Source organism: Klebsiella sp. HMSC16A12, assembly GCF_001808265.1.
Taxonomy (GTDB): domain Bacteria; phylum Pseudomonadota; class Gammaproteobacteria; order Enterobacterales; family Enterobacteriaceae; genus Klebsiella; species Klebsiella pneumoniae.
In genome coordinates this window covers 1-55,716 of sequence record NZ_KV792628.1, presented here as the reverse complement: position 1 = coordinate 55,716, position 55,716 = coordinate 1, and the positions used below count along the sequence as shown (strand labels likewise).

Sequence of the window (55,716 nt, the reverse complement as noted above, 5' to 3'; positions counted from 1 at the left end):
ACGGCTGACGCGCTGGCCGCCCAGATTGAGGATGGCGCGACGATCGCTATCAGCGGTAACGGCGGCGGCATGGTGGAGGCCGATTATCTGCTGGCGGCGATCGAAAAACGCTTTCTGGAAACCGGCCATCCCTGCGATCTGACGCTGGTGCATTCCCTGGGTATCGGCGATCGCGACGGCAAAGGCTCGAACCGTTTCGCTCACGCGAAAATGTTGAAACGGGTGATTGCCGGCCATTTTACCTGGTCGCCCAAGATGCAGGCGCTGGTGAAGAACGAAGAGATTGAAGCCTATTGCTTCCCCGGCGGGGTCATCCAGGCGCTGCTGCGCGAGATCGGCGCCGGACGTCCGGGGCTTATCACCCACGTTGGCCTCGGCTCGTTCGTTGACCCGCGTCACGACGGCGGCAAATCCAATGCCATCACCCGCGAAGATCTGGTGGAGCTTATCGAGATCGATGGCGAAACCAAACTGCGCTATCGCCCGTTTGCCGTCGATTACGCCATTGTGCGCGGGACCTATGCCGACGCGCGCGGCAACATCAGCCTCGAAGAAGAAGCCATCAACATGGATAGCTACTCGATGGCGCTGGCAGCGCATAACAGCGGCGGCAAGGTCTTTGTTCAGGTGCGCGACGTGCTGGAAGCGGGCGCAATTGCCCCGCGTAACGTCACCCTGCCGGGGATCCTGGTAGACGGCATTGTGGAATATCGCGAACAGCCGCAGACCTATCTCGGCGGCTACGACCTGACCATCAGCGGCCAACACCGCCGCCTCTGCTCCAGCGACGCCATTGAGCTGGTCTGCCATCCGGTACGCCGCCTGATCGCCCGCCGCGCGGCCCGCGAACTGGTTGCCGGCGCGTCCACCAACTTCGGCTTTGGTATTCCCGGCGGCATCCCCGGCATCGCGCTGCGCGAAGGCGTACCGTACCAGAGTTTATGGCTCAGCGTGGAGCAAGGCGTCCATAACGGCATGATGCTGGACGATGCGTTATTCGGTTGCGCACGCAACGCCGACGCCATTCTTCCTTCACTGGATCAGTTTGAATTCTACAGCGGCGGTGGGATCGACATCACCTTCCTCGGCATGGGCGAGATGGATCAGTGCGGCAACGTCAATGTCTCCCACATCAACGGCAATCTGATTGGCCCCGGCGGCTTTCTGGAGATCGCTCAGAACGCCCGCAAGGTAGTGTTCTGCGGCACTTTCGACGCCAAAGGCAGCAAAATTGACGTTACTCCAGACGGCCTGCATATCGCGCAGTCCGGGCAAATTCCCAAGCTGGTCGCCAACGTGGAAAAGATCACCTTTAGTGCCGATTACGCCCGTAAGAGCGGACAGGAAGTGCTGTATATCACCGAACGCGCAGTATTCCAGCTAACGGCTGAAGGTGTGGAGCTTACCGAAGTCGCCCCTGGGGTCAACATTGAGCGCGATATTCTGCCGTATATGGCGTTCCGGCCGATTATCAGGCACCCGCGTCTGATGGACAGCAACCTGTTTACGCCAATGGAGGAAGCATGAGCCAGGTGAGTGACGCCATCCTTGATGCGCTGACGCACGTTGCTTTTCCGAAAGGCTTCGCCCAGGCAGAGCCCTCCTCGGTAGTGACCATTGATAACGTGACCTATCCCGTCTGGCGGGCCGATGCGCTGGTCGTCGGCAGCGGTGCGTCCGGGCTGCGCGCGGCGGTGGAGCTTCAGCGTCGCCAGCAAAACGTCCTGCTGGCGACGGCGGGCCTCTATATGGGCACCTCCGCCTGCTCCGGTTCGGATAAGCAGACGTTGTTCACCGCAGCCACCGCGGGCAATGGCGATAACTTCGTTGCGCTGGCGGAGGCGTTAGCCAGCGGCGGAGCGATGGATCTCGATACTGCCTATGTGGAAGCCGTCGGCTCGTTACATACATTGGGGGGATTACAATATCTCGGTCTGGAGCTGCCGGAAGATCGCTACGGCGCCATTCTGCGTTACCAGACGGACCACGACGAGGCCGGTCGGGCCACCTCCTGCGGGCCGCGTACCTCGCGTCTGATGGTGAAGGTACTGCTCGGTGAGGTGAAACGACTGGGGATCCCGCTGTTAACCAGCGCAACCATCATTAAGCTGCTGCACCAGCGCGATGCCTCTGGCGTTGACCGTGTGGCTGGCGCAATTCTGGCGACCGGTTCACGGGCCTGGAATACATCCGGCCTGGCGATTGTCACCGCGCCGAATGTCGTCCTGGCTACCGGCGGCCCGGGGGAGCTGTATCGCGACAGCGTTTACCCACATAAATGTTTTGGCTCGCTGGGACTGGCGCTGGAAGAAGGGATCACGCTCGCTAATCTGACGGAAAGCCAGTTCGGCATCGGTACGCCGCGCAGCGCTTTTCCGTGGAATTTATCCGGCACCTATGTGCAAGTGATCCCATATATCTACTCCGTGGATAACGAAGGTAACGAACATAACTTTCTGGCTGACTACTACCGTACCACCCAGGAGCTGGCGTCGAACATCTTTCGCAAGGGATACCAGTGGCCATTCCATGCCACCAGAGTGCTGGACTTTGGCTCCAGTCTGCTGGATATGGCCGTCGCGCACGAGCAGCAATTGGGCCGCAAAATCTATATGGATTTTCTGCGCAACCCGCAGCCGGTACCGGGCGACCTGCCTTTCTCGCTCGACCGGCTCGACAACGACGTTCGCGCCTATCTGGAGAACAACGACGCGCTGGCCGCGCTGCCCATCGAACGCCTGCAGCGGATGAATCCCTTATCCATCGGCCTGTACAGCATGCATGGCCACGATCTCACCCAGGCGCCGCTGCAGTTTGCCATGAATAATCAGCATATGAATGGCGGTATTGAGGTCGATATCTGGGGACAGACTTCGCTGCCCGGCTGCTTTGCGGTCGGCGAAGTGGCCGGTACGCACGGCGTGACCCGCCCCGGCGGGGCCGCGTTGAACGCCGGACAGGTCTTTGCCGTGCGTCTGGCGCGCTATATCGCCGAAGCGGGCTGGCGAGGGGAAAGCGACGCGGTGGAAGCGCTCGCTACCGGCCCCCTCAAGCAGATTAACGCGGTGATCCAACAGGCGTTGGATAACGCCTCAGGGCGCTCGTTATCAAGTCTGAGAGAGGAAATACAGGCGCGGATGTCTGATTACGCCGGATTTATCTGTCATGTGGACACCATCTGCCCGGCCGCGCAGGAGGCCCGGCAGCTGCTGGCAAGCCTCGCCCATGACGCCCTCTCAATTCAGCACCTGGCTGAGATCCCGGGGCTTTTCATGTGGCGTCAACTGACGCTGGCCTCGGCGGCTATCCTGACCATGCTGGAGGAGTATGTCGCCGCAGGCGGCGGAAGCCGGGGCGCGCGAATTATTCTTGACCCGCAAGGTGACTGCCTGCCGTTAACCCGCCACGGCCCCTTGGCGCAATGGCGTTTTCGGCCAGAACAACAGGCCGACAAAAAGACGAAGCTCACCATTCAGTATCGGGAAAATAAATTTATTTTCCAGCAACAATCATTAAGAAAATTACCGGATTTAAAAGGTAATTATTTTGAAAAGAACTGGCCTGATTTTCTCTGTGGAGAAATATACCGCAAGCAGTAACTTATAAAGTATTTAATCTTTCTTGTACCCTACCTGTTAAGGTGACTAATATGAAAATAAAAGGACTCCGATGGTGGATAATCGGTTTGGTCGCGCTGGGCACTGCCATTAACTATCTGGCAAGAAGTTCTCTTAGCGTCGCTGCATCGACATTATTTACTGAGTTACATATTACTGAACAGCAATATTCATGGGTCATAATGTCATTCCAGATGGCCTATACCTTAGCGCAATCGGTCTGCGGATATATTTTAGACTCGATTGGTTTACGTATTGGTTTCTTTATTTTTGCCCTCGCCTGGTCATTCGCTAACATGGCGCATGCGCTGGCGATTAACTGGCAGTCATTGGCGTTCTGCCGCGGTCTGCTTGGCCTGAGTGAATCAGCCGCGATCCCGGCGGGTATCAAAGCCACATCGGAATGGTTTCCTTCGAAAGAGCGCGGCATCGCCGGCGGTTTATTCAATATTGGGACATCCCTCGGCGCGATGCTGGCGCCACCGATTGTGGTATGGGCGATTATCTATATGCACTGGCAGTTCGCCTTTATTTTCACAGGTTCATTCGGACTTATCTTTGCCTTTTTATGGCTGTTTTTATATCGCCCACCAGAAAAACATAAATGGATATCCGAAGAAGAAAAGCAATATATTGCCGCCGGTCAGGAAAAGGAATTACAGTCTGATGGCGATAAACGTCCACCGCTGAGAGCGCTGCTAAAACAGCGTAATTTCTGGGGCATTGCCATGACCCGCTTTCTGTCGGATCCCGTCTGGGGAACTTTGAGTTTCTGGTTGCCGTTATATTTAATCCAGGTCCGCCACCTGCCATTAAAAGAAATCGCGATGTTTGCCTGGCTCCCCTTCCTGGCAGCGGATATCGGCTGCGTGGCGGGAGGCGTGCTTTCTAATCTGCTAATCACAAAATTTAACGTCACGACGGTCAATTCCCGACGGATAGGTTTTACGATTGGCGCGCTACTGATGACCTCGTTGTCCGCCGTCGGCTTTGTGGGAAACGTCTACTTTGCCATCGCATTGATTAGCCTTGGCGGTTTTGCCCATCAGATGCTGTCGACCATGGCGATGACCTTAGCTTCCGATCTGTTTAAAAAGAACCAGGTTGCTACCGTCAGCGGTATGGCAGGCTCTGCCGCCTGGCTGGGACAGCTGCTCTTCACCATGGTGATGGGGCTGCTGGTGCATCAGATTGGCTACACGCCCTTCTTTATTGCGCTCAGTATTCTCGACCTTATTGCGGCGGCTATTATCTGGCTAACGGTTATCGATCCGCAGCGCGCCGTCAGAGAGCCAATACTCACCACCTGACGTAAATCGTTCCGGCGCCATGCCGGGACGAAACACGCCAGAGCCATACATCATCTCCTGATACAGACTTTCATCTGAACAGGGGTTACCACAGCGCTGTCTGCTGCGACTTCTTGCTCTATACGTGTTGAATGATTCCCCGGAACAGGGTAAGAAAAAACAGAATAACAATGAAAGGCGCTAAAAAGCAAAACGCCGGCACAAGGCCGGCGATTTGTTGTTACCAGAACGTCAGAGGCCGATTACTCAGCAACCACGTTGATGATAACTTTAGCGAATACTTCGCTGTGAACCTGGAAGTTCACTTCGTGCTCGCCAACGTTACGCAGAACGCCGTTCGGCAGGCGAACTTCGCTCTTAGCAACTTTAACGCCTGCTGCAGTAACAGCGTCAGCGATGTCGCGAGTACCGATGGAACCGAACAGTTTACCTTCGTCGCCAGCTTTAGACGCGATGGTTACGGATTCCAGGGCGTTGATCTGCTCAGCACGAGCTTCAGCTGCTGCCAGAACGTCAGCCAGTTTGGCTTCCAGTTCAGCACGACGTGCTTCGAAGAATTCAACGTTTTTCTTGGTAGCAGGAACAGCTTTACCCTGCGGGACCAGGAAGTTACGAGCGTAGCCCGCTTTAACGTTAACCTGATCACCCAGGCTACCCAGGTTTGCTACTTTATCAAGCAGAATAACTTGCATTACCTTATCCTCTCAAAGTCGTATTAATGGACCGTGACCGATTACTGATGACGATCAGTGTACGGCAGCAGGGACAGGTAGCGAGCGCGTTTGATAGCGCGAGCCAGCTGACGCTGGTATTTTGCACGGGTACCGGTGATACGGCTCGGGACAATCTTACCGCTTTCGGTGATGTAGTTTTTCAGCGTAGCGATATCTTTATAGTCGATCTCTTGAACGCCTTCCGCGGTGAAACGGCAGAACTTGCGACGACGGAAATAACGTGCCATATGGCTAGTCTCCAGAATCTATCAATTCAATCTGCTCGGCATGCAGAACCATTTTGCTCAAGCCGTTCTTTGCCTTATGGCAAGAGATGAACCCTCGAACGGTTACTGCGCTACCGACCGTTATACTGTGAGTAATGGCCTGGTTCTCATGACCGCTAATAATAACGGGCATCTGACACCATGCCTGCCGGTGAAAACCGGCTTCCTCCTGCACTGAACGATGCTCAAGCACGAACTGGCAGTGAGGAATTCCTGACGGGCTGACCTTACGAAGTGGAGTCCTGCAAATAATGCCGGACAGCTCCAGACGGTTGGTCATCAGGATTACTCTTCAGAATCCCCAGCTTCAGAATCATCTGCGGTTTCGTTGGCGAAATCTTCGCGACGCTCACGGCGCTCGTCTTTCGCTTTAACCATCGGAGATGCTTCGGTAACAGCGTGCTTAGTACGCATTACCATGCTGCGGATAACGGCGTCGTTGAAGCGGAAGTTAGTTTCCAGCTCATCGATCGCTTCCTGCGGCGCTTCAACGTTCATCAGAACGTAGTGAGCTTTGTGCAGTTTGTTGATCGGATAAGCCAGCTGACGGCGGCCCCAGTCTTCCAGACGGTGGATCGTACCTGCTGCTGCAGTAATTGCACCAGTGTAACGTTCGATCATGCCCGGAACCTGTTCGCTCTGGTCAGGATGGACCATAAAAACGATTTCGTAATGACGCATCGAATTGCTCCTTACGGATTATTCAGCCTCCTGTCTGGGTCAGCCGCGGCCCATGGAGGCAAGGAACGTGTTAAAGGGCGGCTGAAAAATTGACGCGTCATTCTAATGGCGGCCCCTCAGGAACACAAGCGCATTTGCACAAATAATTCGCACTAAGCGCCAAGCTGGGCTAAGTGGGTGATTTAAAATTAACCAATAAAGGAAGCGGCATTTTTTTGAACAACTGCATCAGAAAAGGTCGCCATGCGATGAACGCGCAGCGATTACACTTATATCAAAGCCCAACGACCACAGGAGAACCCCGAGTCAGCGTCAGGACTGTCAGTCAGGAGCGTAGTATATGAAACTGAAAATCATCGCCATGATGGCTGCGCTTTTCTTCAGCGCCAACGCGCTGGCAGCTATCCAAATCACCGAACGTCAGGCCCGCAACATGGACGACGTGCAGAGCCTCGGCGTTATCTATATCAATCACAATATGGCCACTGAGCACGAGGCCGAACAGGCCCTTAGCCAGATGAGCGATGCGCAGGGGGCGAAATACTTTCAGCCTATCCTGATGCACGAACCAGAAACCAACGGCCCGCTTCGCGCCAGCGCGGTGATATACCGCTAACGCCTGTCCGATTCTTCGCCTCTCCTCGCGAGGGGCGAAGCGAGGTCTGCGCCCAAACGCAATTGAGAATTATTTTACAAACCGACTTACCAGCGTCATCGCAACCTGATTTAATCAGCCACTCGCCATTTGATAATCAGGAGTGATTGATGGTTCCGCGTTTCGCCACCTTAGGCCGTATCCCCAAAGGCGTTTGGGTACTCGGCGGCGTCAGCCTGCTGATGGATGTCTCCTCCGAGATGATCCATAGCCTCTTACCGCTGTTTATGGCCACTACCCTCGGCGCCAGCGTGATAATTATCGGTCTTATCGAGGGACTGGCGGAAGCCACCGCCCTGATCCTGAAGGTCTTCTCCGGCGCAATCAGCGACTATGTCGGCAAGCGTAAAGGACTGGCGCTGCTGGGCTACGGCCTGGGCGCGCTCAGTAAGCCGCTGTTTGCCATCGCCCCTACCGCCGGGGTGGTGTTTAGCGCCCGCATGATTGACCGCGTAGGCAAAGGTATTCGCGGCGCGCCGCGCGATGCGCTGGTCGCCGATGTCACCCCGCCGGAGATCCGCGGCGCCGCCTACGGACTACGCCAGGCGCTGGATACCGTCGGCGCCTTTCTCGGCCCGCTGCTGGCGGTGCTGCTGATGTTTATCTGGGCCAACGATTTTCACGCTATTTTCTGGGTGGCGGTCATTCCCGCCGTGCTCTCCATTCTCCTGCTCGGATTCGGCCTACAGGAGCCAAAATCCGCCATCGCGCACAAACGCAGCAATCCGCTGAAGCGCGAAAACCTGAAAAAGCTCTCCGCCGCCTACTGGTGGGTGGTCGCGATCGGCAGCATTTTCACCCTCGCCCGCTTCAGCGAAGCCTTTCTGGTGCTGCGCGCCCAGCAGATGGAGATCCCGCTCTATACCATCCCGCTGGTGATGGTGGCGATGAACCTGGTCTACAGCCTCACGGCTTACCCGTTCGGTAAACTCTCAGACAGCATGAGCCACAGCAAACTGCTGCAGTGGGGGCTGCTGGTGCTGATCCTCGCCGATATCGTGCTGGCGCTCAGCGGCCACTGGAGCACGCTGCTGATCGGCGTCGCGCTGTGGGGGATTCATATGGGAATGACCCAGGGCCTGCTGGCGGCGATGGTCGCCCATACGGCGCCACCGGAGCTACGCGGCACGGCGTTCGGTATGTTTAATCTGATGAGTGGCCTGGCTCTGCTGCTGGCCAGCACCGGCGCGGGGGTACTGTGGGAAACCTTCGGCGCCGCCTCGACGTTTTACGCCGGGGCGATAATTTGCGTGGTCACGCTCATCGGCATGCGCGTGATGCCGTCGGCCTATCGTCAGGATTAAAAACGGCTCCGGGGCCAGACCAGTTGCTTCACCGTGAGGGGTGAAAGCCCCGGAGCGCGCTATCTACTTTTGCCCATAGTAGGCGTTTGGCCCATGCTTACGCTGAAAATGCTTATTCATCAGCCAGCTATCGATGGGCTGCAACTGCGGATTAATGCCGCGGGCAATCCACGCCATGCGCGCCACCTCTTCCATCACCACCGCGTTGTGTACCGCCTCGTGGGCGTCTTTGCCCCAGGCAAATGGCCCGTGCTGATAGACGACGATCCCCGGCGTATGCAGCGGATTGGCCTCACCCAGCGTTTCGATAATCACCTGCCCGGTGTTCAGCTCGTAGGCCTCGTCCACCTCCTGTGCGCTAAGCGCCCGGGTGCAGGGAATATCGCCGAAGAAGTAGTCCGCATGGGTGGTGCCGAGCGCCGGGATCGCCAGCCCCGCCTGCGCCCAGGCGGTGGCGTGCGTCGAATGGGTATGCACCACCCCGCCAAGGTCGGGATAACGGCGATAGAGCGCCAGATGGGTGGCGGTATCAGAGGAGGGACGCCAGCGCCCTTCCACCACGTGCCCCTGCAGATCAACCACCGACATGTCATCGACGGTCATTGACTCGTAGGCGATGCCGCTGGGCTTAATCACCACCAGCCCACGCTGCCGATCAATGGCGCTAACGTTACCCCAGGTAAAGGTCACCAGGCCGTAGCGCGGCAGATCCATATTGGCCTCGAACACCTGCTGTTTCAGCTGTTGCATTATGCCGCCTCCATCAGGCCCGCGCGGGCCATCCGCGCCTTCACCCAGTCACGTGCCTTCGCCACCTCCGCCAGCGGGTCAGCGCTGGTTTCGCTCCACATCTCAATCAGGTACGGGCCGCAGTAGCCGGTCTGCTTGAGCGTTTCGAAGCAGCGTTCAAAATCGACCACCCCTTCGCCGAACGGCACGTTTTTAAAGACGCCGGGCTTCGTGTCTTTGACGTGTACCGCCACGATATGCCCGCTCCCCGCCTTCAGCTCCATCTGGACGTCGTTATCCCACGCCGACAGATTGCCGATATCCGGGTAAAGCTGGAACCACGGATTATTCAGGTAATGGGCATAGCCCAGCGCTTTACTGATCGAGTTCATCAGCGGGTAGTCCATGATCTCCATCGCCAGGGTTACCTGGGCTCGGCTGGCCATCTCGACGCTCTGTTTCAGGCCGTCGCGAAAGCGGCGGCGCGTCTCATCGTTCGCCTGCTGGTAATAGACGTCGTAGCCTGCCAGCTGGATCACCCGAATCCCCACATCCTGCGCCAGGCGGATGGCTTTACGCATGATCTCCAGCCCCTGATGCCGCACCGCGTCGTCTTCACTACCCAGCGGAAAACGGCGATGGGCGCTAAGGCACATCGACGGCACCCGGACGCCGGTTTCAGCCACCGCCTTGACCAGCGCCAGACGCTGCTCCGGGCTCCAGTCCAGCCGCGCAAGGCGGGCGTCCGTTTCATCGAGAGACATCTCAACGAAATCAAAGCCCAGCGCTTTTGCAAGCTTTAGCCGCTCCAGCCAGCACTCCCCGGCGGGGAGCGCTTTTTCATAGATGCCGAGCGGAATGGATTTCGCCAACATAGTCGCTCCTTAACCCCACAGCTGGGCGATAGAGCGTTTAAACTGGCGCGCCGCTTCCACCGGCGAGGCGGCATCGCGGATGCTGCGTCCGGCAATAAAGACGTGAACAGGGATCCCGGCAAACAGCGGCAGGTCTTCCAGCGCCAGCCCGCCGGTGACGGTCACTTTGAAGCCCATATCAGACAGACGCTTAATCGCGCTGATATCCGCCTCACTCCACGCCACGCCTGCCGCCTGCGCGTCGCGGCTGCGGTGATAGACCACCTGCTGAATACCCGCCTCGCGCCACGCCTGCGCCTGCTCCCAGGTCCAGAAGCCGGTCAGCTCAATTTGCACATCGCCGTTGAACTCTTTGGCGACGTCCAGCGCCCCTTTGGCGGTGTTGATATCGGCGCAGCAGATCACTGTGACCCAGTCGGCGTTGGCTTCGAAGCACATCCGCGACAGGATCTTGCCGGCATCGGCAATTTTGGCGTCCGCCAGCACGATTTTATGCGGATACAGCGCTTTCAGATCGCGCACCGCGCGTACACCTTCACCGACGCAGAGGATAGTGCCGACTTCAATGATATCTACCTCTTCGGCGATCAGACGGGTTGTTTCATAAGCGCTGGCCAGCGTTTGGTTGTCCAGGGCGACCTGTAACATAGGTAATGACATGATAGTGTTCCTTTTAAACAGCCGCCGCGGTGGCGTTTTTGATTAAATCCAGCACTTCCTGCTCGCTGCGGCAGGCGCGTAAACGGTCGAAATTGGCTTCGTCATCAAACAGGTTAACGATCTGCATGATGCCCACTTCCTGGTGGGTGGTGGCGTCAACCGCCGCCATGGTGATCAGGATGTCGACCGGGTCGTTATCTTCGTGGTTGAAAATCAGCGGTTTCTTTAGCGTGACCAGCGCAAAGCCGGTTTTTTTGACGCCCTCTTCCGGCCGCCCGTGCGGCATGGCTAATCCCGGAGCGATCACAAAATAGGGGCCGTGCTGCGCGACGCCGTCGAGAATTGCCTGGTAGTAGCGCGGTTCCACCACGTCGGCGGCCACCAGCAGATCGACGCCGATTTTCACCGCCTCCTGCCAGGTTTCCGCTTCCGCCTGCAGGCGAATGGAGTGATTCTGCGCCAGTGATTCATGGAGTTTCATGGCCGCTCCTTATTTCACGTCCTGCGGGAAATGAGCTTTAATCACCTCCAGCAGCTTTGGCCCGAAATCCGCGGGGGAAAGCATATTACGCACCCCCACCACGTGTTTATTGCCGGAGACGGTAATCTCCCCCGCGATATGGGTTGAAGCGATGATGATATCCGCGCCGTTTAGTTCGCTTTTGTATTCACCCACCGCGCAGCTGTTCACCGTGTGGTCGATATTGGATTGCGTCAGGAACTGATCCACTTTCATTTTCATGATCATAGAACTGCCTTGCCCGTTACCACACACAGCCAGAATACGTACGGTCATAATCAGAACTCCTTATTGGGCAGAGGCCTCTGCCAGTTGTTTTTCCGCGTCTTCTTCGGCGCGCAGCGCGCGGCCAGCGAAGAACATATAAGCGAGAGCAATCAGGATGATGACGGCCATAAACGCCAGCCCGATGGAGGCGAAGCCCTGCATCATCGGCGGCGCCAGAATCGACCAGTCCGCCATTCCCATCCAGGCGCTCATACCGGTGAGCTTCACCGCCCACACGCAGCCGAAAATTTCAACCATGCCCATCACCAGGCAGATCTTGAGCGCCGCGCGCCAGCCGCCGAAGTGGTTGGCAAAGACGCCAATCGTCGCGTTGGAGAAGAACATCGGGATAAAGCCCGGAATAATCAGAATTGAAGAGCCGATGCCAACCAGAATGCCGACGGCAATCAGCTGGCCGATGGTGCCCCACATAAAGCCCCACACCACCGCATTCGGCGCAAAGCTATAGATCGCGGCGCAGTCAATCGCCAGCACCGCGCCGGGGATCAGGCGTTGCGAGATACCGTTGAAGGCTTCGGACAGTTCGGCGACGAACATCCGCACGCCCTGGGTAATGATGAAAATGGCCACCGCGAAGGAGAAACCGGTCTGCAGGATATAGACCGTCCAGTGGGTTTTCCCCGCCATCGCCTGCACGACGTCAATACCAAAGGAAAGCAGGATCGCGCCAAAGAAAATGGTCATGACAATCGCGGTGGAAACGATGTTGTCGTGGAAGATATTGAGCCAGCCTGGCAGCTTGAGGTCTTCCACACTCTCCTCTTTTTTCCCCAGATACGGCGCCACTTTGTAGGCAATCCACGAGGCAAACTGCTGCTGGTGACCGATGGAGAAGCCGCAGCCGTCGGTGACCAGCTGAGTCGGCTTGAACATCATGTTGGAGGTGATACCCCAGTACAGGGAGACCAGCACGGCGGTACAGATGATGGTCGTCCACATTCCGCAACCAAAGATAAAGAACGAGACGGCGATCAGCCCCGCCTGCTGAAACATGATATGGCCAGTCAGCATGATGGTGCGGATGCCGGTTAGACGGCGCAGCAGGACGTAACAGATGTTGAGCGCCAGCGCCAGCAGCACCGCGTAGCCCACCCAGCTATAGGCCTCGCCCATCCGGTCGATGGTCGCCATCATCGAGGCATAGGTGTCAGAGATCGCGCCGTTGATGCCGTACACCTCTGACATTTTCGCCACCACCGGTTTAAAAGTGCTGGTGAGGATGCCGGAGCCGGCCTGTAACAGCATGAAGCCGATAATGGTTTTGATCGTGCCTTTAATAATCACACTGACGCTTTTGCGCAGCAGGATATAGCCCAGACAGGTGACGATACCCAGCAGCAGCGGGGCATTGGTCATCACCTGATTAAAGAAAACGGTAAAGATGTTGTAGAGGATTGCCATAACACACTCCCGATGGTGAAGGCGCTGAACGCGCCTTACGCTCAGCATTTCTCGCTGCCCACTCTAATAATCAAAAATAATCACAACAAGATTGAATTTGATTAAATGTGACGCGCGCCGCAATAATCCTCTATTTCATTGTGACTATTGCCGAGCAGTAGCACCGAAACATAATTAAACATTTTCAAATCATATAGATAAAACAAAGCACAACCTTTATGGATGCTGGAGCCCCTGAGAGGTGATGCGCATCTCTTCGTAAAATTGATGGAAAACAAGATTGCAATCTTGAAAATCCAGTGACAACATAAATCAAAACCAATCAAAATTTGATTACTATTGAAAATACGAGGAAGAGCACAATGAGTAAAGTACAGACCATCACCCGTGAATCATGGATCCTGAACACCTTTCCGGAATGGGGCAGCTGGCTGAATGAAGAGATTGAGCAGGAGCAAGTTGCGCCCGGCACCTTCGCCATGTGGTGGCTCGGCTGTACCGGTATCTGGTTAAAATCCGAAGGCGGGGCTAACGTCTGCGTCGATTTCTGGTGCGGCACTGGCAAACAGAGCCACGGCAATCCGCTGATGAAAACCGGCCACCAGATGCAGCGGATGGCAGGTGTGAAAAAATTACAGCCGAACCTGCGCACCACGCCGTTCGTTCTGGATCCGTTCGCCATTCGCCAGATTGACGCGGTCCTCGCGACCCACGATCACAACGATCATATTGACGTCAACGTCGCCGCCGCCGTCATGCAGAACTGCCCGGCCGATGTGCCGTTTATCGGCCCGAAAACCTGCGTCGACCTGTGGATCGGTTGGGGCGTGCCGAAAGCGCGCTGTATCGTCATGAAACCTGGCGATGTCGTGAAGATCAAAGACATTGAGATCCATGCGCTCGATGCGTTCGATCGCACCGCGCTGATCACCCTCCCGGCGGACCAAAAAGCCGCTGGCGTACTGCCGGACGGCATGGACCAGCGCGCGGTCAACTACCTGTTTAAAACACCGGGCGGCAACCTGTACCACAGCGGCGATTCCCACTACTCCAACTACTACGCGAAGCATGGCAACGAGCATCGGATTGACGTCGCCCTCGGCTCGTATGGCGAGAACCCGCGCGGGATCACCGACAAAATGACCAGCGCCGATATCCTGCGCATGGCAGAGTCGCTCAACGCCAAAGTTGTGATCCCGTTCCACCATGATATCTGGTCAAACTTTCAGGCCGATCCGCAGGAGATCCGCGTTCTGTGGGAGATGAAAAAGGAGCGTCTGAAGTACGGCTTCAAGCCGTTTATCTGGCAGGTCGGCGGCAAATTTACCTGGCCGCTGGATAAAGACAATTTCGAATATCACTACCCGCGCGGTTTCGACGATTGCTTCACCATTGAGCCGGATCTGCCTTTCAAATCCTTCCTGTAAGTCGCCGCCGGCAGGCCCTGCCTGCCGGAAATACCCCGCCGCAGGGTTAGTATTTTCACATGATTTCAAATATCATCTTTGCCGTTCACTTTTAATCGGATTCGCTCATGACGGAAGCGCAAAGGCACCAAATTCTGCTGGATCTGCTCGCCCAAACGGGGTTTGTTACCGTGGAGCAGGTGATGTCGCGGCTCGGGATCTCACCCGCTACCGCCCGACGTGATATCAACAAGCTGGATGAAAGCGGCAAACTGAAAAAGGTTCGTAATGGCGCGGAAGCCATTAGCGAACAGCGCCCCCGCTGGACGCCGATGAACATCCACCAGGCGCAAAATCTGGATGAAAAAGTGCGTATTGCACGCGCCGCTTCGCAACTGATCGCGCCGGGTGAGAGCATCGTCATTAACTGCGGCTCCACCGCCTTTCTGTTGGGTCGGGAACTGTGCGGCAAACCGGTGCAGATCATCACCAACTATCTGCCGCTGGCTAACTACCTGATCGACCAGGAGCATGACAGCGTGATTATCATGGGCGGCCAGTACAACCGCAGCCACGCCATCACCCTCAGCCCCCACGGTAGCGAGAACAGCCTCTATGCCGGACACTGGATGTTTACCAGCGGCAAAGGGCTCACCGCCGAAGGCCTCTACAAAACGGATATGTTGACCGCCATGGCCGAGCAAAAAATGCTTAACGTGGTCGGCAAACTGGCGGTGCTGGTCGACAGCAGCAAGATCGGCGAGCGCGCCGGGATGCTATTCAGCCAGGCCGGACAAATAGACGTGGTGATCACCGGCAAACAGGCCGATGCCGCGATCCTCAAACAGCTTGAGGATCAAGGCGTCAGCGTAATCCGCGTTTAAAGGTGCTGCTGAAAAAAGGCGACCGTGGTAGCCAGCGCCTCTGGCGTAATGCGATGGCGGACGCCTTTCTGCCAGACACAGGTCAGCCTGGCGGCAAGGTCAGCCTGCCGGAGCGCCTGCTCTAGTCGAAAGGTTTCTTCCGGCGGCACCACGTCATCGGCATCGCCATGCCAGAGCAACAGCGGCCGCCGGGCAAGGGACGCCAGCTGATGGCTGACATCCCATTCGTTGAGGCTATCGACATCAAAATCAGGCGAGGGGAACAGGGTTTGCGACAGGGAACGAAAATAGCCCGACCCCATCAGACAGGCGACGCTGTTCAGCTCGGGGTGATGCGTCATGATGCCCAACGCCGTCATTCCACCCATCGAAGCGCCCGCCACCGCCAGCCGCTCCCCTTCCAGCCATCCTTCAGCGATTATCGCCTCGCGCAGCGCAGGAAACTCCCTGAAATTCTGCTGCAGAATCGGCCAGAAGCGCTGCATCCGCCCGGCCTCATCGCCCTGATAGCGCGCCCCATGCTCCGGCGCGTCGGGCATGATCACCCGGAATCCGGCCTCGGCCAGCGCCACCGCAAAGTAGCTATAGACCAGCTTCGACGAGGTAAAGCCATGATAAAAGACGATACAGGGCAAGGGCTTATCTAGACTCTCCTGCGGACAGGCATGTAAAATTTCACCACCGCCGAGGTTGCGCATTTCTAGTGCAATCATTTATCGTCTTCCTTCTCTATCGTGGTTAGGCGTCATGGGAAAATTCATTCACCAGGCAACCCAGTTTGCTACGATTCATAATGTTGAGAACCCGGTTACGCTTTCACAACATTTTCATTCGAAAATCGCGTCAGAGATAACAGTTCGGGAACATTCCCCGGCAATCCTGTTAAGGCTACCACTACACTATCACTATCAGGAAACGAGATATGGTTATGCGCAGGTTTTCACCGTGGTTACTGGCTATCGTCCTCAGCGGGTGTAGCGCCCTGCAGGGAACGCCGGAAGCCCCGCCGCCCGCCACCGACCATCCGCAGGAGATCCAGCGCTACCAGACGGCTGGCCTGCATAAAATGGCCACGGTGAGTGTACTGATGTACGGTTCGCCGATGGATGTCGAAGCGGCGCTGAAGGCCAAAGCAGAAGCGGCCAAAGCCGATTACTACGTCATCATCATGATCGATGACACCATGGTACCCGGCCAGTGGTATTCGCAGGCGATCCTCTATCGTCGATAACGAGGCGGCGTCTTTAAATCTGCTTTACACAGCTTTGCGTCCATTCACGTTCTCCTGTGCATAATAACGTTCGGCCAGCCACCTGGCAGGACGTTAGCAACGGACTGCCCTTGGGACTACGTGAAATGGAGCTGACGATGAAACGATCTTTTACCCTATCCAGCCTGCTGTTAACCGCTGCGACGGCCAATACGTCCGCGCAGTCAGCCGAATTCGCCAGCGCGGATTGCGTCACTGGCCTGAATGAAATCGGTCTGATCTCCGTCACTAATCTTTCCGGTAGCCAACAGGATGTAGAGCACGCCATTGCCCGCAAAGCAGACGAGCAAGGCGCCTCCTGGTATCGCATTATTCAGATGTACGAGGAACAACAGCCGGACAGCTGGCGCGTGCAGGCCATTCTCTACGCCTGAGGCGCCTGGCGCCCGCGCCCCATAGCCCGCAGCAGCAGGTCGTCGAGGGTCGGCGCGTCAAGACGTATGCCGCCGCGGGTGTCGAGCATCATCCGGCACCAGGCTTCGGCCAGCGGCGGCGAAGCATGGCGCAGCATCTGCGCCCCCGCGCCAAGACGATAGACCAGCCGGGCAATCTCTCTCCCCTGCTCTTCGGCGGGTCGTTTCAGCAGTTGCTGCAGCTGACGCCATGCGCGGTCGAGATGGCGGTTCTGCCCTTTCACCTCCGCACACTCCGCGGCCAGCAGCTCCATCGCCGCCGGCTGCTTGCTCAGCACCCGCATCACATCGAGGCACATAATATTGCCGGAGCCTTCCCAGATGCTGTTGACCGGCATCTCACGGTAGAGGCGCGGGAGTTCGCTCTCCTCGCAATAGCCGATGCCGCCCAGCACTTCCATCGCCTCGGCGACAAACGGGATACCGGCCTTACAGATGGCAAACTTGGCCGCAGGCGTAAACAGGCGCGCCCAGGCGCTTTCCCGGGCATCATCCCGACGGTCCCAGGCCCGCGCCAGGCGAAACAGAAACGCGGTCTGCCCCTCCAGACGAAGCGCCATTTGCCCCAGCAGCTGGCGCATCATCGGCTGTTCGACCAGGTTTTTGCCAAACGCCTGACGCTGTAGCGCGTGATACAGCGCCACCGAGAAGGCGCGACGCATCAGGGCATGGCTGCCCAGCGCGCAGTCAAAGCGGGTCAGGCCGCCCATCCTGAGGATCTGCCGCACGCCGTCGCCTTCGTCGCCCACCAGCCAGCCGCAGGCCTCATAAAACTCCACTTCGCTACTGGCGTTGGAGCGGTTGCCGAGCTTCTCTTTTAAGCGTTCAAGACGCACGCCGTTACGCTGCCCGTCGGGCAGCAGACGCGGCACAAAGAAGCATGAGAGCCCCGCCGGAGCCTGAGCCAGCACCAGGTGAGCATCGCTCTGCGGCACCGAGAAGAACCACTTGTGTCCCACCAGTCGGTAAAACCCTTCCGCCGTTTTCTCCGCGCGAGTGGTATTGCTCAGCACATCAGACCCCCCTTGCTTCTCGGTCATCCCCATGCCGATCAGCAGGCCGCGCTTCTGGCCGCCAGGCGCAAGGTGCGGATCGTAACGGTCGCTCAGCAGCGGCGACAGCCAGTCGCGAAAGGGCGCGGGCAGGGCGTGCTGCAGCAGGGGCGTCGCGGCGAAGGTCATGGTAATCGGGCACAACGTCCCGGCCTCCACCTGGGCATGGAGCAGAAAGCGGGCGGCGCGGGCAACAAACGCGCCTTCGCGGGCATCCTCCTGCCAGGCGAGGTTATGTACCCGGTTCGCGCACAGCCCCTGCATCAGCAGGTGCCAGGCGGGATGAAAGCGCACGTCGTCCAGCCGGGCGCCGGTGGCGTCATAGCGCAGCAGCTCCGGCGGATTGCTGTTGGCCAGGCGTCCCAGCTCCAGCGATTCGGCTGTCCCCAGCTGCTGGCCAATGCTGGCGAGCAGATCGCCATCCCAGCCGGCGCCTTCGCGGACCACTGCTTCACGCAGAGCGGTATCGGACAGAAACAGATTGCTGTTATTCAGCGGGGTGGGTTGATTAAAAACGGTGTGCGTTTGCCAGTGCATCGTGTCTCCCTCCATCAATGGCGATAGCCATAAGTATGGTTATCCGGAGGGATACTCGCCCGCGAGAGCGGTCACAAAAAAGCCATCCCGGAGGATGGCTTTTTTTGATTCGTCGATGGTTCAGCTTAGCTGCGCTGGCGTACTGCTTCAAACAGACAGATGCCGGTAGCCACCGAGACGTTCAGCGAGGAGACGCTGCCCGCCATCGGGATGCTGATCAATTCATCACAGTGTTCGCGGGTCAGACGACGCATGCCTTCGCCTTCCGCGCCCATCACCAGCGCCATCGGGCCGGTCATTTTGCTCTGGAACAGCGTATGGTCGGCTTCCCCTGCAGTTCCGACGATCCAGACGTTCTCTTCCTGCAGCAGACGCATGGTGCGCGCCAGGTTGGTGACGCGGATCAGCGGGACGTTCTCCGCCGCGCCGCAGGCCACTTTCTTCGCCGTCGCATTCAACTGAGCGGAACGATCTTTTGGCACGATCACCGCATGCACGCCGGCGGCGTCAGCGCTACGCAGGCAGGCGCCGAGGTTGTGCGGATCGGTTACGCCGTCGAGGATCAGCAGGAACGGTTGATCGAGCTGCGCCAGCAGATCCGGCAGATCGTTCTCCTGATACTGACGCCCCGGCTTCACGCGGGCAATGATCCCCTGGTGCACAGCGCCTTCGCTCTTCTCATCAAGAAACTGACGGTTGGCCAGCTGAATCACCACGCCCTGCGCTTCCAGGGCATGGATCAGCGGCAGCAAGCGCTTATCCTCACGGCCTTTCAGAATATAAACTTCCTGAAAACGCTCAGGTGCGCGCTCCAGCAGTGCCTGCACCGCATGGATGCCGTAAATCATTTCACTCATTGATGTACTCGTTTTAGGTTCTGTTATCTGCCCCCTTCACCCCATCCTGCGTCAGCAGACTTCAGGGTGAAGGGAGGTCAATCACTCGGCGATCTTCTTCTTTGCCGCGCGCTTGGCTTTCGTCGCGGCGGCGATTTTCTGTGTTTTCGCCGACGGTTTTTTCGCTTTTTTCTCTTTCTTCGGTCGGGCGGTCTCTTTCTCTTTACGGAAAGCGCTGTCCGGCTCGAAGTTTACCTGCTTACCCACCTGGCGGCGACGGCCGCCCGGCTTGCCAGAGGTACTCTTTTTCGCTTTCTCACGGGCGGTCTTGCCGACATTACGCGGCGCACGCTCGCTGGAGATCAGGGTAAAGTCGATTTTCCGCTCGTCCATGTTGACCGCTTCCACACGGACTTCCACGCGGTCGCCCAGGCGATAGGTCTGGCCGCCGGACTCACCAATGAGACGCTGCCCCACCTGATCGAAACGATAATAGTCGTTATCCAGGCTGGAAACATGCACCAGACCGTCGATAAACAGATCGTTCAGGCGGACGAAGAAGCCAAAGCCGGTCACGCTGGCGATCACGCCGGAGAAGATGTTGCCCACCTGATCCTGCATGAAGTCACACTTCAGCCAGTCAGACACTTCGCGCGTCGCTTCGTCGGCGCGGCGCTCGGTCATCGAACAGTGCTGACCCAGCTGGAGCATCTCTTCCATGCTGTAGTGCCAGCCGCCGGTCTCGGTGCTGTTGCCTTTATGTCCCTGCTCTTTGGCCAGCAGATACTTGATAGCGCGGTGCAGCGACAGGTCCGGGTAACGACGAATCGGCGAGGTGAAGTGGGCGTATGACTGCAGCGCCAGGCCAAAGTGACCGCGGTTTTCCGGATCGTAGACCGCCTGCTTCATGGAGCGCAGGAGCATCGTCTGCAGCATTTCCGCATCCGGGCGATCGGCGATGGAGGTTAGCAGCTCTGCGTAATCACGCGGCTCCGGCTTGTTGCCGCCAGGCAGCTCCAGTCCCAGCTCAGCCAGCACGGTACGGAAGGAGGTAATCGCTTCGGTGGTTGGCTTATCATGGATACGGAACAGCGCCGGCTCCTGCGCCTTCTCAACGAAGCGCGCGGCGGAGATGTTCGCCAGGATCATGCACTCTTCAATCAGCTTATGCGCATCGTTACGCTGAGTCTGTTCGATACGCTCAATACGGCGTTCGGCATTGAAGATGAATTTAGCTTCTTCACTTTCAAATGAGATACCACCGCGCTCTTCGCGGGCGCTCTCCAGCACTTTGTAGAGGTTATGCAGCTCTTCAATGTGCTTCACCAGCGGCGCGTAGTGTTCGCGCAGTTCCTGGTCACCCTGCAGCATATGCCACACTTTGGTGTAGGTCAGGCGAGCATGTGAACTCATCACCGCTTCATAGAATTTATAACCGGTCAGACGGCCTTTTGACGAAATCGTCATCTCGCACACCATACACAGGCGATCGACCTGCGGGTTCAGCGAGCATAGACCGTTAGACAGCACTTCCGGCAGCATCGGCACTACCTGCGACGGGAAGTAGACCGAGGTGCCACGACTGCGCGCTTCCGCATCCAGCGGCGTCCCCGGGCGCACGTAGTAGCTGACGTCGGCAATGGCTACCCACAGGCGCCAGCCGCCGCCGCGTTTCTTCTCGCAGTACACCGCGTCATCGAAGTCGCGGGCATCTTCGCCGTCAATGGTAACCAGCGGCAGCGAGCGTAAATCGACGCGTCCGGCCTTCGCCTCTTCCGGCACCTGTTCTTTGAGACCGGAAACCTGTTTTTCCACCGCCGGCGGCCAGACATAAGGAATTTCATGGGTACGCAGCGCCATATCGACGGCCATGCCGGTGCCCATGTTGTCGCCCAGCACTTCGACGATTTTACCCACCGCTTTGGTGCGGCGGGTTGGTCGCTGGGTCAGCTCGACCACGACCACGTAGCCCATCCGCGCGCCCATTATCTCTTCCGGCGGGATCAGGATATCGAAGCTCAGGCGGCTGTCGTCCGGGACGACAAAGCCGACGCCAGCGTCGGTGAAGTAACGGCCAACTATCTGGCTGGTTTTCGGCACGAGGACGCGGACGATGCGCGCTTCGCGGCGGCCCTTACGGTCCGCGCCCAGCGGCTGAGCCAGCACCTGGTCGCCGTGAATACAGGTTTTCATCTGCTCTGACGACAGGTACAGATCGTCTTTGCGCCCTTCAACGCGCAGGAAACCATAGCCATCGCGGTGGCCAATAACGGTTCCTTTGAGGAGATCGAGGCGTTCCGGCAGGGCATAGCACTGGCGGCGGGTGAAGACCAGCTGACCGTCGCGCTCCATCGCGCGCAGGCGGCGGCGCAGCGCTTCGGTTTGCTCTTCGCCCTCGATATTTAACTCGATGGCCAGCTCATCGCGGCTGGCAGGCTTTTCCCGTTTAGTTAAATGTTCGAGGATAAATTCCCGGCTCGGGATAGGGTTCGCGTACTTCTCAGCTTCGCGTTCCTGGAATGGATCTTGTGACATATCGGTTCCTCCGTTGTCATCTCCGGCAGAGTGGCGTCACTCCACCAGCAATAATTTATAAAGCGGTTGATTCTTCTCAACCAAATCAGCCAGCGTATAGTTATCCAGTTCCTTGAGAAAACTCTGCGCGGCTTCAGCTAGTGCCTGTTTCAGACGACAGGCTGGTGTAATGTGGCAAAACTCGCTGCTGCAGTTGACCAGCGATAAGGGTTCAAGGTCACGCACCACGTCACCGACGCGGATCTGTCCTGCTGGTTTGCCGAGGCGAATGCCCCCGTTCTTCCCCCGCACGGCAGTCACGTAGCCCATGCGACTTAACTGATTGATTATTTTAACCATATGATTACGGGAGACGCCATAGACCTCGGTCACTTCCGAGATACTGGTCATTCGTCCTTCCGGCAGCGACGCCATATAAATCAGCGCGCGTAGTCCGTAATCGGTGAAACTCGTTAACTGCACATAAACCTCAGGGAAAAGAAAACAGGGTATGTCGAGCGACATCATTATTATTGATGATAAACCAGCCAGCGCTCAGGCCGCTAATTTATTTGAAATGGGGCGGGCGAACAGCAAAAACAAGGGCGCCCGAACGGCGCCCCTTGAGAGTGATTACGCGTCGAACGGATCGCGCAGAATCATAGTCTCGGTACGGTCTGGACCGGTAGAGATGATATCCACCGGCACGCCGGTCAGCTCTTCAATACGCTGGATGTAGTTCAGGGCTGCCTGCGGCAGGCCGCTGCGCTCTTTCACGCCGAAGGTGGTTTCGGACCAGCCCGGCATGGTTTCGTAGATAGGCTCGATACCTTCCCAGTTATCGGCAGCCAGCGGAGTGGTGGTCACTTCGCGGCCATCCGGCATACGGTAGCCAACGCAGATTTTCACTTCTTTCAGGCCGTCGAGGACGTCCAGTTTAGTCAGGCAGAAGCCGGACAGGGAGTTAATCTGCACCGCGCGACGGACTGCGACCGCATCCAGCCAGCCGGTACGACGACGACGGCCGGTGGTGGCGCCGAATTCGTTACCCTGCTTGCAGAGGAACTCGCCAGTTTCATCAAACAGCTCGGTCGGGAACGGACCTGCACCGACGCGAGTCGAGTACGCTTTAATGATGCCCAGTACGTAATCCACATAACGCGGGCCCAGGCCGGAGCCGGTCGCCACGCCACCTGCGGTGGTGTTAGAGGACGTAACGTACGGGTAGGTACCGTGGTCGATATCCAGCAGCGTACCCTGCGCGCCTTCGAACATCACGAAGTCGCCGCGCTGACGCGCCTGATCCAGCAGGTCGGATACGTCCACCACCATGCTGGTCAGGATGTCGGCAATCGCCATCACATCGTCCAGCACTTTCTGGTAGTCAACCGCTTCTGCTTTGTAGAAGTTCACCAACTGGAAGTTGTGATATTCCATCACTTCTTTCAGTTTATCGGCGAAGGTTGCTTTATCGAACAGATCGCCAACGCGCAGACCGCGACGAGCGACTTTATCTTCGTAAGCCGGGCCAATGCCGCGACCGGTAGTGCCGATCGCTTTCGCGCCACGCGCTTTTTCACGCGCCACGTCAAGCGCCACGTGATAGTCAAGGATAAGCGGGCAGGCTTCAGAGAGCAGCAGACGCTCGCGAACCGGGATACCACGGTCTTCCAGGCCCTTCATCTCTTTCATCAGCGCGGCCGGAGACAGCACGACGCCGTTACCGATGATGCTGGTGACGTTTTCACGCAGAATGCCTGATGGAATAAGATGGAGAACGGTTTTTTCACCGTTGATTACGAGAGTATGGCCGGCGTTGTGACCACCCTGGTAGCGCACAACATATTTAGCCCGTTCAGTCAGGAGATCGACGATCTTCCCTTTACCTTCGTCACCCCATTGGGTGCCCAGTACGACGACGTTGTTACCCATTTTTCAAAATCACCGTTTGCTTAAAAATGGATTCTACCATCGCTTTTTCAGAGTTACAGCACTTTTTGCATCCAAAATAAGGCAAATCCGACCACTTTTTGATCAGCCAATCGATTTCCTCAACATGTAGTAGATCACAATCCCGGCAACCACAAGTCCGCCGCCAAAACGACGCAATAAATTATCCGGTAGCTGGCTCAGGCTGGCGACCATCTTGCGCCAGGCGCGCGGATAAAGCAGCGGGCCAAGCCCTTCAAGTACTAAAACCAGCGCCAGCGCCAGCCAAATGGTGGAGTTCATCGTCAACCCTAATTGAAAAGTATCATTGCCGCCCTCGCGGGCGTCTCGGCCAGCATGGTGAATTCATTCCCTCATTTCACATTGTCCCGTATTTCAGCTTCATTATGAACCGGAAAGGTGAAACAAAATTCACAACTAATTGTATTGCTGGATATTTTTTAAATTGTAACTATGCCATCGCGTACTACAACCCGGTACGTCTACTTAATCAGGAAGATTATGATGAGAGAATTAACCGCATTTGAAATCGAAAATGTGAGCGGCGCAGGCTGGTTACAGGATGGTCTGGCGGCCTTAGGCAGCAAGGTCGGCGCAGCCGCATGGACGATGGGCACAGATGCCCTGAGCATTAACCTGCCACTGCTTGGCACCCTCAATCTGGCCGACCTGGCGCCGGACCTGGGCAAAACCCTGGGCGAAAGCGTTGGGTCGACTATCGGCGGCACCATCGAAAGTACGCTGGCAAGCCTGCCGGTGATCGGCGGCCTGCTGAACAAGCTACTCGGCAACTAATTCCCGCCCTCGCAGCATGAAAAAAGGCGCCTGTTTCAGGCGCCTTTTCGCATTATTACTTCAGGTTTACACCTTCTCCGGCTTATTTACGCGCCGAATCCGGTGAACGCATATAGCGGAAGAAATCGCTGTCCGGACTGAGGACCATCACATCCTGATTGCTCTGGAAGCTCTTCTCATAGGCACGCAGGCTACGGATAAAGGAGTAGAAGCCTGGATCCTGGCTGAACGCGTCGGCAAACAGTTTCGCTGATTCCGCATCACCTTCACCACGCAGGATACGGCCCTGGCGCTCGGCTTCCGCCAGCGTCTTGGTGACTTCATAGTCCGCTGTCGCGCGCAGTTTTTCCGCCTCTTCCTGACCCTGTGAACGATGGCGACGAGCAACCGCTTCACGCTCCGCGCGCATACGGTTATAAATCGCTTCCGACACTTCTGCCGGCAGGTTGATCTGTTTGATACGTACGTCGACAACTTCGATACCCAGCGCCGCCATACTGTTCGGGTTGATCACCTGCACTTTACCGTTGGTTTCGGCTTCCACACGCTCTGCCGCTTTAGCAATCGCGTCGTCAGCCGCCGGGGTGCTAACCTCATCTTCCGTACCGGCCGAACCCGAGTTCAGCGCATCGCGCACTTCCAGGGTCAGGCGACCACGGGAGTCGGTGACGATATCTTTCACATCCAGACGACCAATTTCAGAACGCAGACGGTCAGAGAATTTACGCTTCAGCAGTACCTCGGCCTGGGAGACGTCGCCGCCGCCGGTTGCCAGGTAGTAACGGCTGAAGTCGCTGATGCGCCACTTGATATAGGAGTCGACGATCAGGTCTTTCTTCTCTTTAGTAACGAAACGGTCAGCCTGGTTGTCCATGGTCTGAATACGCGCATCCAGCATCTTCACCGATTCGATAAACGGGATCTTGAAGTGCAGGCCTGGCGCATACACCAGCGGCTTGTTTTCGTCGTCGCGCAGAACTTTACCGAAACGCAGCGTGATACCGCGCTCGCCTTCCTTTACGACAAAGACAGACATGTAGAGCACTACCAGCACGATGACAATGATCGCGATAACAGATTTACGCATCGTTATTCCCCCTGACGCTGGTAGTCGTTACGCTGCGCGTTAGCGCGGCGTTGGTCCATAATGCTACCCCCGGTTGAGCTCGAGGTTGATGAGGTGCTGGCGCTGCTTGAGCTGGATGCTGGCGGCAGGCGCAGCAGATCGCTGGCGTCACTACTATCGCTCTTTGCTGCCGGCGCAGCGGCGCCTTTCAGCATCTGATCCAGCGGCAGAACCATCAGATTGCCGTTTTTGCTGTCATTGACCAGCACTTTACGGGTGTGGCTCAGCACTTTTTCCATGGTTTCGATATACAGACGCTCGCGGGTAATTTCCGGCGCGGCTTTGTATTCCGGCAGGATCTTCGCAAAGCGAGCCACTTCACCCTGGGCTTCCAGAACGGTCTGGGTCTTATAGGCGCGTGCCTCTTCGAGGATACGCTGCGCCTGACCATTCGCCCGCGGCTGGACTTCGTTGGTATACGCTTCCGCTTCACGAATGTACTGCTGCTCGTTCTCACGCGCGGCAATGGCATCGTCAAACGCGGCCTTCACCTCTTCCGGCGGACGCGCCGTCTGGAAGTTGACGTCCAGCAGAGTGATACCCATGTTGTACGGGCGAATCGTCTCTTCCAGCTCACGCTGGGTATCGCTACGGATCACGGTACGACCTTCGGTCAGAATGCGATCCATGGTGTATTTGCCGATCACGCCGCGCAGCGCGCTGTCGGTGGCCTGACGCAGACTGTCGTCCGCGCTGGTCACGCTAAACAGATAGCGCTCCGGATCGGTGACGCGGTACTGCACGTTCATCTCAACGCGCACCACGTTTTCGTCAGAGGTCAGCATGACGCCGGAAGCCGCAAGTTCGCGCACCGACTCCACGTTCACCGCCTGAACGTTATCGATAAAGGTCGGTTTCCAGTTCAGGCCAGGCTCAACCAGATGGCTGAACTTACCAAAACGGGTGACCACGCCGCGCTCGGCCTCTTTAATGGTATAGAAACCGCTGGCCGCCCAGATAATCACTGCCGCCGCGGCAACGATGCCGACAATACGCCCGCCCATCGGTCCGCGAGGCCCCTGCGCGCTATTGCCGCCGCCCAGTCCGCCCTTGCCGCCGCCGAGCCCGCCAAGTTTTTTACTTAACTTGCGGAAGATATCATCCAGATCCGGCGGCCCCTGCTCGCGACCGCCTTTATTGCCATTTCCCTCAGAGTTGCCGCCAGGTTTGCTGCTCCCCCACGGGTCGCGGTCCTGTCCGTTATTACCGGGCTGATTCCACGCCATGTATATGCTCCATATTTGTTTTTGATATCCCCACAGGGGTCAATATCTTCAGGCAAGCTGCAAGGTTAAACCACATAGTCAACAAGCGTTGGCTCTTGCTTACAGAGGCGCCGCCAGTCAACGATCGGCATGCGCACCTGCAGACTCACGCTGCCGTCATCCTCCATCCACTCTTTTTCTATCGCCTGAAGCTGATAGAAACGGCTTCTCAGTCGCCCTTCTTTCGGCGGTAAGCGAAGCGTATGCTGGGCCACTTCACCGGAAAGACGCTCCGTTAATGCCTGAAAAAGCAGTGGTACGCCAACCCCGGTCTGGGCTGAAAGCCAGACCCGAATCGGTTTATTTTCATCGTCGCGATCGATGCGCGGTTCAAAATCGTCAAGCATGTCGATTTTGTTCATCACCAGCAGCGCCGGGATCTCATCGGCCTCAATTTCAGCGAGAACCGTATTTACCGCATCAATGTTTTCCTGCACGCGGACATCCGCCGCATCAATCACATGCAGCAGCAGCGTCGCCTGACGCGTCTCCTGCAACGTCGCTTTAAACGCGGCTACCAGATCGTGCGGCAGGTGGCGAATAAAGCCGACGGTATCGGCCAGCACCGTTTCGCCGACGTCAGGGACGTCAATGCGGCGCAGCGTCGGGTCCAGGGTGGCGAACAGCTGGTTCGCGGCATAGACCTCGGCGGCAGTGATCTGGTTAAAGAGCGTTGATTTTCCGGCGTTGGTATAGCCCACCAGCGACACGGTAGGAATATCGGCTTTCGCACGCGACCGCCGCCCCTGCTCGCGCTGTTTCTCGACTTTTTCCAGCCGCGACAGGATCTGCATGATACGGTTACGCAATAAACGGCGGTCGGTTTCGAGCTGGGTTTCACCCGGGCCACGCAAACCAATCCCGCCCTTCTGTCTTTCAAGGTGGGTCCAACCGCGGACAAGGCGAGTCGCCATATGGCGCAGCTGCGCCAGCTCGACCTGCAATTTCCCTTCATGGGTGCGCGCGCGCTGGGCGAAAATATCTAAAATAAGACCGGTGCGATCGATAACCCGGCATTCGCACAGGCGTTCCAGGTTACGTTCTTGCGCCGGACTCAGGGCATGATCGAAGAGCACGACCGAAGCGCCGGTCGCTTTAACGGCTTCCGCAATTTCGACTGCCTTACCTTCACCAACAAAATACTTCGGGTGCGGTGCTTTACGGCTACCGGTAATCACCTGCATTGCTTCGACACCGGCGGAAGAGGCCAGAGTTTCAAACTCCTGGAGATCTTCCATATCTTTGTCTTGCGAAAAATAGATGTGTACCAGTACCGCCTGCTCACCGGCGTCATAACGGTCAAACAAGCGTAAACCCCTTATAAAATACCAGCGGGGAACGCAGAAAACCTGGCTCCCCGGCGTGGAAAAACAGCACTGGCCTTATTCGGCGTCGTCGCTGTCTTGTTGCGGCGCAGAAGAACCCTGCGCGCTACCACCGTGGTGATAGTTACTGGAACCGCCGCCAGCATTGTTGCTGTGGTGAGACACCGGGCGAGACGGGACAACAGTAGAAATTGCGTGCTTATAGACCATCTGGCTGACCGTGTTCTTCAACAGGATCACGAACTGATCGAAAGACTCAATTTGCCCTTGCAGCTTGATACCATTCACCAAATAAATAGAAACCGGAACGCGTTCCCGACGCAAAGCGTTCAGGAACGGATCTTGTAAAGATTGCCCCTTAGCCATTCTCTCTTTTCCTTATATGTATGCTTGTTTTGTACTCAGAACCTTACGATTCTCAAAAAAAATTACGCACGATACCGTTTAATTGTACACGTTCAGTTCTGGCTCGCACCAACAACCTGTAATACTTTGTTGAGCGCTTGTTCAGGTTGTTCACTGTCTAACCAGTGCACACCTTCCCAACCGCGCAGCCAGGTGACCTGACGTTTGGCTAACTGTCTCGTGGCGCAAACACCTCGATAAACCATCTCATCATACGGGATCTCGCCATTGAGATATGACCACATCTGGCGGTATCCGACACAACGGATGGAAGGCATGTCCGTATGCAAATCTCCGCGGGCAAAAAGCGCCCGTACTTCTGCTTCAAAACCTGAAGCTAACATCTGATGAAAACGCTGTTCTATGCGTTGATGGAGCAGTTCACGGCTCGCCGGGGCGATGGCGAACTGATGCACCTGATATGGCAGAGCGTCTCCTGACGTTTGCGTCAGTTCCGTTAAAGTTTTACCCGAAATGAAAAAAACTTCCAGTGCCCGGGAAAGCCTTTGCGGATCATTTGGATGAATACGCGCAGCAGCCACGGGATCGATCTCCTGTAATTGCTGATGTAACGCATTCCACCCCTGCTCTGCGGCCTGCTGCTCAATCCGCGCTCTGACCTCTGGGTCAGCCGACGGTAAGGGCGACAATCCTTCCAGCAACGCTTTGAAATACAACATCGTTCCGCCGACTAACAGCGGAATTCGCCCGGCGGCGACAATATCCGCCATCGCCGCCAGCGCATCGCGGCGAAAATCCGCCGCGGAATAGGCCTCCGCAGGATCCAAAATATCCAGCAGCCGATGCGGCGCAGCGCTAAGCTCCGCAGCATCCGGTTTGGCGGTGCCAATATCCATTCCCCGATAAATGAGGGCGGAATCAACGCTAATCAACTCTACTGGCAAAACTTTACGTAAGGCTATCGCCAGCGCGGTTTTGCCGGAGGCCGTCGGGCCCATTAAAAAAATTGCCTTGGGCAGGCTCGCCTCGGTTACATCATTCATCTTTCAGGGCATTCATCGCCGAATGGAGATCTACAGGTTGTAACAGGCCACCCGGCGGCGTTCTCACCAGCTGCGGGCAAAGACGCTCAACGTCCGCCAGCAGCGCAATCGCCTGCGCCATATTCCATGACGTCTGTTCGCTCGTCAGATTACGCGCCATCCATTGGGCGATATTGCCGACGTCGAATGCGTTTTGCTGCGCCAGGTAGCCTATCAGTTCAGGAATCAAGATTTGTAAATTTTGTTGTCTTAAGGGTAAAGGGACCGCGCGCACCGTCACGTGCAGGGCATCGGTATGCACATCGATCCCTAGCTGCGCCAGCGCCGGCTGAGCGGCGGCCAGCGCCTGCTTTTCCCCTTCCGTAACTTTTAACCGCAGCGGGATCAGCAGCGGCTGAGCACATACCGCCTCCGCTCCCGGGGTCAACTGCGCCTGGCGCAGCCAGCGCTCGGCAACGGTCAACGACAGCAGCGCCAGACCGCCCTCGCGCTCCAGCAGCGCGCAGTCGCCGCCAACAATCGTCAGCACTCTGCCAAAGCTCTGACTGTGACCGGCCAACTCTGCCGCCGCCGGAGGCTGCAACGCTGGCTTTGGCGCCGTTGGCGTGTCGAGCAGTTGACGATAAAGCGCTCCCTGCTGCTTCTGGTAACCCGGCTGCGCATGCGGCCAGCTCGCGCCGCCCGGTTTGCCGCTGGAGGCCGCAGGCTCACGCGATGGCGTGATGCTGAAGCGGGCCGCAGGTTCCCGCGCTTCCGCTGGCCGCGCAAACTGGTTGCCTCCCGCGGCGATGCGGTTCTCCGGCATCTGGCGCGGCGCCGGCGGGTCGTCTTTTTCCGCCAGCGGCGCGTCAAGCTGCTGCTGCAGTACGCTCAGTACGCCCTGGTAGATAAAGTCGTGCACCAGGCGCGACTGATGGAAACGCACCTCATGCTTGGCCGGGTGGACGTTTACATCCACCTGATGGGGATCGATCTCCAGATACAGCACAAACGCCGGTTGCTGATCGGCCCCTAGCTTGTCTTCACAGGCCTGGCGGATAGCATGGTTGATCAGCCGATCGCGCATCATCCGCCCGTTAACGTAGCAATACTGAATTTCCGCCAGCGCCGGGGTGGTATGCAGCGGATCGGCGACCCAGCCGCGCAGGGTCAGATCGCCATGCTGCCACTCGATCGCCAGCGCATGTTCGAGAAAAGCGGCGCCGCAAATTGTCCCCAGCCGGCGCTCGCGCTGGCCATCCTGAGCGACGGCCCGATACTGGCGCATCACCTTGCCGTTATGGCTGAGGTTGATAGTGACGTCGAAGCGCGCCAGCGCAATGCGGCGCACCACCTCGTCAATGTGGCCGAACTCGGTCTTTTCGGTGCGCATAAATTTGCGCCGCGCCGGGGTGTTATAGAACAGATCGAGGACTTCCAGAGTGGTACCGACCGGGTGCGCCGCCGGCTTCACCGTCACCGCCTGATCGCGGCCTTCAGCATACGCCTGCCAGGCTTCCTGCTGCTCCGCCGTGCGCGAAGTCAGCGTTAAGCGCGCCACCGAACTGATACTGGCCAGCGCTTCGCCGCGAAAGCCGAGGCTGATAATGGCCTCCAGATCGTCAAGCGAGGCGATCTTGCTGGTCGCATGACGAGCCAGGGCCAGCGCCAGCTCGTCTTTTTTGATGCCGCTGCCGTTATCGCGGATGCGAATAAGCTTCGCGCCGCCGCGTTCGATATCAATGTCAATCCGCGTGGCGCCCGCATCAAGACTGTTCTCAACCAGCTCTTTCACCACCGACGCGGGCCGCTCCACCACCTCGCCGGCGGCAATCTGGTTGGCGAGCTGCGGCGGCAGAACCTGAATCGGCATCCCCTGCTCCTTAGTTAATCAACATCCCGCCCGGCGCCGCGGCGCTGGCAGTCTGCGCCGCCTCGCCGCGAGGCGCCGACTGCAGCGGATGCTGCATAAAGTAGTTGCGTAAGCCGTTATAAATCGCCTCCGCAATCTGCTCCTGGTAATCATCGCTACCCAGCAGCCGCTCTTCGCCGTTGTTACTGATAAAGCCCGTTTCCACGAGGATCGACGGGATGTCCGGCGAGCGCAGCACTCCAAGGCTGGCATGCTCCGGGCGGCGTTTGTGCAGGTTGCCAATACGCTGCAGCTGGCTCAGCACGTTGGTCGCCACATCGTAGCCGACGCGCTGGGAATGACCAAACTGCAGATCCAGCACCGCCTGGCTCAGGTAGGGGTCGGCCTGGCTGTTTGCCAGCACATCGCCCGCACCGCCGAGCAGTTCAGACTGCTTCTCATGCTGCTCGAGCCAACCGGCCATTTCGCTGTTGGCGCGACGGTTCGAGAGCACCCACACCGAGGCGCCGGTGGCATCGCGGTTTGGCGCGGCGTCAGCATGGATAGAGACGAGGAAATTGGCGTTTTGCTTACGCGCCACGTCAGAGCGGCCCATCACCGAAATAAAGTAATCCCCGTCGCGGGTCAGCACCGGCTTAAACTGCGGATCGGCGTTCAGTAACGCCCGCAGCTTGCGCGCGATAGCGATAGTCACGTTTTTCTCTTTGGTGCCGTTCGGGCCAATCGCGCCAGGATCCTGGCCGCCGTGCCCGGCATCAATGGCGATAATGACTTTATCATCCGCCGACACCGTGCGGGCCGCCGGGCGAGTCACGGTCTGATTGTTGGTCATCGCCGGCTGAGAGGAGGTCATCACCGTCTGCCGTTCATGACCCGACGAGCTGAACGGGTTACGCCCTGACGTCGTCGTCCGGGAAGGCATCACCGGCGGCGGGTCGGCCCGTTTCACCACCACGGGCGGCGGAGGCGGCGGCGGCGGCGCGTCGGCGTTGATGGTAAAGACCACCGTGTAATTCGCCCCGTTCTGTTGCTTCACCGCCCGGGTTTTGCCATCTTCCGTCAGATCCACCAGCAGACGCAGCGTCTGCGTATCCTGCGGCGTGCCGGCGCGAATACTCTTCACCAGGTTGCTGCCGCTAAACTGCAGCGGTAGTCCCTGCAATACGCCGGTCTGCTTGATATCCAGCGCCACCAGACGTTTACCCTGTGGGGTAAAGGAGTACTCCGGCTCACCGACAAAGCTTAGGGTAATACGGGCCTGCTGGTCTCCGTTAGAGACCTGGATATCGGATAAACTCGCCGCAGTGGCGTGAAGACTCGACAGCATCAGCGCAGCGGCAAGCCAGGTGGTTATGCGATACTTCATCCCGTCATCCTTCAGGCTAAAAGGCTAAACGCGCCAGTAAAGATTCACCCCGTGAGGAGATCGCGGTAATACGCGCCTCACGCCCTTGTGCCTGGTAATCAAGGTGAATTTCAACATCCGGGTCAGGCAGGACACCTGCGCCTTGCTGCGGCCATTCCACCAGGCAGATGGCATCGTCGGCAAAATAATCACGGATCCCCATAAATTCGAGTTCCTCAGGATCCGCCAGACGGTAGAGATCGAAGTGATACACCATCAGGTTCTCGAGGGTATAGGGCTCCACTAGGGTATAAGTTGGGCTTTTGACATTGCCGCGGTGACCGAGCGCCTGCAAAAAGCCGCGGCTGAAGGTCGTTTTCCCCGCGCCTAAATCACCATACAGATAAATCACGGTGGCGCCGGTACAGGCCTGCGCGATGCGGTCGCCAAGGGCCAGCGTGGCCTGCTCATCGGGTAAAGGAATCACTCGGTTAATCATGGTCTACGTCAATCACATCCGGGTTAACAACACGCCTGAGCGTGGAAAAGAGATCGGTCGCCAGCATGCCGCGGGTGCCCTCGCGGGCGGCCAGTCGGTCGGCGGCATCGCCATGAGCGACGCACCCGGCACAGGCAGCATCATACGGCGTCAGGTGCTGTCCTAACAACGCGGCGATGATGCCGGTGAGCACATCGCCCATCCCGCCGCTGGCCATCCCGGCATTGCCGGCATCGATAATGCCCATCGCCCCGCTTTCACTGGCCACCACCGTGCCCGCGCCTTTCAGCACAACCACGCCGCCATACCGTTTTACCAGACGCTGCGCAGAAAGTAAGCGATCGCTTTCAATTTCTGCCACGCTGACGTTCAGCAGACGGGCCGCTTCGCCGGGGTGCGGCGTTAGCACGCGATTGTGACGTTTATCGGGATTGAATGCCAGCAGGTTCAGCGCGTCGGCGTCCCAGACCATCGGTTTGTTAAAACTTTCCACCGTGCGCAGGGCGCTGCGTCCCCATTCGCGCTGCCCCAGGCCAGGGCCAATCGCCACCACGTCCGCCCACTCCAGCGCGGATTTCAGAGTCTGCGGCGTCAGCTCATCTACCATTAATTCCGGCCGCACGGTGACAATGGGCGCCACGTTCTCCGGGTGAGTAAGCACTCGCACCAGTCCCGCGCCGCTGCGTAGGGCCGCTTCACCGCACATACGGATAGCGCCTGCCGTGCCGCGATCGCCGCCGACAATCACCAGCTTGCCGTGATCGCCTTTATGGGAGGTGGCCCGCCGCGGCGGCAGCCAGTCGGCGAGGTGGGCGGCGCAAAACCGCGTCAGAGGAGTGCTTTGTCCGGCGAGCCAGCGTTCGAGCCCCAGCGCATGATGGTGGAGTTGCCCGACGACATCCCGCGCCTTGCCGGTCAGCAGCCCCGGCTTGAGGGCGATAAAGGTCAGCGTATGGTCGGCCTGTACCACTGCACCTGGCGTCGCGCCCGTCTGCGCATTCAGGCCGGAAGGGATATCCAGCGCCACCACCGGCGCCGGGTGGTGGTTCGCCTGGTGGATGAGCGCCGCGACGGGATCGCGCGGCGCACTGCGCAGACCGGTGCCGAGCAGGCCATCAATAATCAGTGAGATATCGTCGGGCCATGGGATGGTCGCCGCATGGATCACGCCGCCGGCGTTAAGCCACGCCTCCCGCGCCGCCTGCGCCTCTTCCGGCAGCGGGCTGTCACTCTCCACCGCCAGCAGCGTCACCCGCCGCCCCACGGCCTGTGCCAGACGCGCAACGACATATCCGTCGCCGCCGTTGTTGCCATGTCCGCAGAGGATCAGCCAGTGCGCGCTGGCAGGATAAGCACAGCTGGCCAGCTGGAACGCCGCCTCGCCCGCGCGCTGCATGAGTTCGAACAGCGTCAGCCCCAGGCTGTCCGCCGCCTCTCGTTCGGCCAGGCGCAGCGCCTCCGCAGGCCAAATGTTGTATGGTATACTGTCAGGGTTTTTCGTCATTGTATGGTCCATCATGTCACAGCCCCTCGATCTCGTTCAGTTAGCGCAACAAATCAAACAATGGGGCACAGAGCTTGGGTTCCAGCAGGTGGGGATCGCCGATACCGACCTCAGCGCCAGTGAACCCAAACTGCAGGCATGGCTGGATAAACAATACCACGGCGAAATGGAATGGATGGCCCGTCACGGTATGATGCGCGCCCGTCCCCACGAACTGCTGCCCGGTACGTTACGCGTCATCAGCGTGCGGATGAACTATCTGCCCGCTAACGCCGCCTTTGCCCGCACCCTGAAAGATCCCGCGCTGGGTTACGTCAGCCGTTATGCCCTCGGGCGTGATTATCATAAGCTGCTACGTAATCGCCTGAAAAAGCTGGGGGAGAAGATTCAGGAACAGTGTGCTTCGCTCAATTTTAGACCTTTTGTCGATTCCGCGCCTATCCTGGAACGGCCAATCGCAGAAAAAGCGGGCCTAGGCTGGACAGGTAAGCACTCACTTATCTTAAGCCGCGACGCCGGATCGTTCTTTTTCCTCGGCGAACTGCTGATTGATCTGCCCCTGCCGGTCGACAGCCCGATCGCGGAGGAGTGTGGGCGCTGCGTCGCCTGCATGACCATCTGTCCCACCGGGGCCATCGTTGAGCCCTATACCGTCGACGCCCGGCGCTGCATCTCCTATCTCACCATTGAACTGGAAGGTGCAATCCCCGAGGAGTTCCGTCCACTAATCGGCAACCGTATTTACGGTTGTGATGATTGTCAGCTGATCTGCCCGTGGAACCGTTTCTCACAGCTCACCGATGAAGAGGATTTCAGCCCACGCAAAGCGCTGCATGCCCCGCCGCTGGTGGAGCTGTTCGCCTGGAGCGAAGCGTGGTTTCTGAAGGTGACCGAAGGGTCGGCGATTCGTCGCATTGGCCACCTGCGCTGGCTGCGCAATATCGCCGTCGCGTTGGGCAATGCGCCCTGGGATGAAGCCCATCTTCGCGCCCTGGAGAGCCGCCGGGGCGAGCACCCGCTTCTCGACGAACACATTGAGTGGGCGATTGCCCAGCAACTGAAAAAGCGGAACGCCGACGCCGTTGAAGTACAGCTGCCGAAAAAATTACGTCTGGTCAGAGTGGTAGAGAAAGGCTTGCCGCGCGACGCCTGATTCATTCACAGGCTGTGAATAAAATCTAAAACACATTGCGTTTCAAGGCGCAGACCAAGGTCAAGTGATCGGATTAACATTTTGAAATGAAATTTATTTGTTAAATTTCAATCACATACAAAGATACTATTTACAAAGCGAAGCATTTGCGCCGCCAGTGACGGAACGACAACCTGTGGATAACTCTGTTCACAGTATTTCTGCGGACCAAACGAAAATCATCCCCGGCGCTGGATTGCACTGTGGATAAATAAGAGATGGAAGAAAATTTGGAGCGGGAAACGAGACTCGAACTCGCGACCCCGACCTTGGCAAGGTCGTGCTCTACCAACTGAGCTATTCCCGCTTAATCTTCGGCTTTCGCCCCGCATCTGCGAGATGAAATCCTTTGATCAGGATGGTGCTTTCAAATTTTGGAGCGGGAAACGAGACTCGAACTCGCGACCCCGACCTTGGCAAGGTCGTGCTCTACCAACTGAGCTATTCCCGCGTTACTGCATTTTTTGCCATATTTCGATGGCGTCGTAATTTGCATTTCTGCGTCGTTACGGGAGGCGCATTATACGAGAATTCGATGCCCCTGCAACCCCCTGACGATCACTTTTTTGCGTTTTTTGTTTAAATGGACATTTTCTCGCCATCTACGCCGCTGAATTGTATAAATAAGCGTCATAATGGGCAAAATCGCTTTTTCCGCCCGGCTGAATGACGCAAAATCGCTCGCATCATACAGCGGTGGCGCGACGTATAACGAGGCCACCCCGACGCCAAACAGGGAATTAGCATGAGAAAAGTCCTCACCGTCCTGCTGCTGAGCACGCTGGCCATCGGAACCGCGTCAGCCGAGACGCTCCATTTTGGCACCACCACGGCCAATCCACCGTTTGTCACCGCCAACGGCAAAAATCAGCCCGTTGGCTTCGATATCGATCTCGCGCACGCCCTGTGCCAGCAGATGCAGGCGCAGTGCCAGTTCACGGCGCAGCGTTTCGATACCCTGATCCCGGCTTTACGCTTTAAGAAATTTGACGCGGTGATTGCCGGCATGGAAGTGATCCCGATGCGTGAGAAGCAGGTCGCCTTCAGCCGACCCTATCGCCAGGCGCTCTCCGGGGTAGTGATCGTCAACAAAGATGTCGCCCATACCTTTGCCGATCTGAAGGCTAAAAAAGTCGGCGTGGTGAAAGGCACGCTGCATCAGCGCTACCTGCGTGATAAACAGAAAGCCGTACAGGCTGTCCCTTACGACGATGTCGCCAGCGCCCTGGCCGCGCTAAAAGCCGGGCAAATAACCGGCGTCATGGGCGACTTCGCCACCCTCGACGCCTGGCAGCAGGAGAACCCTGACTACGCCATCATGGATGAACGGGCCACCGACCCGGCTTATTACGGTAAGCAGTATGCGATTGCGGTGCGCAAAGACGATCCGGAGCTGCTGAACGCCATCAACGATGCCCTGGCCGCGGTCATGGCGACACCTGACTTCCAGCAGATGCAGCAGAAGTGGTTTAAATAACGCAGAAAAGTGTACCGGGCCGCGCACAGGGCCCGGTCGCGGTTTACAGTTTAATGAAGTGTTCGCGGTAGTAAGCCAGCTCGGCGACCGACTCGCGGATATCGTCCATCGCCTGATGAGTGCCCTGCTTTTTAAAGCCGTCGAGAATTTCCGGCTTCCAGCGGCGCGCCAGCTCTTTCAGCGTGCTAACGTCCAGATAGCGATAGTGGAAATAGGCTTCCAGTTGCGGCATGTACTTAAACAGGAAGCGACGATCCTGGCCGATACTGTTGCCGCAGATCGGCGACTTGCCCGCCGGCACCCACTGCTTAAGAAACTCAATGGTCGCCAGTTCGGCATCGTGCTCGCTGACGGTGCTGGCCTTTACGCGATCCACCAGACCGCTGCCGGTATGCGTCCGCACATTCCACTCGTCCATTAATGCCAGCTGAGCGTCCGACTGATGCACCGCGATGGTCGGGCCCTCAGCCAGAATGTTCAGGTTGGCATCGGTCACCAGGGTGGCGATTTCGATAATGCGATCGCGCTCCGGATCCAGCCCTGTCATCTCAAGATCGATCCAAATGAGGTTGTTTTCATTTGCACTCATGCTATTTTCCACCCTTCTCGCGTGACTATATTCATCTAAAATAGCGTGTATCATAGAGGTTTTGCCCCATCAGGGCGACCAGGAGCCAGTTCGATTGAGTAAAAATAAACTCTCCAAAGGCCAGCAGCGCCGCGTCAAAGCCAACCACCAGCGCCGTCTGAAAACCACTGCGGAGAAGGCCGACTACGATGACAACCTGTTTGGCGAAACGTCGGAAGGCATTGTCATCAGTCGCTTTGGTATGCATGCCGACGTCGAATCCGCTGACGGCAGCGTGCATCGCTGCAATATCCGCCGGACGATCCGCTCGCTGGTCACCGGCGACCGCGTGGTCTGGCGGCCGGGTAAAGACGCCGCCGACGGCGTAAGCGTCAAAGGGATCGTCGAGGCGGTGCACGATCGCGCCTCCGTCCTGACGCGTCCGGATTTTTACGACGGCGTGAAGCCTATCGCCGCCAATATCGACCAGATCGTGGTGGTTTCCGCGATCCTGCCTGAGCTGTCGCTGAATATTATCGATCGCTATCTGGTGGCCTGCGAAGCGCAGGATATCGAGCCGCTCATTGTGCTGAATAAAATCGATCTGCTGGATGATGATGGTCTGCGCTTCGTCAATGAGCAAATGGATATCTACCGCAACATCGGTTACCGCGTGCTGCTGGTTTCCAGTCGGACTCAGGACGGCCTTAAGCCGCTGGAAGCGGCCCTGACCGACCGCATCAGTATCTTCGCCGGGCAGTCCGGGGTCGGTAAATCGAGCCTGCTGAACGCCCTGCTCGGGTTGAGCGAGGATCAGATCCTCACCAATGATGTCTCGGACGTTTCCGGCTTAGGTCAACACACCACCACCGCTGCACGCCTCTACCACTTCCCGCACGGCGGCGATGTGATTGATTCACCGGGGGTACGTGAGTTCGGCCTGTGGCATCTGGAAGCGGAACAAATCACCAACGGCTTTGTCGAATTCCATGATTATTTAGGCCGTTGCAAATATCGCGACTGTAAACACGATACCGATCCTGGCTGTGCGCTTCGCGAAGCGGTAGAGAACGGCAAGATCGCCGAAAGCCGTTTTGAGAACTACCACCGCATCCTGGAAAGCATGGCGCAGGTACAGGTAAAAACGCGTAAAAACTTTTCCTCGTCCGATGACTGATCATTAAGCTGAGCATCACGTCAGGCGCTGCCGGGCAGCGATGATGACGCAGCTTACGCGGATGCCATTTGGCGAGTTTTACGTATAGAATCGTCCCCTTTTTTCAGGTCCCCGCCCGCAGGCGGGGTCAGGAACGACATATCATGGCCTGGAGGCTACTTTGTTAAACGATCTTAAACTTTCACTGCAATACATTCTGCCTAAACTGTGGCTCACCCGCCTCGCAGGCTGGGGTGCGAGCAAACGCGCAGGTTGGCTGACGAAGCTGGTCATCGATCTGTTCGTGAAATACTACAAGGTCGATATGAAAGAGGCGCAGAAGCCGGATACCGCGGCTTATCGCACCTTCAACGATTTCTTCGTGCGCCCGCTGCGCGACGACGTTCGCCCGCTGAATACCGATCCAAACGTGCTGGTGATGCCGGCCGATGGCGTGATCAGCCAGCTTGGCGCCATTGAGAACGATAAAATCCTGCAGGCTAAAGGTCATGACTACAGTCTGGAAGCCCTGCTGGCCGGCAACTATCAGATGGCCGACCTGTTCCGTAACGGCAGCTTCGCCACCACCTACCTGTCGCCGCGCGACTATCACCGCGTACATATGCCGTGCAACGGCATCCTGCGCGAAATGATCTACGTTCCTGGCGACCTGTTCTCTGTTAACCACTTGACGGCGCAGAACGTCCCGAACCTGTTCGCCCGTAACGAGCGCGTCATCTGCCTGTTTGATACTGAGTTTGGCCCGATGGCGCAAATTCTGGTGGGCGCAACTATCGTCGGCAGCATTGAGACCGTGTGGTCCGGCACCGTGACCCCGCCGCGCGAAGGCATTATTAAACGTTGGACCTGGCCCGCTGGCGACAACGAAGGCTCCATCGCCTTGCTGAAAGGCCAGGAGATGGGCCGCTTCAAACTGGGTTCCACCGTGATCAACCTGTTTGCCCCGGGCCAGGTGAAGCTGGTCGACACGCTGCAAAGCCTGTCCGTGACCAAGATCGGCCAACCGCTGGCGACAGCAGTGGAAGCGACCGCCGCCGCTGAACCCGCGCCGTTACCGGAAGAAGAGATCCGCGCCGAACACCGCGCCAGCCCGCTGGTTGACGATAAACAAGACCAAGGTTAATTCTTCAGCAAAAGGGTTATGCCGTGCGCCTGATATACACTTTCCTGTTGGCCTTGAGCCTCAGTTTCGGGGCGTACGCTGCGACAGCCCCGGATGCTAAACAGATAACCCAGGAACTGGAACAGGCGAAGGCGGCAAAGCCCGCCCAGCCTGAAACCGTTGAAGTTCTGCAGTCCGCGCTGAACGCGCTTGAGGAGCGAAAATCATCCCTCGAGCGCGCCCGTCAGTATCAGGACGTTATCGACAATTTCCCCAAACTGTTTCAAAGCCTGCGTGCCCAGCTCAATAATCTGAGCGAAGAGCCGCGCCAGGTGCCAACCGGCCTGACCGCCGATGCGCTGAACCAGGAGATCCTGCAGGTCAGCAGCCAACTGCTGGAATCGAGCCGCCAGGCGCAGCAGGAGCAGGATCGCGCGCGTGAAATCGCCGACTCCCTGAACCAGCTGCCGCAGCAGCAAACCGATGCCCGTCGTCAGCTCAATGAGGTTGAGCGCCGCATCGGCACGCAAACCGGCAACAATGCTCTCGCCCAGGCGCAAAATCTTGCCCTGCAGGCGGAATCAGCGCGTCTGAAGGCGCTGGTGGATGAACTCGACCTCGCCCAGCTCTCCGCCAACAACCGCCAGGAGCTGTCGCGCGCCCGTTCCGAGCTGGCGCAAAAACAGAGCGAGCAGCTGGATGCCTATCTGCAGGCGCTGCGCAATCTGCAAAACAGCCAGCGCCAGCGGGAGGCGGAAAAGGCGCTGGAGAGTACCGAACTGCTGGCGGAGAACAGTGAAAACCTGCCGCCGGACATCACCGCCCAGTTTAAGGTCAACCGTGAGCTCTCCCAGGCGCTGAACCAGCAGGCGCAGCGCATGGATCTGGTGGCGTCCCAGCAGCGGCAGGCGACGAATCAAACGCTGCAGGTGCGCCAGGCGTTAAACACCCTGCGCGAGCAGTCGCAGTGGCTGGGCTCCTCCAATCTGCTGGGCGAAGCCCTGCGCGCCCAGGTGGCGCGGCTGCCGGAGCGCCCTCGCCCGCAGCAGCTGGATACGGAAATGGCGCAGCTGCGCGTGCAGCGTCTGCGCTTTGAAGATTTGCTGAGTAAGCAGCCGCAGCTGCGGCAGATCCGCCAGGCCGACGGCGAACCGCTGACCAGCGAGCAGAACAAGATCCTGCAGGCGCAGCTGCGCACGCAGAACGAGCTGCTGAACTCGCTGCTGCGCGGCGGCGACACCCTGATGCTGGAGCTCACCAAGCTGAAGGTCGCCAACGGCCAGCTGGAAGACGCGCTGAAAGAGATCAACGAAGCCACCCACCGCTATCTGTTCTGGACTTCGGACGTCAGCCCCATCGGCTTCTCCTGGCCGCTGGAGATCGTCCAGGATCTGCGGCGCCTGATCTCCCTGGATACCATCAGCGAACTGGGCAAAGCCAGCGCGATGATGCTTACCAGCAAAGAGACCCTGCTGCCGCTGTTTGCCGCCCTGCTGCTGGTTGGCTTTAGCATCAGTTCGCGGCGCCATTTCACCCGCTTTCTCGAGCGCTCCAGCGCCCGGGTGGGGAAAGTCACCCAGGATCACTTCTGGCTGACGCTGCGCACGGTCTTCTGGTCGATACTGGTGGCCTCGCCGCTGCCGGTGCTGTGGATGACGCTCGGCTATGGTCTGCAGTCCGCCTGGCCGTTCCCGCTGGCGGTGGCGATTGGCGATGGAGTCACCGCGACGGTGCCTTTGCTGTGGGTGGTGATGATCTGCGCCACCTTCGCCCGGCCAAACGGGCTGTTTATCGCCCACTTCGGCTGGCCGCGTAGCCGCGTGGCGAAGGCGATGCGCTACTACCTGATGAGCATCGGGCTGATTGTGCCGCTGATTATGGCGCTGATCATGTTCGATAATCTTAACGACCGCGAATTCTCCGCTTCGCTGGGCCGCCTGTGCTTCCTGCTGATCTGCGGCGCGCTGGCGGTGGTCACCCTGAGCCTTAAGCACGCCGGTATTCCGCTCTATCTGGATAAAGAGGGGAATGGCGATAATATGGTGAACCGCCTGCTGTGGAACCTGATGCTTGGCGCCCCGCTGGTGGCCATGCTGGCGGCCGCCGTCGGCTACCTCGCCACCGCCCAGGCGCTGCTTGCGCGTCTGGAAACCTCGGTCGCCATCTGGTTCCTGCTGCTGGTGGTCTATCACATCATCCGCCGCTGGATGCTGATCCAGCGCCGCCGGCTGGCCTTCGACCGGGCCCGCCATCGTCGCGCGGAAATTCTCGCTCAGCGCGCCCGCGGCGAAGATGAGCCCGTTCACGTCAGCAGCCCGGAAGGGTCGGTGGAGACGGAGGTCAGCGAGGTCGACCTCGATGCCATCAGTACCCAGTCGCTGCGGCTTGTCCGCTCCCTGCTGATGCTGATCGCGCTGCTATCGGTCATCGTGCTGTGGTCGGAAATTCACTCGGCGTTTGGCTTCCTTGAGAATATCTCGCTGTGGGACGTGACCTCGACGGTACAAGGGGTGGAAAGCCTTGAGCCTATTACGCTTGGCGCGGTGTTGATTGCCATTCTGGTGCTGATCATCACCACTCAGCTGGTACGCAACCTGCCCGCGCTGCTGGAACTGGCGATCCTCCAGCATCTCGATTTAACGCCCGGCACCGGCTACGCCATCACCACCATCACTAAGTATCTGCTGATGCTGGTCGGCGGGCTGGTGGGCTTCTCGATGATCGGTATCGAGTGGTCGAAGCTGCAGTGGCTGGTCGCCGCGCTGGGTGTGGGTCTCGGGTTTGGCCTGCAGGAGATCTTCGCCAACTTTATCTCCGGCCTGATTATCCTGTTTGAGAAGCCGATCCGCATCGGCGATACGGTCACCATTCGCGACCTGACGGGCAGCGTCACCCGCATTAATACCCGTGCGACCACCATCAGCGACTGGGACCGAAAAGAGATTATCGTGCCGAACAAGGCGTTCATTACCGAACAGTTTATCAACTGGTCGCTGTCGGACTCGGTTACCCGCGTGGTGCTGACGGTGCCGGCGCCTGTGGACGCCGATACCGAAGAGGTGACGAAAATTCTCATCGCCGCGGCGCATCGCTGCTCGCTGGTCATCGATACCCCGGCGCCGGAGGCGTTTCTCGTCGACCTGCAGCAGGGGATCCAGATTTTCGAGCTACGTATTTTTGCCGCGGAGATGGGGCACCGCATGCCGCTGCGCCATGAGATGCATCAGCTGATCCTGGCGGGCTTCCGCGAGCATGGCATTGATATGCCGTTCCCTCCGTTCCAGATGCGTCTGGAAAGTATTGACGGCAGGCAAAGCAGTAAAACCATGACCTCGGCCGGAAAAACCAGCCGCCGTACGGCTGGTAGCCTGTAAACCATCCCCTGCCCGGCTGCACCGCCGGGCAGGTTCTTTAACTCTCCATCACCAGCGCGCCGGACGCCATGCGCCGACGGTAGCTTTCGTAGATCCCCAGCGCCAGCAGTGAGAAGAAGATCGGTCCACCCACCATCCACAGGGTGCTGTTCCAGTCCCCGCTGTCGATGACGGGTTGGATAATGGTGAAGATATTGGCGAAGGTCACCACCAGCAGCACCACGCCGGTCGCCAGCAGCGTCGACGGACGGTTTTTGAAGATCACGAACGGCCGGTCAAGATGGGTTTTCGCCTTGAAGAACGGGAAGGCGATGGTCAGGAACAGATAAGGCAAGGTCATAGAGACATTGGCCATCAGCGTCAGCTTGTTATAAAACGCGGAAGCGCTATCCCCACCGAACGATACCAGTACGATAAACACCCCGACCAGCAGACACTGCAGCCACATCGCCGCGGCGGGCATTCCGTTGACGTTAAGGCGGGTCATCACCGACGGCCAGAGCGCTTTTGGCGTGCCCTGGATAATCGCTTTCAGAGGAGAATAGCTGAGGGTGAAGAACGCGCCGGTGTAAGCGAGAAACATCGACAGGCCGGTAATACGGGCGAACCAGACCCCGGTCAGGGCTGACGCCGCAGGGGTCAGGTGCAGGGCCTGGCCCAGCGTCGCCCCGAGGCTGGTCATCAGCACATAGGTGATGTTGCCGAGGTTGGTCGAACGCGCGCCAAGCACCTGCTGCCAGTTGGCGCTCACGCCCCACAGCACAATCGCCAGCGAGTAACCGATCGAGATAACGATCGCCGCGATGATAATACCTTTGGCAAAGTTCTTTTCCGGCTTATCGGTCTTATCCACTAAGCCGCCAACCGCCTCAATTCCGCCATAGGCAAAGATGGCAAATACCACAAACGACAGCATCGCCATGCCCGACTGATACCCGGGATTAGGCGAAAGGGTGAAGTTTAACGGCTGGGCGAAATGACCGCCGTTAAGCAGAAGGATCGCCCCGCTCACCAGCAGCAGCACCAGGTTAAGCCCCATCACCGCGATACCGCCGACGGCGGTAATTTTAGCGATTTTATTGATCCCTTTGACGGCAATAAAGGTCACCACGACCATCCAGCAGGCCGCCAGAATACCGACCGTCTGCGTCGGCGTCAGGCTACCCAGCGCCCAGGTCTGGGTTTTGTCCGCGCCAAACAAAAAAGTAGATAGCGGGACCCAGATCTTAGCGGCGGTACTCACCATCCACACTACGTACGAGGCAAACCACATAAAGGTACCAATGAAGGCAAAGCGCGGCCCGACGCTGTGGTTCATCCAGGAATAGATCCCGCCCTCTTCGCGACGATAAGCTGAGCCCATCTCCGCCATCATCAGCGCGAACGGGATAAAGAAAAAGAGGGCGGAAAAAAGGTAAAACGGCATCGCGCTATAGCCCATCAGATAAAACGCCGATGGGCTGTTGGCAAAGCCAAACACCGAGGTGAAGATCATCAGAATCAGCCCGATCAGGCTCATCTTCTTGAGTTGTTGATGCATAAATCTATCCAAACGTGGGCATCGCCCGACGAGCGACGCCTGGCCTCATAAAAAGAGCGCGGATAGTAGCAAAATCACGGATGGAAATTGTGGGTATTCGGGCTAAAGCCGGGGCGAGGGTGTCAGGTCCAGAGTCGTCTTTCACCTCCCCCACCCGGCGGCGGAGGGAGGTGAAAAAGCGATCAGGCGCGGTCTACCGTAAAGGCAATCACTTCGCCGATGCTTTCAGCGCCCAGCGCCAGCATGACCACGCGGTCAACGCCCAGCGCCACGCCGGAGCAGTCCGGCAAACCCGCCTCCAGCGCCGCCAGCAGGTTGTTATCGATGGGCTGCTGCGGAAGGCCGCGCGCGGCGCGTTTGCGGTTATCCTGCTCAAACCGCAGGCGCTGTTCATGGGCGTCGGTCAGCTCGTGGAAACCGTTCGCCAGCTCAATACCTTTGTAATAGACCTCAAAGCGCTCAGCGACCCGATGATCTTCCGGGCTGATCTGCGCTAAAGAGGCCTGAGTCGCCGGGAAATGATAAATGAACGTTGGTCGATCTTTGCCGATGTGCGGCTCCACGCCCATGGTGAACAGCAGCTGCAGCAGGGTATCGCGATCTTCTTCAGTATCGGCGATATTGCTCAGATCCAGCTTCGCTGCGACTTCACGCAGCTGAGCTTTATCGGCAGAGAGCGGGTCAATTTCCAGATGGCGCTGAAACGCCTGCTGATAGGAGAGACTTTCCGCCGGTTGGCACTCCAGCACCTGCTGCAGCAGATCGTCCACCTCATTGATCAGGCGATACATGTCATAGCATGGACGATACCACTCCAGCATGGTGAATTCCGGATTGTGATGACGCCCCATCTCTTCATTACGGAAGCTGCGGCACAGCTGGAAGACCGGGCCGCAACCTGCCGCCAGCAGGCGCTTCATGTGGTATTCCGGACTGGTCATCAGGTACAGGTTAAGCCCCTGAGAATGGCCCGGGCCGACGAAACGGGTTTCGAACGGGAACAAATGAATATCCGTTACCGTCGCCTGACTCATGCAAGGCGTCTCCACCTCCAGCACGCCGCGATCGGTAAAGAAACGGCGGATTTCCGCCATCACCGCCGCGCGCTTCAACAGATTGGGAATGGGTGCGCTCGGCTGCCAGGTTGCCGTCTCGCTCATGGTACTTTCTCCGATTGCAAATTAAGGGCACGAAGTCTACTCGCAACCGGCGAGTGAAACAAATTTTGTGCAATCTCCGGCAGACTACATGCCATTAATCTATCGTTAACCCTGACGCATAAATACCACTGATAAATAACCGCACATATCGATAAAAAAATCGAACACGTCAATTTTCCATACTGACCCTAAGGCTATACTCCTGTACCTATAAAGGAGCAGTGATACTTTTTCGCCAGCCCGGCGGCGAAATACACTAAAACTGGAGGAATGTCGTGCAAACTTTTCAAGCCGATCTCGCCGTAATTGGCGCCGGCGGGGCAGGCCTTCGTGCCGCTATCGCCGCCGCTCAGGCCAACCCCAACGCTAAAATCGCCCTGATTTCTAAAGTCTATCCGATGCGCAGCCATACGGTCGCTGCAGAAGGGGGATCCGCAGCCGTTGCCCAAGATCACGATAGCTTTGAGTACCATTTTCACGACACCGTCGCGGGAGGCGACTGGCTGTGCGAGCAGGATGTCGTCGACTATTTTGTTCATCACTGCCCGACGGAAATGACCCAGCTGGAGCAGTGGGGATGCCCATGGAGCCGCCGCCCCGACGGCAGCGTCAACGTCCGGCGCTTCGGTGGCATGAAAATCGAACGCACCTGGTTTGCCGCCGACAAAACCGGCTTCCACATGCTGCATACCCTCTTCCAGACCTCCCTTCAGTTTCCCCAAATTCAGCGCTTTGACGAACATTTCGTCCTTGACCTGCTGGTCGATGACGGGCAGGCCCGCGGCCTGGTGGCGATGAATATGATGGAAGGCACCCTGGTGCAAATCCGCGCTAACGCCGTGGTGCTGGCTACCGGCGGCGCCGGGCGCGTCTACCGCTACAACACCAACGGCGGCATCGTCACCGGTGACGGGATGGGGATGGCCCTGGGACACGGCGTGCCGCTGCGCGACATGGAATTCGTTCAGTATCACCCGACCGGCCTGCCGGGCTCCGGGATACTGATGACCGAAGGCTGCCGCGGCGAAGGCGGGATTCTGGTCAACAAAAACGGCTACCGCTATCTGCAGGATTACGGCATGGGCCCGGAAACCCCGCTCGGCGAACCGAAGAATAAATATATGGAGCTAGGCCCACGCGACAAAGTGTCCCAGGCCTTCTGGCACGAGTGGCGGAAAGGGAACACCATCCCGACGCCGCGCGGCGACGTGGTCTACCTCGATCTCCGCCACCTCGGCGAGAAAAAACTGCTGGAGCGTCTGCCGTTTATCTGTGAACTGGCGAAAGCCTACGTCGGCGTCGATCCGGTGAAAGAGCCGATCCCGGTGCGCCCGACCGCGCACTACACCATGGGCGGTATTGAAACCGATCAGCAGTGCGAAACCCGAATCAAAGGGCTGTTTGCCGTGGGCGAATGCTCGTCCGTTGGCTTACATGGCGCCAACCGTCTGGGCTCCAACTCGCTGGCCGAGCTGGTGGTCTTCGGCCGCCTGGCCGGGGAGCAGGCCATGCAGCGCGCCGCTCAGGCGGGCGAGGCAAACGGCGCCGCCCTCGATGCGCAGGCTGCCGATGTGGAGCAGCGCCTGAAAGATCTCGTCAACCAGGAAGGTAACGAAAACTGGGCGAAAATTCGCGATGAAATGGGGCTGTCGATGGAGGAAGGCTGCGGCATCTACCGCACGCCGGAGCTGATGCAGAAAACGATCGACAAGCTGGCTGAACTGCAGGAGCGCTTTAAGCGCGTGCGCATTACCGATAATTCCAGCGTGTTCAATACCGATCTGCTTTACACCATTGAGCTGGGGCACGGTTTAAACGTTGCCGAATGTATGGCGCACTCGGCCATCGCCCGTAAAGAATCGCGCGGGGCGCACCAGCGTCTGGATGAAGGCTGTACCGAACGCGACGACGTCAACTTCCTCAAGCACACTCTCGCCTTCCGCGAGGCCGATGGCACTACCCGTCTGGAATATGGCGATGTGAAGATCACCACGCTGCCGCCGGCAAAACGTGTCTATGGCGCAGAAGCGGACGCGGCTGAGAAGAAGGAGACCACCCATGGCTGAGATGAAAAACCTGAAAGTCGAAGTGGTGCGCTACAATCCGGAGGTCGACACCGCACCGCACAGCGCGTTCTATGACGTGCCTTACGATGAACAGACCTCGCTGCTGGACGCGCTGGGCTACATCAAAGACAACCTGGCGCCAGACCTGAGCTACCGCTGGTCCTGCCGAATGGCAATCTGCGGTTCCTGCGGCATGATGGTCAACAAGGTGCCGAAGCTGGCCTGCAAAACGTTCCTGCGCGATTACACCAAAGGCATCAAGGTGGAGGCATTGGCCAACTTCCCGATCGAGCGCGATCTGGTGGTGGATATGACCCACTTTATCGAAAGCCTGGAAGCCATTAAGCCGTATATCATCGGCAATAACCGCACGCCTGACCAGGGGCCAAACAAGCAGACCCCGGCCCAGATGGCGAAATACCATCAGTTTTCCGGCTGCATCAACTGCGGGCTGTGCTATGCCGCCTGTCCACAGTTCGGCCTGAACCCGGAATTTATCGGCCCGGCGGCGATCACCCTCGCCCACCGCTATAACGAAGACAGCCGCGACCACGGTAAAAAGGAACGCATGGCGCAGCTTAACGGCCAGAATGGCGTCTGGACCTGTACTTTCGTTGGCTACTGCTCGGAAGTGTGTCCGAAGCACGTCGACCCGGCGGCCGCGATCCAGCAGGGCAAGGTGGAAAGCTCGAAAGACTTTCTTATCGCCACCCTGAAACCACGCTAAGGAGTGCATTATGACGACGAAACGCAAACCCTACGTGCGACCAATGACCTCCACCTGGTGGAAAAAGCTGCCGTTTTATCGCTTCTACATGGTACGGGAAGGCACGGCGGTACCGACGGTATGGTTTAGCATTGTGCTGATTTATGGGCTGTTCGCCCTCAAGCACGGCGCCGAGAGCTGGGCGGGATATATCGGATTCCTGCAAAACCCGGTGGTGGTAATCCTCAACCTGATTACTCTGGCGGCGGCGCTGCTGCACACCAAAACCTGGTTTGAGCTGGCGCCGAAAGCCGCCAACGTCATCATCAAAGGCGAAAAAATGGGGCCAGAGCCGGTCATTAAAGGGCTCTGGGTGGTGACGGCGGTGGTCACCGTGGTGATCCTGTTTGTCGCCCTGTTCTGGTAAGGAGGCTGAGATGATTAATCCCAATCCGAAACGTTCCGATGAACCCGTATTCTGGGGGCTGTTTGGCGCAGGTGGCATGTGGGGCGCGATCGTCGCGCCGGTGATGGTGCTGCTGGTCGGCATCTTGCTGCCGCTGGGGCTTGCCCCGGCCGACGCCTTCAGCTATGAGCGTGTGCTGGCTTTTGCCCAAAGCTTTATCGGCCGCGCATTCATCTTTCTGATGATTGTCCTGCCGCTGTGGTGTGGGTTGCATCGTATTCACCACGCCATGCACGATCTGAAAATCCATGTGCCAAACGGTAAATGGGTCTTCTACGGCCTGGCGGCAATCCTCAGCGTCATCACCCTCGTTGGCGTACTGTTTATCTGATCCTGCAAGAGCCCGGTCGCATTTCTGCTACCGGGCTCGCTTCATAGAAAAATCTTGCCGCCTTTTCCCTGCTGGACTCTACACTTAGCTTAAAAGCCAGCAAGGAGCATGCCATGCGTATCCTGCCGATAATCACCGCGATTGCCGTCTCGTTCCTGTCTGTCGCCTGCAGCACGCCCACCCCGCCGCCGGGCGTCACCGTGGTCAGTCCCTTCGACGTTCAGCGCTATCTGGGTACCTGGTATGAAATCGCCCGCTTTGACCACCCTTTTGAAAGCGGGCTGGAAAAAGTCACGATCGCCTGGCACCCACGTGATGACGGCGGTCTGGATGTGGTGAATAAAGGTTATAACCCCGACCGCGGCATGTGGCAGAAAACGGACGGGGTAGCGCACTTTACCGGGGAGCCCAGCCGCGCCGCGCTGAAGATTTCCTTCTTCGGCCCTTTCTACGGCAGCTATAACGTCATTGCTCTGGATAAGGAGTATCGTTACGCGCTGGTCTGCGGCCCCGATCGCGACTATCTCTGGCTGCTGGCCCGGGCGCCGACCATCGCCCCGGAGGTCAGGCAGCAGATGCTGGACATTGCCACCCGACAGGGCTTTGATGTCGGCAAACTGGTCTGGGTCAATCAGCGCTATGATTAGTGCGCGCTGATCTTCAGGCCAATGATGCCAATCACGATACAGACAAGGCTGGCGATACGCATGGCGCTGGCGGATTCCCCTAACAGCACAATACCGGTCACGGCGGCCCCCACGGCGCCGATCCCGGTCCAGACGGCGTAGGCGGTACCTACCGGTAGGGTTTTCATCGCCCATGAGAGCAGCGCCATGCTGGCCACCATCGCCACGATGGTGATAACGCTGGGAACCAGGCGGCTAAAGCCATGGGTATATTTCAGGCCGACGGCCCACACCACTTCCAGCAGGCCAGCGATAAACAAGACTATCCAGGACATAAGGCTCCTTTGCTGGGGCCGTCCCCGGATGAGAAACGCTTACGGGTCGTCCCGTAAGGTGGATGAAAAGTCGTGGTGAGTATATCCAACGGAATGAGAGAAGTGAAGAACGGTACGGCGCTAAACCGTACCGTTGACGGCGTTTATTGCTGAGCTTTGGTTGCCGCGCCAGAGATTGCGTTGCCGCCGTCTGAAATATCCTCACCGACACCGCGCGTGGTGTTACAAGCGGTCAGTGCTGAAGAGAGGACCAAAACCGTAAAGAACGCTGCAATCGTTTTTTTCACCATAATGTCATCCTTAGTGTCAGTTTTGTTTTCATGCCCTATAAGCATAGACAAACCGTCCAAAGATGAAGGGATCTTTGCGATTTTTAAGAGAAAAGGAGTATGCGTGGAGGAGGCTGACATACCGGGAGGCAAGCGCCATTAACGAAACGGCAGGGAAATTCAGCTCACAGCGTGAGAGATAGCGTGGCCCAGGCCCTGAATATCTTCACCCACACCGCGGGCGGTATTGCAGCCAGCCAACAACGCGCTGCTCAGAAAGAGTAACACCAGGAGTTTAACGCTGCGCTTCATGTATCGTGCTCGTTGTGCCTGTACGAAAAGAGCGGCGCAGCACGGAGGCTACGCCGGTCATCATGACGCGAAATTACTTCACGCGGGATACATATTCGCCAGAGCGAGTATCCACTTTGATCACTTCGCCGATCTGAACGAACAGCGGAACTTTAACCACAGCGCCAGTAGACAGGGTCGCTGGTTTACCGCCGGTACCCGCGGTGTCGCCTTTCAGACCTGGATCGGTTTCAATGATTTCCAGCTCAACGAAGTTCGGCGGGGTGACCGCGATCGGCTGGCCGTTCCACAGGGTCACGATGCACTCAGCCTGATCCAGCAGCCATTTAGCGTTGTCACCGATCGCTTTCGCGTCAGCAGACAGCTGTTCGAAAGTTTCGTTGTTCATGAAGTGCCAGAACTCACCGTCGTTGTACAGGTAAGTCAGGTTCATATCGACAACGTCCGCGCCTTCTGCGGAATCGGTAGATTTGAAGGTTTTCTCAACGCGGGTACCGGTCAGCAGACGGCGCAGCTTAACGCGCGCAAACGCCTGGCCTTTACCTGGTTTAACGAATTCGCTGGCTTCTACCGCATAAGGTTCGCCATCTAACATGATTTTAAGACCAGCACGAAAATCGTTGCTATAGTAAGTCGCCATAAGGCCCTCTGAAATTGTTTAACTGGTAGCTAAGCCACAAAATGGCGCATATTGTAACCCTAAATACCCCATCCAGAGAAGATTGGATAACGCAACTTGCCAATGTTGTGACCAGTCCTGATGAACTGCTGCGTCTTTTAAATGTAGACGCTGATGAAAAACTGCTGGCCGGACGCGAGGCCAGACGCCTGTTCCCGCTGCGCGTCCCACGCGCGTTTATCGCCCGCATGGAGAAAGGCAACCCTAACGATCCGCTGCTTCGTCAGGTACTTACCGCCGAGGAAGAATTTATCGTCGCCCCCGGCTACTCCACCGATCCGCTGGAAGAACAGCACAGCGTGGTGCCCGGTCTGTTGCACAAATATCGCAACCGGGCCCTGCTGCTGGTGAAAGGCGGTTGTGCAGTCAATTGCCGTTATTGTTTCCGCCGCCACTTCCCTTATGCCGAAAATCAGGGCACCAGGCGCAACTGGCAGACAGCGATGGACTACATCGCGGCGCATCCGCAGCTTGATGAAATCATCTTCTCCGGCGGCGACCCGCTGATGGCAAAGGACCATGAGCTTGACTGGCTGATGACCCAGCTGGAAGCTATTCCACACGTTAAGCGTCTGCGTATTCACAGCCGCCTGCCAATTGTGATCCCGGCGCGCATCACCGAGACGCTGGCCAGCCGCTTCCAGCGTTCGTCGCTGCAGGTGATCCTGGTTAACCACGTTAACCACGCCAATGAAATTGACGGTGAGTTTCGCGCGGCGATGGCCATGCTGCGTCAGGCGGGCGTCACGCTGCTCAACCAGAGCGTGCTGCTGCGCGGGGTGAACGACAACGCGCAAACCCTGGCCGACCTCAGCAATGCGCTGTTTGACGCCGGGGTAATGCCCTACTACTTGCATGTGCTGGATCGGGTGCAGGGGGCGGCGCACTTCATGGTCAGCGATGATGAAGCCCGTGAAATCATGCGTGAACTATTGACCCTCATCTCCGGCTATATGGTGCCGAAGCTGGCGCGCGAGATCGGCGGGGAACCCAGCAAGACGCCGCTGGATTTAGGGCTGAAGCAACGTTAGTGCTTCCGAATAAGGATAAAGCAGTAACTCTGTTTTAAAGAAGAACAATATACCCAGTCTCCAGGCGTACTGGAGGCTGGGTAATAAGAAGATTTAAATGATGATAAATGATAATGAGTATTCATTTATCCAACTTAATCCAGCTATACTTCAATAGAAATCAAAAATATTTGAAGCATAAAAAAATTATATTGATTATGGCCATTATGGCTACAATAATAAAGGTCCACCATGATAGTTGTCGTGAAGTTAACCCATTGATCCTGAAAGTTTTCCTCACGCTATTTTGTACTTCTGCATCATCAATTTTGGCTATATATTTATCATTTATTATTCGCATGCTTGCGTCGGTACTTAACGGTTGAGCACTATTGAACTCGTTCTGCAGTGTAACTTGTCGAATTACGGTTCCGGTAGCAATGACGAAGCCACGTTGTCTAACCGTAACAACAACATCCTGAGTCAGTCCCGCTCTGAGCAACGATTTCCTTAGCAAGGAGATATTTTGATAAAAAGTATTTTGCGAAACAACGACACCACGCTCTTTCCACACAGCGGATAAAAATTCATCTCGGGAAATAATGTTTCCATTACTTTCTAAAAGTAGTTGTAAACATCGGGCTGTGGGGGTATTTAACGTAATGGCTTCATGGTCTTTCCCCGCTACTGGCTGAAGCTCATTCACGTCCATATTAAAAATAACCTCATCATTAATGATGTATGAATTAAATGTCATAAAGCATTTCCATATTCTTTATTTATCGGAGAAACCAATTATTCTCGTATAATTCACAGAAAAAAACAGATGCGCCAATCCATATAAAAAACTAATCTTCTTCAGAATCCCTATGTTACCCATTAAAAATATAAATCTGAAAAATATATACGCCCATGATAAGAGCTTCACAAGCTCACGTCATTTTACGATCTAATCTCATTCAATACAAAAGAAATGTAAATTTATGCATAATTCATATGCACTTCATAGTTAAAAACAGTAAATTAATACAACGTCCGCCAAGATGTAAAGTCCAGCGGGCATGTTACAAACATCATATAATTTTCCATTACTGTCAGAAAATTATCTTCGAATCAATAACAAAAGTGGAAACTCATGGCACGAAAGCTCTATCGCAAGGAAGCGATTGAATATAAGAAATTACACTGGAAAGGAAAAGCATTATTACTGGCAGGTATGCCAGCATGGCTTATCGTTATTCTGTCAAGTTGTTTTCTCATCGCACTCATCTCGACTCTTATCCTATGTACATTCACCCAACGTATAGATGTACGGGGGGAAGTCATCACATTACCGCATTCCGTTAACGTCTTTGCACCGCAGCAAGGCTTTGTGTTAAATCAATATGTTAAGGTCGGAGATATAGTCAAAAAAGGTCAAAAATTATATGAAATAGATATTTCTCGTAATACCACTAACGGTAATGTGAGTCTTGCTCAAACTGCCGTCATAAATGAAAAGATCATTAATGCTGAGAGCATTATTACAAAACTAATTCGCAACAAAGATGAAACATTGAATGCATTAGACACACAACTAAATACGATTAAAAAATCTCTTAGCGAAACAACCTCAATGCTTGCCAACACGCAGGCAGGGTTAAATAAAATGCATCAGAATCTTTCAAGTTACGATAAGTATCTGAAAGAAGGCCTCATTACAAAAGATCAGTACAACTATCAGCACTCACTTTATTTTCAACAGCAAAGTGCGTATCAATCTCTGGTAAGCCAAAAGATGCAACTGGAATCTCAGATAACCCAGTTCACTAGTGATAAAGTCACCAAAGCGGCAGATTTTGATAATCAAATATCAAACCAACAAAATCAAATTAATGATTATAAAAATCAACTAGTTGAGTCCGATGCAAAAGGCAATGTCATCATCAAGGCGACAACGGATGGAAGAATCGAATCGCTAGCCGTAACCAAAGGGCAAATGGTTGATAATGGGAGTAGTTTGGCACAAATAAAGCCCACCGGTAATGTTGAGTACTATCTTATTTTATGGTTACCCAATAATAGTATTCCTTACGTAAAACCGGGGGATACTATCAACATCCGATACGATGCCTTTCCGGCAGATAAATTTGGTCAATTTCCAGGAGAGGTAATATCGATATCATCTATGCCTGCTTCACGACAGGAAATGTCAGAATATACTAACGTTAATAATGGCACTAATCAACAAGAGCTTGCACTATATAAAACGATTGTAAAAATCAAGCAAAAATCGGCTTTGTTGAATAAATCAGATTTCGGGTA

56 protein-coding genes and 2 tRNA genes (1 of these 58 only partly in view) are annotated in these 55,716 nt (G+C 57.0%); 22 read left to right on the top strand and 36 right to left on the bottom strand.

What is annotated here, in order from left to right; translation table 11 throughout:
* The 3 genes in view from HMPREF3140_RS18285 to HMPREF3140_RS18275 are tightly spaced (at most 50 nt apart) and all read left to right on the top strand, a layout consistent with a single transcriptional unit that may run on beyond the window.
* On the top strand, positions 1–1,527 hold the 3' portion of the coding sequence (locus tag HMPREF3140_RS18285) for an acyl CoA:acetate/3-ketoacid CoA transferase (protein ID WP_032412818.1). 15 nt of this gene lie to the left of the window's left edge; only the last 1,527 of its 1,542 coding nucleotides appear in the window; the start codon falls outside the window, past its left edge; it ends in the stop codon at positions 1,525–1,527.
* On the top strand, positions 1,524–3,599 hold the full coding sequence (locus HMPREF3140_RS18280) for an FAD-dependent oxidoreductase (RefSeq protein ID WP_070553055.1): 2,076 nt from the start codon (positions 1,524–1,526) through the stop codon (positions 3,597–3,599). The genes HMPREF3140_RS18285 and HMPREF3140_RS18280 overlap by 4 nt, the downstream gene beginning before the upstream one ends.
* Before the next feature lie 50 nt (positions 3,600–3,649).
* Positions 3,650–4,927 (top strand): MFS transporter, encoded by a 1,278-nt coding sequence (locus HMPREF3140_RS18275; RefSeq protein WP_032412812.1) that lies wholly within the window; start codon positions 3,650–3,652, stop codon positions 4,925–4,927.
* Positions 4,928–5,169: 242 nt separating this feature from the next.
* Here the strand turns inward: HMPREF3140_RS18275 and rplI are convergent, their stop codons facing one another.
* The 4 genes from rplI to rpsF are packed head-to-tail and all read right to left on the bottom strand — an operon-like array spanning position 5,170 to position 6,608.
* On the bottom strand, positions 5,170–5,619 hold the full coding sequence (gene rplI / locus HMPREF3140_RS18270; RefSeq protein ID WP_002886682.1) for a 50S ribosomal protein L9: 450 nt from the start codon (positions 5,617–5,619) through the stop codon (positions 5,170–5,172).
* A gap of 41 nt (positions 5,620–5,660) precedes the next feature.
* Positions 5,661–5,888, bottom strand: a complete 228-nt coding sequence (gene rpsR, locus HMPREF3140_RS18265; RefSeq protein WP_000135199.1) for a 30S ribosomal protein S18 — start codon at positions 5,886–5,888, stop codon at positions 5,661–5,663.
* A gap of 4 nt (positions 5,889–5,892) precedes the next feature.
* Positions 5,893–6,207 (bottom strand): primosomal replication protein N, encoded by a 315-nt coding sequence (gene priB / locus HMPREF3140_RS18260; RefSeq protein ID WP_002885722.1) that lies wholly within the window; start codon positions 6,205–6,207, stop codon positions 5,893–5,895.
* 5 nt (positions 6,208–6,212) lie between these two features.
* The gene (rpsF, locus tag HMPREF3140_RS18255; RefSeq protein WP_002885691.1) at positions 6,213–6,608 is read right to left on the bottom strand and encodes a 30S ribosomal protein S6; all 396 of its coding nucleotides are present in this window, start codon (positions 6,606–6,608) and stop codon (positions 6,213–6,215) included.
* A 340-nt stretch (positions 6,609–6,948) separates the two neighbouring features.
* On the opposite strand from rpsF, the gene HMPREF3140_RS18250 reads away from it, so the two are divergent.
* Complete coding sequence (locus HMPREF3140_RS18250) at positions 6,949–7,224, top strand: YdgH/BhsA/McbA family protein (protein WP_002885689.1); 276 nt, start codon at positions 6,949–6,951, stop codon at positions 7,222–7,224.
* Positions 7,225–7,373: 149 nt separating this feature from the next.
* A complete protein-coding gene (locus HMPREF3140_RS18245) occupies positions 7,374–8,567 on the top strand; it encodes an MFS transporter (protein ID WP_004177693.1) in 1,194 nt (397 codons plus the stop codon).
* Positions 8,568–8,630: 63 nt separating this feature from the next.
* Here the strand turns inward: HMPREF3140_RS18245 and HMPREF3140_RS18240 are convergent, their stop codons facing one another.
* From HMPREF3140_RS18240 to ulaA, 6 genes are read right to left on the bottom strand one after another with little or no spacing between them, the layout of a single operon-like run.
* Positions 8,631–9,317, bottom strand: coding sequence for an L-ribulose-5-phosphate 4-epimerase (locus HMPREF3140_RS18240; protein WP_002885687.1), 687 nt, complete (start codon positions 9,315–9,317; stop codon positions 8,631–8,633).
* A complete protein-coding gene (locus HMPREF3140_RS18235) occupies positions 9,317–10,171 on the bottom strand; it encodes an L-ribulose-5-phosphate 3-epimerase (protein ID WP_002885686.1) in 855 nt (284 codons plus the stop codon). The genes HMPREF3140_RS18240 and HMPREF3140_RS18235 overlap by 1 nt, the downstream gene beginning before the upstream one ends.
* A gap of 9 nt (positions 10,172–10,180) precedes the next feature.
* Complete coding sequence (gene ulaD, locus HMPREF3140_RS18230; protein ID WP_002885684.1) at positions 10,181–10,831, bottom strand: 3-keto-L-gulonate-6-phosphate decarboxylase UlaD; 651 nt, start codon at positions 10,829–10,831, stop codon at positions 10,181–10,183.
* A gap of 13 nt (positions 10,832–10,844) precedes the next feature.
* Positions 10,845–11,312, bottom strand: coding sequence for a PTS ascorbate transporter subunit IIA (gene ulaC, locus HMPREF3140_RS18225; RefSeq protein WP_002885683.1), 468 nt, complete (start codon positions 11,310–11,312; stop codon positions 10,845–10,847).
* 9 nt (positions 11,313–11,321) lie between these two features.
* Positions 11,322–11,627 (bottom strand): PTS ascorbate transporter subunit IIB, encoded by a 306-nt coding sequence (ulaB, locus tag HMPREF3140_RS18220; protein WP_002885682.1) that lies wholly within the window; start codon positions 11,625–11,627, stop codon positions 11,322–11,324.
* Between the two features lie 12 nt (positions 11,628–11,639).
* Positions 11,640–13,040 carry a PTS ascorbate transporter subunit IIC gene (gene ulaA / locus HMPREF3140_RS18215; RefSeq protein ID WP_016946098.1) on the bottom strand — a complete coding sequence of 467 codons (1,401 nt, stop codon included), beginning with the start codon at positions 13,038–13,040 and terminating at the stop codon, positions 11,640–11,642.
* A gap of 362 nt (positions 13,041–13,402) precedes the next feature.
* Between ulaA and ulaG the strand changes: the two genes are divergently transcribed.
* Together ulaG and ulaR are read left to right on the top strand one after the other, a co-directional pair.
* A complete protein-coding gene (ulaG, locus tag HMPREF3140_RS18210) occupies positions 13,403–14,467 on the top strand; it encodes an L-ascorbate 6-phosphate lactonase (protein WP_023280767.1) in 1,065 nt (354 codons plus the stop codon).
* A gap of 107 nt (positions 14,468–14,574) precedes the next feature.
* Positions 14,575–15,330, top strand: coding sequence for an HTH-type transcriptional regulator UlaR (gene ulaR, locus HMPREF3140_RS18205; RefSeq protein ID WP_004177697.1), 756 nt, complete (start codon positions 14,575–14,577; stop codon positions 15,328–15,330).
* On the opposite strand, the gene yjfP is transcribed toward ulaR, so the two are convergent.
* Entirely contained in the window at positions 15,327–16,043 is a 717-nt protein-coding gene (gene yjfP, locus HMPREF3140_RS18200; RefSeq protein WP_004178343.1) for an esterase, read from the bottom strand. The genes ulaR and yjfP overlap by 4 nt on opposite strands.
* Positions 16,044–16,252: 209 nt before the next feature.
* On the opposite strand from yjfP, the gene bsmA reads away from it, so the two are divergent.
* Complete coding sequence (gene bsmA / locus HMPREF3140_RS18195; RefSeq protein WP_004177699.1) at positions 16,253–16,561, top strand: biofilm peroxide resistance protein BsmA; 309 nt, start codon at positions 16,253–16,255, stop codon at positions 16,559–16,561.
* A 137-nt stretch (positions 16,562–16,698) separates the two neighbouring features.
* The gene (yjfN, locus tag HMPREF3140_RS18190) at positions 16,699–16,974 is read left to right on the top strand and encodes a DUF1471 family protease activator YjfN (RefSeq protein ID WP_002885673.1); all 276 of its coding nucleotides are present in this window, start codon (positions 16,699–16,701) and stop codon (positions 16,972–16,974) included.
* Here the strand turns inward: yjfN and HMPREF3140_RS18185 are convergent.
* The 6 genes from HMPREF3140_RS18185 to HMPREF3140_RS18160 all read right to left on the bottom strand — a co-directional run bounded on the left by HMPREF3140_RS18185 (position 16,965) and on the right by HMPREF3140_RS18160 (position 24,184).
* Positions 16,965–18,602 carry an isovaleryl-CoA dehydrogenase gene (locus HMPREF3140_RS18185; RefSeq protein WP_004178342.1) on the bottom strand — a complete coding sequence of 546 codons (1,638 nt, stop codon included), beginning with the start codon at positions 18,600–18,602 and terminating at the stop codon, positions 16,965–16,967. The genes yjfN and HMPREF3140_RS18185 overlap by 10 nt on opposite strands.
* Before the next feature lie 125 nt (positions 18,603–18,727).
* The gene (gene rlmB / locus HMPREF3140_RS18180; RefSeq protein ID WP_002885669.1) at positions 18,728–19,459 is read right to left on the bottom strand and encodes a 23S rRNA (guanosine(2251)-2'-O)-methyltransferase RlmB; all 732 of its coding nucleotides are present in this window, start codon (positions 19,457–19,459) and stop codon (positions 18,728–18,730) included.
* 81 nt (positions 19,460–19,540) lie between these two features.
* Positions 19,541–21,973, bottom strand: a complete 2,433-nt coding sequence (gene rnr / locus HMPREF3140_RS18175; protein ID WP_002885668.1) for a ribonuclease R — start codon at positions 21,971–21,973, stop codon at positions 19,541–19,543.
* Between the two features lie 36 nt (positions 21,974–22,009).
* Entirely contained in the window at positions 22,010–22,435 is a 426-nt protein-coding gene (gene nsrR, locus HMPREF3140_RS18170; protein WP_002885667.1) for a nitric oxide-sensing transcriptional repressor NsrR, read from the bottom strand.
* 150 nt (positions 22,436–22,585) lie between these two features.
* Entirely contained in the window at positions 22,586–23,884 is a 1,299-nt protein-coding gene (locus HMPREF3140_RS18165; RefSeq protein ID WP_002885665.1) for an adenylosuccinate synthase, read from the bottom strand.
* Between the two features lie 102 nt (positions 23,885–23,986).
* Positions 23,987–24,184, bottom strand: a complete 198-nt coding sequence (locus tag HMPREF3140_RS18160) for a DUF2065 domain-containing protein (RefSeq protein WP_002885664.1) — start codon at positions 24,182–24,184, stop codon at positions 23,987–23,989.
* 222 nt (positions 24,185–24,406) lie between these two features.
* On the opposite strand from HMPREF3140_RS18160, the gene HMPREF3140_RS18150 reads away from it, so the two are divergent.
* The gene (locus tag HMPREF3140_RS18150; RefSeq protein ID WP_021312666.1) at positions 24,407–24,697 is read left to right on the top strand and encodes a hypothetical protein; all 291 of its coding nucleotides are present in this window, start codon (positions 24,407–24,409) and stop codon (positions 24,695–24,697) included.
* Between the two features lie 82 nt (positions 24,698–24,779).
* Here HMPREF3140_RS18150 and hflC read toward each other — a convergent pair whose 3' ends face one another.
* The 9 genes from hflC to nnr all read right to left on the bottom strand — a co-directional run bounded on the left by hflC (position 24,780) and on the right by nnr (position 35,022).
* Positions 24,780–25,784, bottom strand: coding sequence for a protease modulator HflC (hflC, locus tag HMPREF3140_RS18145; protein ID WP_002885662.1), 1,005 nt, complete (start codon positions 25,782–25,784; stop codon positions 24,780–24,782).
* Positions 25,785–25,786: 2 nt separating this feature from the next.
* A complete protein-coding gene (hflK, locus tag HMPREF3140_RS18140; protein ID WP_004146726.1) occupies positions 25,787–27,049 on the bottom strand; it encodes an FtsH protease activity modulator HflK in 1,263 nt (420 codons plus the stop codon).
* Positions 27,050–27,114: 65 nt separating this feature from the next.
* Complete coding sequence (gene hflX / locus HMPREF3140_RS18135; RefSeq protein ID WP_004146725.1) at positions 27,115–28,395, bottom strand: ribosome rescue GTPase HflX; 1,281 nt, start codon at positions 28,393–28,395, stop codon at positions 27,115–27,117.
* Positions 28,396–28,470: 75 nt separating this feature from the next.
* On the bottom strand, positions 28,471–28,779 hold the full coding sequence (gene hfq / locus HMPREF3140_RS18130) for an RNA chaperone Hfq (protein ID WP_002885659.1): 309 nt from the start codon (positions 28,777–28,779) through the stop codon (positions 28,471–28,473).
* A 92-nt stretch (positions 28,780–28,871) separates the two neighbouring features.
* Positions 28,872–29,822: a tRNA (adenosine(37)-N6)-dimethylallyltransferase MiaA gene (gene miaA / locus HMPREF3140_RS18125; RefSeq protein WP_002885652.1), complete on the bottom strand. Its 951-nt coding sequence runs from the start codon at positions 29,820–29,822 to the stop codon at positions 28,872–28,874.
* The gene (gene mutL / locus HMPREF3140_RS18120) at positions 29,815–31,674 is read right to left on the bottom strand and encodes a DNA mismatch repair endonuclease MutL (protein WP_032412810.1); all 1,860 of its coding nucleotides are present in this window, start codon (positions 31,672–31,674) and stop codon (positions 29,815–29,817) included. The genes miaA and mutL overlap by 8 nt, the downstream gene beginning before the upstream one ends.
* 10 nt (positions 31,675–31,684) lie before the next feature.
* Positions 31,685–33,040: an N-acetylmuramoyl-L-alanine amidase AmiB gene (gene amiB / locus HMPREF3140_RS18115; RefSeq protein ID WP_004152021.1), complete on the bottom strand. Its 1,356-nt coding sequence runs from the start codon at positions 33,038–33,040 to the stop codon at positions 31,685–31,687.
* Positions 33,041–33,056: 16 nt separating this feature from the next.
* The gene (tsaE, locus tag HMPREF3140_RS18110) at positions 33,057–33,518 is read right to left on the bottom strand and encodes a tRNA (adenosine(37)-N6)-threonylcarbamoyltransferase complex ATPase subunit type 1 TsaE (protein WP_002885589.1); all 462 of its coding nucleotides are present in this window, start codon (positions 33,516–33,518) and stop codon (positions 33,057–33,059) included.
* A complete protein-coding gene (nnr, locus tag HMPREF3140_RS18105) occupies positions 33,511–35,022 on the bottom strand; it encodes a bifunctional ADP-dependent NAD(P)H-hydrate dehydratase/NAD(P)H-hydrate epimerase (protein WP_074182347.1) in 1,512 nt (503 codons plus the stop codon). Before nnr ends, tsaE begins: the two co-directional genes overlap by 8 nt.
* A 13-nt stretch (positions 35,023–35,035) precedes the next feature.
* Between nnr and queG the strand changes: the two genes are divergently transcribed.
* A complete protein-coding gene (gene queG, locus HMPREF3140_RS18100) occupies positions 35,036–36,175 on the top strand; it encodes a tRNA epoxyqueuosine(34) reductase QueG (RefSeq protein ID WP_032412806.1) in 1,140 nt (379 codons plus the stop codon).
* Positions 36,176–36,445: 270 nt separating this feature from the next.
* On the opposite strand, the gene HMPREF3140_RS18095 is transcribed toward queG, so the two are convergent.
* Both HMPREF3140_RS18095 and HMPREF3140_RS18090 read right to left on the bottom strand, forming a co-directional pair.
* A tRNA-Gly gene (locus HMPREF3140_RS18095) sits at positions 36,446–36,521 on the bottom strand.
* Positions 36,522–36,589: 68 nt separating this feature from the next.
* Positions 36,590–36,665 (bottom strand) — tRNA-Gly (locus tag HMPREF3140_RS18090).
* A 294-nt stretch (positions 36,666–36,959) separates the two neighbouring features.
* On the opposite strand from HMPREF3140_RS18090, the gene HMPREF3140_RS18080 reads away from it, so the two are divergent.
* Positions 36,960–37,691 carry a transporter substrate-binding domain-containing protein gene (locus HMPREF3140_RS18080; RefSeq protein WP_004177719.1) on the top strand — a complete coding sequence of 244 codons (732 nt, stop codon included), beginning with the start codon at positions 36,960–36,962 and terminating at the stop codon, positions 37,689–37,691.
* A gap of 43 nt (positions 37,692–37,734) precedes the next feature.
* Here HMPREF3140_RS18080 and orn read toward each other — a convergent pair whose 3' ends face one another.
* Positions 37,735–38,280 carry an oligoribonuclease gene (orn, locus tag HMPREF3140_RS18075; protein ID WP_002885538.1) on the bottom strand — a complete coding sequence of 182 codons (546 nt, stop codon included), beginning with the start codon at positions 38,278–38,280 and terminating at the stop codon, positions 37,735–37,737.
* Between the two features lie 94 nt (positions 38,281–38,374).
* On the opposite strand from orn, the gene rsgA reads away from it, so the two are divergent.
* The 3 genes from rsgA to mscM all read left to right on the top strand — a co-directional run bounded on the left by rsgA (position 38,375) and on the right by mscM (position 43,912).
* Positions 38,375–39,436 carry a small ribosomal subunit biogenesis GTPase RsgA gene (rsgA, locus tag HMPREF3140_RS18070; RefSeq protein WP_002885537.1) on the top strand — a complete coding sequence of 354 codons (1,062 nt, stop codon included), beginning with the start codon at positions 38,375–38,377 and terminating at the stop codon, positions 39,434–39,436.
* A 160-nt stretch (positions 39,437–39,596) separates the two neighbouring features.
* Positions 39,597–40,559, top strand: coding sequence for an archaetidylserine decarboxylase (asd, locus tag HMPREF3140_RS18065; protein ID WP_002885536.1), 963 nt, complete (start codon positions 39,597–39,599; stop codon positions 40,557–40,559).
* A gap of 23 nt (positions 40,560–40,582) precedes the next feature.
* Positions 40,583–43,912, top strand: coding sequence for a miniconductance mechanosensitive channel MscM (gene mscM / locus HMPREF3140_RS18060; protein ID WP_004146716.1), 3,330 nt, complete (start codon positions 40,583–40,585; stop codon positions 43,910–43,912).
* Positions 43,913–43,949: 37 nt separating this feature from the next.
* Here the strand turns inward: mscM and yjeM are convergent, their stop codons facing one another.
* Together yjeM and epmA are read right to left on the bottom strand one after the other, a co-directional pair.
* Positions 43,950–45,452, bottom strand: coding sequence for a glutamate/gamma-aminobutyrate family transporter YjeM (gene yjeM, locus HMPREF3140_RS18055; protein ID WP_004178330.1), 1,503 nt, complete (start codon positions 45,450–45,452; stop codon positions 43,950–43,952).
* A gap of 182 nt (positions 45,453–45,634) precedes the next feature.
* Entirely contained in the window at positions 45,635–46,612 is a 978-nt protein-coding gene (gene epmA, locus HMPREF3140_RS18050; protein WP_004146714.1) for an elongation factor P--(R)-beta-lysine ligase, read from the bottom strand.
* 275 nt (positions 46,613–46,887) lie between these two features.
* Between epmA and frdA the strand changes: the two genes are divergently transcribed.
* The 5 genes from frdA (at position 46,888) to HMPREF3140_RS18025 (ending at position 50,828) form a co-directional block, all read left to right on the top strand.
* A complete protein-coding gene (gene frdA, locus HMPREF3140_RS18045; protein WP_004177727.1) occupies positions 46,888–48,678 on the top strand; it encodes a fumarate reductase (quinol) flavoprotein subunit in 1,791 nt (596 codons plus the stop codon).
* Positions 48,671–49,405: a fumarate reductase iron-sulfur protein gene (gene frdB / locus HMPREF3140_RS18040; RefSeq protein ID WP_004177729.1), complete on the top strand. Its 735-nt coding sequence runs from the start codon at positions 48,671–48,673 to the stop codon at positions 49,403–49,405. The genes frdA and frdB overlap by 8 nt, the downstream gene beginning before the upstream one ends.
* A 10-nt stretch (positions 49,406–49,415) precedes the next feature.
* Positions 49,416–49,811 carry a fumarate reductase subunit FrdC gene (frdC, locus tag HMPREF3140_RS18035; protein ID WP_002885530.1) on the top strand — a complete coding sequence of 132 codons (396 nt, stop codon included), beginning with the start codon at positions 49,416–49,418 and terminating at the stop codon, positions 49,809–49,811.
* A gap of 10 nt (positions 49,812–49,821) precedes the next feature.
* Positions 49,822–50,181 carry a fumarate reductase subunit FrdD gene (gene frdD, locus HMPREF3140_RS18030; protein ID WP_002885526.1) on the top strand — a complete coding sequence of 120 codons (360 nt, stop codon included), beginning with the start codon at positions 49,822–49,824 and terminating at the stop codon, positions 50,179–50,181.
* 113 nt (positions 50,182–50,294) lie between these two features.
* Entirely contained in the window at positions 50,295–50,828 is a 534-nt protein-coding gene (locus HMPREF3140_RS18025; RefSeq protein ID WP_032412804.1) for a lipocalin family protein, read from the top strand.
* Here the strand turns inward: HMPREF3140_RS18025 and sugE are convergent.
* The 4 genes from sugE to efp form a co-directional block, all read right to left on the bottom strand.
* Positions 50,825–51,142, bottom strand: coding sequence for a quaternary ammonium compound efflux SMR transporter SugE (gene sugE, locus HMPREF3140_RS18020; RefSeq protein WP_002885521.1), 318 nt, complete (start codon positions 51,140–51,142; stop codon positions 50,825–50,827). The two genes, HMPREF3140_RS18025 and sugE, sit on opposite strands and share 4 nt — an antisense overlap.
* A 143-nt stretch (positions 51,143–51,285) precedes the next feature.
* Positions 51,286–51,432: a lipoprotein toxin entericidin B gene (ecnB, locus tag HMPREF3140_RS18015; RefSeq protein ID WP_002885518.1), complete on the bottom strand. Its 147-nt coding sequence runs from the start codon at positions 51,430–51,432 to the stop codon at positions 51,286–51,288.
* Between the two features lie 159 nt (positions 51,433–51,591).
* Positions 51,592–51,723 carry an entericidin A/B family lipoprotein gene (locus HMPREF3140_RS18010; RefSeq protein ID WP_002885511.1) on the bottom strand — a complete coding sequence of 44 codons (132 nt, stop codon included), beginning with the start codon at positions 51,721–51,723 and terminating at the stop codon, positions 51,592–51,594.
* A 73-nt stretch (positions 51,724–51,796) separates the two neighbouring features.
* Positions 51,797–52,363: an elongation factor P gene (efp, locus tag HMPREF3140_RS18005; protein ID WP_002885506.1), complete on the bottom strand. Its 567-nt coding sequence runs from the start codon at positions 52,361–52,363 to the stop codon at positions 51,797–51,799.
* A gap of 41 nt (positions 52,364–52,404) precedes the next feature.
* On the opposite strand from efp, the gene epmB reads away from it, so the two are divergent.
* A complete protein-coding gene (epmB, locus tag HMPREF3140_RS18000) occupies positions 52,405–53,433 on the top strand; it encodes an EF-P beta-lysylation protein EpmB (protein ID WP_002885500.1) in 1,029 nt (342 codons plus the stop codon).
* 160 nt (positions 53,434–53,593) lie between these two features.
* On the opposite strand, the gene HMPREF3140_RS17995 is transcribed toward epmB, so the two are convergent.
* On the bottom strand, positions 53,594–54,169 hold the full coding sequence (locus HMPREF3140_RS17995; protein WP_004186619.1) for a winged helix-turn-helix domain-containing protein: 576 nt from the start codon (positions 54,167–54,169) through the stop codon (positions 53,594–53,596).
* A 378-nt stretch (positions 54,170–54,547) separates the two neighbouring features.
* On the opposite strand from HMPREF3140_RS17995, the gene HMPREF3140_RS17990 reads away from it, so the two are divergent.
* A partial coding sequence (locus HMPREF3140_RS17990) for an HlyD family secretion protein (protein WP_070553054.1) occupies positions 54,548–55,716 on the top strand: 1,169 nt, incomplete at its 3' end.

Bases quoted from the DNA above. Each gene is read 5' to 3' on its own strand.
- ulaD (WP_002885684.1), bottom strand. From the start codon at position 10,831: ATGTCATTACCTATGTTACAGGTCGCCCTGGACAACCAAACGCTGGCC.
- epmB (WP_002885500.1), top strand. From the start codon at position 52,405: ATGGCGCATATTGTAACCCTAAATACCCCATCCAGAGAAGATTGGATA.
- yjfP (WP_004178343.1), bottom strand. From the start codon at position 16,043: ATGATTGCACTAGAAATGCGCAACCTCGGCGGTGGTGAAATTTTACAT.
- queG (WP_032412806.1), top strand. From the start codon at position 35,036: ATGTCACAGCCCCTCGATCTCGTTCAGTTAGCGCAACAAATCAAACAA.
- HMPREF3140_RS18245 (WP_004177693.1), top strand. From the start codon at position 7,374: ATGGTTCCGCGTTTCGCCACCTTAGGCCGTATCCCCAAAGGCGTTTGG.
- HMPREF3140_RS18165 (WP_002885665.1), bottom strand. From the start codon at position 23,884: ATGGGTAACAACGTCGTCGTACTGGGCACCCAATGGGGTGACGAAGGT.
- HMPREF3140_RS18250 (WP_002885689.1), top strand. From the start codon at position 6,949: ATGAAACTGAAAATCATCGCCATGATGGCTGCGCTTTTCTTCAGCGCC.
- hfq (WP_002885659.1), bottom strand. From the start codon at position 28,779: ATGGCTAAGGGGCAATCTTTACAAGATCCGTTCCTGAACGCTTTGCGT.
- HMPREF3140_RS18080 (WP_004177719.1), top strand. From the start codon at position 36,960: ATGAGAAAAGTCCTCACCGTCCTGCTGCTGAGCACGCTGGCCATCGGA.
- bsmA (WP_004177699.1), top strand. From the start codon at position 16,253: ATGGTTATGCGCAGGTTTTCACCGTGGTTACTGGCTATCGTCCTCAGC.
- yjeM (WP_004178330.1), bottom strand. From the start codon at position 45,452: ATGCATCAACAACTCAAGAAGATGAGCCTGATCGGGCTGATTCTGATG.
- HMPREF3140_RS18185 (WP_004178342.1), bottom strand. From the start codon at position 18,602: ATGCACTGGCAAACGCACACCGTTTTTAATCAACCCACCCCGCTGAAT.
- rlmB (WP_002885669.1), bottom strand. From the start codon at position 19,459: ATGAGTGAAATGATTTACGGCATCCATGCGGTGCAGGCACTGCTGGAG.
- yjfN (WP_002885673.1), top strand. From the start codon at position 16,699: ATGAAACGATCTTTTACCCTATCCAGCCTGCTGTTAACCGCTGCGACG.
- ulaA (WP_016946098.1), bottom strand. From the start codon at position 13,040: ATGGCAATCCTCTACAACATCTTTACCGTTTTCTTTAATCAGGTGATG.
- hflC (WP_002885662.1), bottom strand. From the start codon at position 25,784: ATGCGTAAATCTGTTATCGCGATCATTGTCATCGTGCTGGTAGTGCTC.
- HMPREF3140_RS18280 (WP_070553055.1), top strand. From the start codon at position 1,524: ATGAGCCAGGTGAGTGACGCCATCCTTGATGCGCTGACGCACGTTGCT.
- frdB (WP_004177729.1), top strand. From the start codon at position 48,671: ATGGCTGAGATGAAAAACCTGAAAGTCGAAGTGGTGCGCTACAATCCG.
- mutL (WP_032412810.1), bottom strand. From the start codon at position 31,674: ATGCCGATTCAGGTTCTGCCGCCGCAGCTCGCCAACCAGATTGCCGCC.
- ecnB (WP_002885518.1), bottom strand. From the start codon at position 51,432: ATGGTGAAAAAAACGATTGCAGCGTTCTTTACGGTTTTGGTCCTCTCT.
- HMPREF3140_RS17995 (WP_004186619.1), bottom strand. From the start codon at position 54,169: ATGACATTTAATTCATACATCATTAATGATGAGGTTATTTTTAATATG.
- frdD (WP_002885526.1), top strand. From the start codon at position 49,822: ATGATTAATCCCAATCCGAAACGTTCCGATGAACCCGTATTCTGGGGG.
- efp (WP_002885506.1), bottom strand. From the start codon at position 52,363: ATGGCGACTTACTATAGCAACGATTTTCGTGCTGGTCTTAAAATCATG.
- ulaG (WP_023280767.1), top strand. From the start codon at position 13,403: ATGAGTAAAGTACAGACCATCACCCGTGAATCATGGATCCTGAACACC.
- HMPREF3140_RS18160 (WP_002885664.1), bottom strand. From the start codon at position 24,184: ATGAACTCCACCATTTGGCTGGCGCTGGCGCTGGTTTTAGTACTTGAA.
- ulaR (WP_004177697.1), top strand. From the start codon at position 14,575: ATGACGGAAGCGCAAAGGCACCAAATTCTGCTGGATCTGCTCGCCCAA.
- sugE (WP_002885521.1), bottom strand. From the start codon at position 51,142: ATGTCCTGGATAGTCTTGTTTATCGCTGGCCTGCTGGAAGTGGTGTGG.
- nnr (WP_074182347.1), bottom strand. From the start codon at position 35,022: ATGACGAAAAACCCTGACAGTATACCATACAACATTTGGCCTGCGGAG.
- rpsR (WP_000135199.1), bottom strand. From the start codon at position 5,888: ATGGCACGTTATTTCCGTCGTCGCAAGTTCTGCCGTTTCACCGCGGAA.
- tsaE (WP_002885589.1), bottom strand. From the start codon at position 33,518: ATGATTAACCGAGTGATTCCTTTACCCGATGAGCAGGCCACGCTGGCC.
- rpsF (WP_002885691.1), bottom strand. From the start codon at position 6,608: ATGCGTCATTACGAAATCGTTTTTATGGTCCATCCTGACCAGAGCGAA.
- ulaC (WP_002885683.1), bottom strand. From the start codon at position 11,312: ATGAAACTCCATGAATCACTGGCGCAGAATCACTCCATTCGCCTGCAG.
- orn (WP_002885538.1), bottom strand. From the start codon at position 38,280: ATGAGTGCAAATGAAAACAACCTCATTTGGATCGATCTTGAGATGACA.
- HMPREF3140_RS18025 (WP_032412804.1), top strand. From the start codon at position 50,295: ATGCGTATCCTGCCGATAATCACCGCGATTGCCGTCTCGTTCCTGTCT.
- HMPREF3140_RS18240 (WP_002885687.1), bottom strand. From the start codon at position 9,317: ATGCAACAGCTGAAACAGCAGGTGTTCGAGGCCAATATGGATCTGCCG.
- HMPREF3140_RS18150 (WP_021312666.1), top strand. From the start codon at position 24,407: ATGAGAGAATTAACCGCATTTGAAATCGAAAATGTGAGCGGCGCAGGC.
- frdC (WP_002885530.1), top strand. From the start codon at position 49,416: ATGACGACGAAACGCAAACCCTACGTGCGACCAATGACCTCCACCTGG.
- rnr (WP_002885668.1), bottom strand. From the start codon at position 21,973: ATGTCACAAGATCCATTCCAGGAACGCGAAGCTGAGAAGTACGCGAAC.
- epmA (WP_004146714.1), bottom strand. From the start codon at position 46,612: ATGAGCGAGACGGCAACCTGGCAGCCGAGCGCACCCATTCCCAATCTG.
- HMPREF3140_RS18010 (WP_002885511.1), bottom strand. From the start codon at position 51,723: ATGAAGCGCAGCGTTAAACTCCTGGTGTTACTCTTTCTGAGCAGCGCG.
- priB (WP_002885722.1), bottom strand. From the start codon at position 6,207: ATGACCAACCGTCTGGAGCTGTCCGGCATTATTTGCAGGACTCCACTT.
- rplI (WP_002886682.1), bottom strand. From the start codon at position 5,619: ATGCAAGTTATTCTGCTTGATAAAGTAGCAAACCTGGGTAGCCTGGGT.
- miaA (WP_002885652.1), bottom strand. From the start codon at position 29,822: ATGAATGATGTAACCGAGGCGAGCCTGCCCAAGGCAATTTTTTTAATG.
- hflK (WP_004146726.1), bottom strand. From the start codon at position 27,049: ATGGCGTGGAATCAGCCCGGTAATAACGGACAGGACCGCGACCCGTGG.
- amiB (WP_004152021.1), bottom strand. From the start codon at position 33,040: ATGAAGTATCGCATAACCACCTGGCTTGCCGCTGCGCTGATGCTGTCG.
- ulaB (WP_002885682.1), bottom strand. From the start codon at position 11,627: ATGACCGTACGTATTCTGGCTGTGTGTGGTAACGGGCAAGGCAGTTCT.
- HMPREF3140_RS18235 (WP_002885686.1), bottom strand. From the start codon at position 10,171: ATGTTGGCGAAATCCATTCCGCTCGGCATCTATGAAAAAGCGCTCCCC.
- HMPREF3140_RS18275 (WP_032412812.1), top strand. From the start codon at position 3,650: ATGAAAATAAAAGGACTCCGATGGTGGATAATCGGTTTGGTCGCGCTG.